Below are 43,667 nucleotides of genomic sequence, written 5' to 3' on the forward strand. Positions count from 1 at the left end.
GGCCCGGCTCGAAAGAGCCGGGCCCGCCTGCTTCTTTGGGAGGGAAGGAAGTCCGCCACCGCACCGGCGGCCCGGTCAGTCGCCCAGGACCGGTTCCAGATCGGCGTCGTACGTCGGCGCGGGCAGCTGCGCGACGATGCCGGCCAGGTCCTCGGCCGACAGCTCGAAGTCCTCGTTCCCGAACTGCGTCCAGATCGTCACCGCCCACCCGTCGGGGTCGACGACGGTGATCTCGTACTCGCCCTCGAACCAGTCCTCGGTGGCGCCCGACTCCTCATCCGCCTCGTGCGTGAGGCGCTTCTCGGCGATGTACGCCGTCCGGCCGTTCACTTCGAGCGTGGAGCACCCGAAGTCCTCGCGGCAGTCCGACAGGTACGGGCCCCGCTGGCCGGCCTCGTTGAACCCCGGCAGCCAGCCGCCCGGCAGCGTGTACGTCAGGTCGAACGACGCGTCGTCGGTGGTGGAGTCGATGACCGTGCTGAACGGGAGCGTCCCGTTCATCCGGTACCGGTGCAGCGTCACCGCGTCGGGGTCGACGTAGTCCCACACCTCCGCGGACGGCAGGATGCTCGGCTCGCCGACCACGGCGCCCGGAGTGTTCTCGGCGAGGGACGCCGCCACCTGCTCGCGGGTGCTCAGCGCGCCGTCCGCGGCCCACTCCTCCCAGGCGCGGTCGCTCTCGAGCCAGCCGGTCGGGACGTCGAGGACGTCGTCGACCTCGACGAGCGCGTCGGTGTCGTAGTCGATCTGGGGCATCGCCACGACCGCGTCCTTGAACGCCTCGGCGTCGACGGCGATCGGGTCGCCGTCACCGGTGGCGCAGCCGCCGTCCCAGGTCGCGCGCAGCGCCGCGTGGTTCTGGTAGGTCACGGCGTAGGTCAGGCGGCACCCGTCCTGCACGGTGTAGAGGGTCCGGCCGTCGCCGAGGTCGGTGGACTCGAAGGAGTCCGCGTCGTCGTCGACGAGGTGCTGCGGGAAGTACTGCTGCGAGGTCGGCCCGGGCTCGGCGGTCCAGCCGCCGGGGAGCAGCACCTCCACGTCGAGCAGGTGGTGGCTGAACCCCTCGGCGTTCTCGTCCTGCGCCGCGAGCGCCCAGGCCCGGTAGCCGTAGAGCTGCACCTGGCCGTAGTTCCCGGGCGTGGTGTGGCCGCTGAAGACGAACAGGCCGTCGTCCTCGACGTAGCTCAGCTCGGCCTCGGCCTGCTCGACGCTGACCTGCATTTCGGCGGCGTACTGGGCGATCTCCTCCTCGGTCGGCTCGTTCATGACCGACCTGAAGTCGGACTCCTGGAACCGCCCGGTCGAGATGAGCAGGTCGCTGAACGCCTCCCGGCCCGCCTCGGTCAGCTGCGCGGCCACCGCTTCGTCGCCGAAGCCGTCGTCCCCGGGCCACGGGTAGCCGGCGTTGGCGTAGTCGAAGTCGGCCGAGGCCGTCGGGATGTTCGAGTCGTCCTCCTCGTCGGCCGCGCCGTTCGGGAGGACCCCGACCGACAGGGCGAGGACGGACGCGATGGCGGCGACGCTCGTCGCAGAGGCGCCGCCGAGGACGGCGCGGTGGCGGCGGCGGGCCTTGTAGCCGTCGCGCACGATCTTGTCGAGGTCGAACGCCGCGGGCGGCGGCGTGATGTCGGGCATGTGGTCCCGGAACAGGGTCCCGGGATCGTCGTGCAGGTTCATGGTGACTTCGCTTCCTTCCGCTACGCCCGGGCCGGGACGACGGGATCGGTGAGGAGTTCGCGCATCTTGGCGATTCCCTTGGCGCTCTGGCTCTTCACGGTTCCCGTCGAACAGCCCATGGCCGCGGCGGTCTCGTCAACGGACAGTTGCTCCCAGAACCGGAGAACGAGCGTCGCCCGCTGTCTCGGCGGCAGCCGGTCCAGCGCGGCGATGAGTTCGAGCCGCGTGTCGACCGCCTCCTGGGGGCGGTCGAGCCGGCGCACCGGCAGCTCGTCGCTGGCGCGCTCGCGGCGCACCCACGACAGCCGCCGGTGCGAGAAGTACACGTTGGTGACGATGCGGCGCACGTACGCCGGCGCACCGCCCGGTTCGACGCGCTTCCACGCGGCGAACATCTTCGTCAACGCCTTCTGCACGATGTCGTCGGCCTCGAACCAGTCCCCGCACAGCAGAAACGCGTACCGCCTCAGGCTGTCGCGCTGGGCTGTCGCGAAGGAACGGAACTCGGCCTCTCGATGCTGCTCCTCGGTCTTCACTGGGCCTCTTTCAGATGACGGGTAGGGGGCCCGGCCTCGCCCTGGTGGCAGTGGATGGGAGCTCGGCCCGGCACGCTCAATACGCCGCCCGGCCCCGCGGGGTTGTCCGGTGCGGCACGGTTTCTACCGGGCGGTGGCGCGGGCGACGGCAAGCGCCTTCGCGGAGGCGGTGCAGACGAGGACGGACCCGGCCGCCGACGCAATGGTCAGGGCGGCCCAGGCCCCGGTGGGGCCTTCGCTTTCGGCTATAAGGGCGATGAGCGTCGAGCACCCGACGGCGACGGCGATCTGCACGAGGCCGAGGACGCCGCAGAGGTGGGCGGCCCGGCGCTCCAGATGACCGGTGAGCACGAGCGCGGCGGCCCCGAACGCGACAGCGGTGGCGGCGTCGACGACCCTCGCCAGGAGGATCGCGGCGATCCCGGGGTCGCCGTCGCCGCCGAACAGGTCCCACATGATCGTCATGGCGGGCAAGGCGATCAGCAGCGTCCACGCGGTCCGCCTGGCCTGCGCGGCCTCCAGCTCGCGCTGGACCTCGGCGGCGACGAGCCCCGGCTCCCCGAACTCCGCGGCCGCCGCCCCGACCGCCCGGTCGCGGCTCAGCCCGGCCGCGACGTGCTCGGCGACGGCCTCCTCGAAGCCGTCCTCGATCTCGGCGAGCATGTCCTCGCGCACCCGCCTGGGCCCGCGCAGCGGCGCGGCCACGGCCGCGATGTAGTCGTTCACTGCCCGAGGACCGCCGACATGACCTCGCGGAGCGACCTCCAGTCCTGCACGCCCTTGTCGAGCGCCTTGAGGCCGTCCTCGGTGAGGGCGTAGACGCGCCGGCGCCGCCCCGACGACTGCGACCAGGTGCCGTCGATGCTCCCGGCCCGCTCCAGCCGGCGCAGGGCCGGGTAGACCGTGCCGCTGGGCAGGTCGAGGCGCTCGCCGCTGTGCTCGCGCAGCGCCGCGATGATCGCGTAGCCATGGGCCTCACCGCGTTTGAGCGTGGCGAGGATGAGGGTGTCGAGCTGTCCGTGAATGCCGTCCGCGTCCATGGCCCAAGGCTACGCCGCGATACGTAGACGGTCTTGTTATATAGAAGGACTACATGTAGTCTCTCTACATGAACAGAACCCTCACCGCCGCATCCCTCATCGCCGGCCCCGTCCTCGGCGCCCTGGCGACGTTCTTCTGGGAGGGCGACCGCTACGGCGTCACCGCCAGCGTCCTCCTCATGTGCTCCACCGTCGCCTGGATCTACGGCCTCCTCGCCGTCTGGACCCGCATCGGCGAACGCCGCCCCCGGCTCGGCGCCCTCGGCTCACTCCTCGCCCTCGCCGGCTTCGCCGGCGGCATGGCCTTCAGCCTCCAGGGCTTCTTCGAGGCGATCTTCGGCGTCTCCGGCGACGACTCCCTCGCGGCCGCCGCCGAGCACCCCGTCGCCGCCGCCGTCGTCCTCTGGATCCCCGGCCCCGCGTTCCCCCTCGCCCTCTGCGCCCTCGGCGCCGCCCTCGCCTGGACCCGCCTCGCGCCCCGCTGGCTCGGCGCCCTCCTCATCGCCTCCGGCGCCCTCTTCCCCCTCAGCCGCATCACCCGCACCGAATGGACCGCCCACACCGCCGACCTCCTCATCCTCGCCGCCTTCACCGCCCTCACCCTCACCTACCTGCGCCTCGACCACCCCCACCCCACCCCCGAACCCGCCTGACCCGCACGCACGAGCGCCCTTTCAACCGAGTCGTCCCGATCACAGGAACCCGTTTGAAGGGGCGCACGCGCATCCGGTACAGTTACTCCTCGTCGGCGCAACGAGCTTCGAGGCGCTGCGACACCATTGGGGTATGGTGTAATTGGCAACACGGCTGATTCTGGTTCAGTTGTTCTTGGTTCGAGTCCAGGTACCCCAGCCACATTTGCATTATCAGAACAAACAGGCCCGCTTCGCGGGCCTTTTGTTTTGCCCCTGGAAAGGTCGTGCTCGTGCGGACTCTGTATGTCGTCACTCATCCGGAGGCGGCCCATCATGTCGAGGGCGTGGTCGGCGGGTGGCATGATTCGCGGCTCACTGGTGCCGGGGTGAAGGCGGCGGGGGAGATCGCGGGGGCGTTGCGGGACGTGGTGCCTGCGGGGGCCGGGGTCGAGTTGTACTCGTCGGATCTGCGGCGGACTGCGGAGACTGCTGAGGTTGTCGGGGTGCGGTTCGGGGTGAGGCCGGTGTTCGATGGGAGGCTGCGGGAGCGGTCGTTCGGCGAGGTCGAGGGGAAGCCGAAGTCAGAGTGGGACCGGGTGTTCGTGCCGCCGCCGGTGGTTGGGGACCGGATGGGGCATGTCGATGTGCCCGGGGCCGAGACGAGGGCCGCGGTGGCGCGGAGGGTCTATGCGGCCGTTGACGAGATCCTGGAGAGCGGTGCGGAGCACCAGATCCTGGTGACGCACGGGTTCGCGATGACGTACGTGGTGGCCGCCTGGATCGGGATGCCACCGGAGTCTTTGGGGCATGTCGTCTTCAAGGTTCGTTCGGGCAGTATCACCACCTTGCATGAGGACGACGTCTACGGCGGGCGGCTTGTTATGCGGTTGGGCGCCGTCCCCTAGGTCTCGTCTCCTACGGTGATGAGCTCGGCTTCGGCCTCTGCGGTGTTGTGGGGGCGGGTGAGGTGGGACAGGGTTTGCCTTCCGAAGGCGAGCACGGTGATCGAGATTGCGAGGGCGGCGACGCCGAACCAGTACGGGGCGCCGTCGCCCCAGGTTTCGGCGATCGCGCCGGAGACGGCCGGGGCGATCGCGCCTCCAAGGAAGCGGACGCCGGAGTAGGTGGAGGAGGCGACGCCGCGCGGGAGGTCGGTCGCCTCCATCACCGTTTCTGTCAGCGCGGTGTTGAGGACGCCTAGGAACAGGCCCGCGATGATTACCACCGTGATCAGGATGGGGACGGATTCGACGCCGATTGCCATGACCGCCAGGCCGACTGCGAGCAGGCCGAACATCGAGTACAGGACCGGGAGCAGGCCGAGCCGACGGGTCAGGATCGGGGCGACGAAGACCGAGGTCACCGCCAGGGCCGCGCCCCAGCCGAAGAAGACCAGGCCGAGTTCGTGGGCGCCGAAGTCCATGCCCGCCTTCGCAGCGGCGGCTTCGAGCGGGTACGGGGTGTACGCGAGCAGCGTGAAGAACGCGTAGTTGTAGAAGAGCGCGGTCGCGGCGAGGGTCCGCAGGGCTGGATTGCGGAGGGCTGACAGGCCTGCCGTGAACGGCACCGGTTCGGGTTTCGCGCTGGGGGCCTTCAGGAGCACCAGGATCGCGGCCAGTGCGATCGCCATCAGTGCGGCCGTGCCGAAGAACGGGCCGCGCCATGACGCCTCGCCGAGTGCGCCGCCGAGGAGGGGGCCGACGGCCATGCCGATGCCGAGGGCGGCCTCGTACAGGATCACCGCTTGGCGGCTGCCGCCGCTGGCGGCGCCGACGATCGCGGCGAGGGCGGTCGAGATGAACAGAGCGTTCCCGAGGCCCCAGCCGGCGCGGAAGCCGATGATCTGGCCGACCGTGTCAGAAGCGCCCGCGAGGCCCGCGAAAATGACGATGAGCGCGAGACCGGCGATGAGGGTGCGCTTGACGCCGACGCGGCTGGAGATGAAGCCGCTGAAGAACATCGCGACCGCCGTGATGAGCAGGTAGCTCGTGAACAGCAGCATCGTCTGCGACGGGGAGGCGTTGAGCCCCTCGCTGATCGCGGGGAGGATCGGGTCGACGAGGCCGATCCCCATGAACGACACCGCGCAGGCGAACGCGATCGCCCACACCGCCGTCGGCTGGCGCAGGATCGACGGCTTCTTCGGTTCCGGCATTCGGGCACTTCTTCCTATGCACGGGGCACAGCCCCGGGGTTACTCCTGGTTGAGCCGGTCGGCCAGCTCCTGGAGCAGGTCGGCCGCCCTGGCGAGCACGGCCAGGTCGTCTTCGGGGAGGGATTCGAGCACGGGACGCACCTTCGCGGCGGCGCGCATCCGGAAGTCGTGGAGCTCGGCGGCTCCGGCTTCGGTGAGGCTCACGACGGACGCGCGGGCGTCGGCCGGGTCGGCGCTGCGGGCGACGAGGCCGTCCGCTTCGAGGCGGTTCACGGCCGAGGTCATCGCGGGCTGGGTGATGGCCTCCCGCAAGGCGAGTTCGCCGACGCGCAGGTCGCCCTCCTGCTGGAGATTGGCGAGCGCGCGGAGGGCGATGAGGGACCGCTTCGTCCCGGCCTTCCGCGACGCGGTCCGCGCGAAACGGCTGCCCTGGGAGGTCAGGCGCGCGGCGAGCTGGTCGATGTCCTCGGGGTCCCTGGAAATCATACAACGAGTATATACACAGTCTATGTAAATTGGCGAAGACGACGCCCGGCGGAGAGCCGCCGGGCGTCATCCTCGGTTGTTAGAGCACCAGGCCCCAGTACGCGCCCCACGGGATCAGCAGTGCCACACCGGTCAGCAGCGCCGTGAACCGCAGCCTTGAGCCCCCGCTCAGCCGGGCCCGGCGCCGCCACCACTGCACGCCGAGTGTGACCGCCGCCAGCACCATGACGATCGCGGCCGTTTCGAGGACCAGCCACGGCAGCGGACGGCCCAGGACCACCGGCCCGAGCAGCATCTGCGCGCCGGACATGAGCGTCCAGCCGACGTACCCGGCCGTCAGGAGCGGCAGCAGCAGGCCGATCACGGCCACCGTGCGCGACGCCCAAGTCGCCTCCAGCGGACCGCGGCGCGCGATCCGCCGCACCAGGGCCGTCACCGGGTACGCGAGGAACAGCACCGCGAACAGCCCCAACGCGATGAACAGCGCGTTCGCCGTCCCGAACCACGACGGCGCCGCCACCGGCCCCGGTTCGATCGCCGCCTCCGGGATCGGGTCGACCACGACACTGGACTCGCCCGCGGCCAGGCCGTGGATCCACCCGGTCACGGTCTCGACGTACGCCGGAGCGAGATTGTCCCGGTCGTAGTCCTCGCCCTTCGTGCCGTCGACCGTCGGCACCATCCGGTGGTCCACGCCCGGGATCACCCGCAGCGCGTAGTTCGCGTTCCCGCCCGCGTCGAGCGCGTCCCGGTACCGCTCCATCGTCGGTCCCGACGGCGTGTTCAGGTCGAACTCCGCGAACACCCCGAGGAACGGCCGATCGAGCTCGGTCAGCGGCGGGACCGGGTCGTACCCGGCGAGGCGGAACAGATCGTCCGCGACCAGCGCCGCGATGAACCGCTCGCCCAACGGCGCGCCGAGCCGGTCGTCCACGCCCTGCCGCGCCAGTTCGCTGCGGTTCATCCACGCCTGCGTCGCCTCGGGCGTGAGCCCGCTGCCGCCCGAGGTGATCACGAACGCCGCCGCATCGGAACGCGCCGCCGCCTCGATCACCGTCCACGCGCCCTCGCTGTGCCCGTGCAGGCCCACGAGTTCCGGATTCGCTTCGGGCCGTTCGCGAAGCGCCTCCACGGCCGCGTTCGCGTCGTCGGCGAGGTCCGCGATCGACCCGTCGATCTGCGAGTACCCGTCCTCGGCCCCGCGCTTGTCGTAGACCATCGCGACGATCCCGGCCTCGGCGAACGCCTCCGCGTTCGCCCGGTACTTGTCCCGCGCCGGGCCTGGACCGGCGCCGTGCACGAACACGACGCCGGGAAGTCCTTGCGCGCCTTCGGGGGCGATGATCGTCGCGCCGATCTCGCGGTCACCGGAACGGAATGTCACCTCCGTCTCGACCAGTCCGGACTCCTGCGCCGCGGCCGGCGCGGGCGGCGCCAGCGCGAGCGCGGCGACGGCCAAGAGCGCGGCCGCGGTCGCCCTGAAGGTGCTGCTGAGGGATGCCATCTCACTTGCCTTCCGCTGAGGGGGTTTTCCTGCACCCCCAACGTTTCCAGTGCACGGACCCGGGCGGAATCATGCTGACTTGCCTCCCGGACCGGGGGTCCGCCCTACCCCGAGGCCGCGCTGGCAGAATGGCCCGGTGCCCATCACCATCGCCCACCTGCGCGATCAGCTCACCGCCTACCTCGACCGGTGGCCCGAATCGGCCGCCGAGATCGGGCCGGTCCTGGCCCTCGACTCCGACGCCGGCTTCGACCGCTCGACGATGCCCGGTCACGTGACGGCCTCGGCGATCGTCCTCGACGAGTCCGGCGCGGTCCTCCTCATCCACCACCGGGCCCTCGACCGCTGGTTCCAGCCCGGCGGGCACCTCGAACCCTGCGACGACTCGCTGCCCGCGGCCGCGCTGCGCGAAGCGGTCGAGGAGACGGGCCTCGACCCGATCGGCCTGGAGCTCATCGAGCGGGCGCCGATCCACGTCGACGTCCACCCGATCCCGGCGAATCCGCGCAGAGGCGAAGGCGCGCACGACCACTACGACGTCAGGTACCTGTTCCGGTGCGTCCGCGGGGAACTGCGGCCGCGGCCCGAGGAGGTCCACGCCGCCGAGTGGCGGCCCGTGGGGGAACTCGACAGCGGCGTCCTCATCGGACGCCTGAAGTCCTACTGACCGCGGCGGCGCAGGGCCAGGTCGTGGTCCACGACGTCGCGGCGGAGCATCCAGTCCAGGTCGGAGTTGCGCAGCAGCGCGACGAGGGCGGGCCTGGTGAGCGCGAGGGCGCCGGCGGTCCGTTCGAGGTGCCATTCGTTCGCGGCGAGCGCTTCGAGGAGGCGGCCGCGGCGGACCTGGGTCTCGGAGAGGCGGAACGACTGGAGGAACGCCGGTCGGCCCTTCTTGTCGAGGATCGCTTCGCCCACATGGGTTTCGCGGCCGGCCTCGAACTTCGGGCGGTACCTGACGAGGCTGAGGTCGGCCATCTCGTAGGTCTCGGTGAACGTGTAGTCGGGGTCGAGGAGGCCCGCGGCCAGGGTGCCGTCGTGGAACTCGGCCCAGTCGCGCCGGGCCTCGTCGACCTGGACGCGTAGGTCCGCGAGCGAGTCCACCTTGGACGCGTCGAGGCGGGTCGCGAACTCGGGCACCGAGTCGTACAGCGTCGAGTACCGCCAGATCAGCTCCCCGTAGGAGTCCTCGATGAGCGTCGGGTGCAGCGCCCGGTAGTCGTCGGGGTGCGGCGTGACGAGCACCCCGGAGAGCGCGTCGGCGACGTACACGAGGACGCCGCACTGGCCGGGGTGGATCTCGAAGACCCGCAGCGCATCGGCGAGCCCGTCGACGAGGAACCCGTGATAGGTCCGGTCGGGCTGCGGCAGCAGGCTCTGGCGGAACGCGCGGCTCGACCACTCCTCCCACGCGATGACCGGGGCCTTGAAGGCGAGCGGCAGGTACGTCTCCAGGGCACCGCGGCGCGGGACGAAGCGGATGCGGGTGCGCTGCTCGTGCTTCGAGTCCGGCCGCCGCGAGCGCTTCACTGTGGACGTCGGCATGCGCAGGGCGGTCCCGAACGCGGGCACGGCCGTGCCGTCGCCGGTCCACTCGGCGGTGAGTCCGTGCGGGACGTACCAGCAGCCGTCGCGAGGATGGTCGGTCTCGGGCAGCGCGCCGGGGTGCATGCGCAGGCCCGCGACGGGCTCGTCGCGCACCAGCGGGACCAGGCGCACGGCGCCCCAGACCTGGCCGGGGCGGGTCTCCAGACCCGCGAACGTCAAGCGGCCCATGATTCCTCCTCGGCGAGCCAGCGCTCGACACGCGCGTCGACGGCGGCCCGCAGCTCGTCGAGCCCGACGCGGCCGTCGTCGAAGCGCGCGAACGCCACGAGTTCGGGCAGGTCCTCGGCGTCGCGGATGCCCGCGGTCGGGACGGACGGGGCGAGGCGGCGCACGCCGATCCCGTCGGCGTCGAACACCGGGTTCAAGTGCACGATCGTGGTGCGCCGCTCGGGGTCGAGGCGCGTGGTCCAGATCCGCAGGACCTCGGCGGCGAGGCCGACCGGCGCGTTGTCCCAGCCGTCGGAGACGACGACGAGCGTCTCCGGGGTCGCCTCCAGCGCGTCGAGGATCCGTTCTCCGAGCGCGGTGACGCCGCGCGGCTTGGCGAGCAGCGCGTCCTCGTTGCCCGACAGCCACAGCGGCCGGTAGTCGGCGGCGAGGGCTTCGAGCAGGTGGTGCGCGGCGAGGGCGACGACGAGCGGGCGGCGGCGCTTCTCGCTTGAGCCGCTTGCGGAGTACGAGTCGTCGAGGACGGCGGCGACGCGGCCCCAGGTCCCGGCCCGGTCCCCGGCGGCCTTGCGGGCGGAGGCGCGGAGGCGCGGAGGGCGCCGGTCAGGTCGTCGCGCCGCTCGATGCGCTCCTTCTCGGGGATCGCGAGGACGTACGCGGCGAGCCTGGTCAGCGGCATGCGGCCGAGCGCGGCCGCGTCGAGTTCGACGGCGTCGCCGCCGCTGCGCTGGAGCCGCAGCCGTTCGTTCCGGGTGAGGTTCGGGGCGATCTGCTCCAGGAACACCGCGCGGGGGATGCGGTGCTCGACCGCGAACCCCTCGGCGACCGTGTACGGCAGCTCGAACACCGCGGCCCGCTCGTAGTGGGCGCGGCGCCAGGTCTCGAACAGCGGCGTCCGGAAACGGCCGGACTTCATGGGCGCGAACAGGAACGCGGCCAGTTCGTCATCGGCGACGCCCGCGAGGTCGAGGTGCGCGTGGAGGGCCGCGCGCTTGAACGCGCCGCGGTACTTGACGGCCTCGAAGGCGGGATCGGGCCGGGCCGACAGCCACTCGCGCATGACCGCGCGGGTGCGCCGGTTGTTGACCTTCGCCCGCTGCAAGACCGTGAACAGGCGGTACACGCGGTTCGTCGGCAGGTCGCGGAGCGCCCGCCGGATGAGGCGGCCCTCGACCGCCCGCTGCGCGGGGGTCGTGTCAGCCCCGGACTTCAGCAGCCGCAGCACGATCTGGGCCTTGTTGCGGTCGTTGATCCCGAGCACGAGCGCCGCCGCGTACAGGTCCCGGTAGTTCACGAGCATGTACTCGTGGAGGAAGTCCACCGACCACTCCTGGCGCTCGCGGCCGGTGTGGAACTCGTCCTGCCCGGTGGCGGCGACGGCGGCGTTGACGAACAGCAGCACGTCCTCGGCGGCGACGAGATCGGCGACGGACTTCATGGGGGCCTTCACGGTTCAGGGGAACAGGGGTGCCGACCGGGGAGTAATGGGCGCGAGTGCGAAAGATCGACTTCAAACGGTTCCGGTAATCGCACCCGAGTCCCGCGGTCGGCCCGTCCAATGTAGCGGCCCTTCGCACATGCGCGCGAACGAAAAACGGGGCCGCCCTCGCGGGCGGCCCCGTCACCGGGAGCTAGAGACCTGGATCGCGGTTCCACGTCCAGGCGTAGTTCGTGTCCTCGACGTCGAGGGCCGGCTCGCACAGCTCCAGGGGCCGGAACGTGTCGACCATGACGGCGAGCTCGTCGAAGTAGTCCGCGCCGATCGAGCGCTCGGGCGCGCCGGGCTGGGGCCCGTGCGTGAACCCGGAGGGGTGCAAGGAGATCGAGCCCTGCTCGATGCCGGAGCCGCGGCGGGCCTCGTAGTTGCCGCCGCAGTAGAACATCACCTCGTCGGAGTCGACGTTGTGGTGGTTGTACGGCACCGGGATCGCGTCCGGGTGGTAGTCGACCTTGCGCGGCACGAAGTTGCAGATCACGAAGTTCGGGCCCTGGAACACCTGGTGCGCGGGCGGCGGCTGGTGGATGCGGCCGGTGATCGGCTCGAAGTCGTGGATCGAGAAGACCCACGGGTACAGGCACCCGTCCCAGCCGGCCACGTCGAACGGGTGGTGCGCGTACGTGAACTTCGTCCACAGCGTCGCCGACCCGCGGCCGCGGTGCTGCACGTACACGTCGACGTCCTCGCCCTCGACGAGCAGCGGCTCCTCGGGGCCGCGCAGGTCGCGCTCGCAGTACGGGGAGTGCTCCAGGAACTGGCCGCGCACCGACAGGTAGCGCTTCGGCGGGGTGATGTGGCCGGTGGACTCCACGACGAGCGTGCGCAGCGGCTCCTCGCCCTGCGGGATCACGCGGTAGATCGTGGACATCGGCATGATCAGGTAGTCGCCCTGCGCGATGTCGATCGCGCCGAACGAGGTCTCCACATGGGCCGCACCGGACTCGACGTAGATGCACTCGTCGCCGATGGCGTTGCGGTACAGCGGCGAGGGGCGGTCGGCGACCGCGTACGAGATCCTGACGTCCGCATTGGACAGCAGGTGGTTGCGGCCGAAGATCGCGTCGCCGGCGGCGTCGAGCTTGTGGGTGCGGAAGTGGCGGGGCTTGAGCGGGTGGTTCGGGGCCGGCTCGGCGCGCTCGGGGCGGTGCTCGGTGCTGGCGCTGATCGCGGTGGGCCGGAAGCGGTGGTACAGGAGCGAGGAGTCCGAGGAGAAGCCCTCCTGGCCCATGAGCTCCTCGGAGTACAGGCTCCCGTCGGACTGGCGGAACTGCGTGTGTCGCTTGTCGGGGATCTGCCCGACCGAACGGTAGAACGGCACGACGACTCCTTTGTCGGTTCCCGTGGAGGCCGTGGGTGGCGCCTCCATCACGGATATGCCCCGAGGATAGCCCTCCGGCCGTTCGATTTCGACCGCTCCGCGCACGCCCGGGCGCGCACCGGGCGGCTTCGCGCACGACGTGCGCGGACCACTGGACCCGCGTGCACGAAGCGCTCTAGGCTCTGGGCATGACTGGAGCGATCCCCGCGATGCTGCGGGGCCTGATCGACGACGCGGCGCTCTTCCCACCAGGAAACGCGCCGCTCGAAGCCGCAGTCCCCGCCCACCGCGGGTACCGGCAGTCCTGGTTCGAGCCCCTGGTGGGCCCGCTCCTCGTCCCGCAGACCCGCCTCGGCGACCTCGAACCCGGGCGCGGCGAGCTGCGGATCGGCGTGATCGCCGACGGCGACCTCGAAACACTCGCGGAGACCGTCGCCGTCCTCGGGCCGCAGGTCACCGTCACGCACTACGAGTCGCGGCAGCCCCTCGACGACCTCGCCAAGCACCTCGCCGGGAAACCCGTGTTCGCGGAGATCCCCTTCGGCGACGACGCGCTCGACGCCCTCCGGCCCACCGGGTTCACCCCGAAGTTCCGCACCGGCGGCCTCACCGCCGACCTGTTCCCGGCCCCGGCGGTGCTCGCCGCCGCGATCCACGGCAGCCGCCGCCGCGGCATGCAGTTCAAGCTCACTGCGGGCCTGCACCACGCGCTCCGCCACACCGACCCCGCGACCGGCTTCGTCCACCACGGCTTCCTGAACGTCCTGGTCGCCGCCGACGCCGCCGCGAACAACGCTTCGGTTGAGGACATCGCCGAGGTCCTCGCCTCCGAGGACGCCGACGCACTCGCCGCCCGCGCCAAGCGGTTCCTGGGGCGCCCGCGCGCCCTGTGGACCGGCTTCGGCTCGTGCAGCATCGACGAACCGCTCCAGGACCTCCTGGACCTGGGACTCCTGACCCGAGGGGACGCGAAATGACCGCCACCAGCTGGGTCGAAGGCGCCGACCCGGGCCCGTACGGCCTCGCGCACCTGCCCTACGGCGTCTTCTCGACCCGCAAGGACCCGGGCCCGCGCATCGGCGTCCGCATCGGCGACCAGGTCCTGGACCTGCGCGCCCTCGCGACGGGGACTTTCTTCCTGCCGTGGATCAGGCCCGCGTTCCACGAAGGGGCCCTGAACGCGTTCCTCGCGATGGGCCCGCCCGCGTGGCGCCTCGTCCGCCACCAGCTCACCGAGCTGCTCGCCGACCGGCGCCACCAGGACCAGTCCGCGACCCTGCTGACCCCGGTCCACAAGGCGCGCATGCACCTGCCGTTCACCGTCGCCGACTACGTGGACTTCTACGCCTCCGAGCACCACGCCACGAACCTCGGCCGGCTCTTCAGGCCCGACTCGGCGCCGCTGCTGCCGAACTGGAAGCACCTCCCGGTCGGCTACCACGGGCGAGCCGGGACGGTCGTGCCTTCGGGGACGCCGGTGGTGCGGCCGCGCGGGCAGCGCAAGACCCCCGACGGGCCCATCGAGTTCGGGCCCACCGCGCGGCTCGACATCGAGGCCGAGGTGGGGTTCGTCGTCGGCGTCGGTACCGACCTGGGGACGCCGGTGAACCCGGACGACTTCGCCGAGCACGTCTTCGGCGCGGTCCTGGTCAACGACTGGTCCGCGCGGGACATCCAGGCGTGGGAGTACGTGCCGCTCGGGCCGTTCCTCGGGAAGTCGTTCGCGACCTCCATCGGGCACTGGGTGACGCCCCTCGACGCGCTCTCCGCGGCGAAAGCGCCCGCGCCGGAGCAGGACCCGGCGCCGCTCGGGTACTTGACCGAGTCGGAGCGGTTCGGGTACGACCTGTCGATGTCGGTGCGCTGGAACGGCACTGAGGTGTCGCGGCCGCCGTTCGCGGGGATGTACTGGACGCCGGCGCAGATGCTCGCGCACATGACCGTCAACGGGGCGTCGCTGCGGACGGGGGACCTGTTCGCCTCGGGGACCGTCTCGGGCGAGGCGGCCGACCAGCGCGGGTCGTTCCTGGAACTGACCTGGGGCGGCAAGGAGCCGGTCACCGTCGGGGACGGCGAGTCGCGGACGTTCCTGGAGGACGGCGACACGGTCACCATCGAGGCGACCGCCCCGGGGGCCGACGGATCGGTCATCGGCCTCGGCGAGGTGACCGGCACGATCCTGCCCGCGGTCAGCTAGCGGCCTCCTTCACCAGGGGGAGCGTCCGGTGGGGGATCTGCTCGGCGAGGGCGATCACCGTGGTGGCGCGCAGGACGCCCTCGCTGGCGAGGACGCGGTCGATGACGTCCTGGAGCTCGGCGTTGGTGCGGGCGACGATGCGGCACAGCATGTCGCCCGCGCCGGTCACGGTGTGCGCCTCCAGGACCTCGGGGATCTTCGCGAGCCGCTGCGCCATCGGCTGGTGGCCCACGGCCTGCCGCAGCTCCAGGGTCACGAACGCCGTCACGGGGTAGCCGAGGGCCGCCGGGTCGACCCGCGGGCCGAAGTCGCGCACGACCCCGCGCGAGACGAGCTTGTCGAGGCGCGCCTGCACGGTCCCGCGCGCGACGCCGAGGCGCCGGGCGCATTCGAGGACTCCGATCCGGGGCTCGGCTTCGAGGAGTTCGATGAGCTTGGCGTCGAGGGCGTCGATGCCGGTTCCACTGGTCATGATGACCAGTGTATGCGCCTTCCGACTGGCACATCTGCGCAAGTTGACCAGCATTTTCGGAACTGCTTGCCCACTCCCGCGATGTGAACAATGATCAAGGCCACAGCCCGGCACGGCGAGCTCGCGAGCCGGAAATTGGCACTGAGGACTAGTAGGAGGCCGCCATGGTCGACACCGCCAGCCGCTCCGCAGACGCCGCCCTGGTCGGCGCCGTCGAGCACGACATCCGCGAGGACGCCTTCCCGATCAAGGGCTGGGACCACGTCCGCTACTACGTCGGCAACGCCCGCCAGGCCGCCCACTACTACTCGACTGCGTTCGGCATGACGCTCTTCGCGTACCGCGGTCCCGAGCAGGGCCACCGCGAGCACGCCGAGTACGCGCTGAAGTCCGGCGGCGTCGTGTTCGTCCTCGCCGGCGGCGTCGACGCGAACTCCGAGGCGTCAAAGCACTACGCCCGCCACGGCGACGGCGTCATCGAGGTCGCCCTCGAAGTGCCCGATGTGGACAAGAACTACGCGCACGCGGTCAAGCAGGGCGCCATCGCGATCGAGGAGCCGCACGACCTGACCGACGAGCACGGCACCGTCCGCCGCGCCGTCATCGGCACCTACGGCGAGACCCGGAACGTCCTCATCGACCGCTCGAACTACTCCGGCCCGTTCCTGCCCGGGTTCGTCGACGCCTCCCCGATGGTGACCCCGCCGCAGAAGCGGTACTTCCAGGCGATCGACCACGTCGTCGGCAACGTCGAGCTCGGCAAGATGCGCGAATGGGTCGCCTACTACGAGCGGGTCATGGGCTTCACGAACATCGTCGAGTTCGTCGAGGACGCCATCGCCACCGAGTACTCCGCGCTCATGAGCAAGGTCGTCGCCAACGGCAACCGCAAGATCAAGTTCCCGATCAACGAGCCCGCCGAAGGCAAGAAGAAGTCCCAGATCGACGAGTACCTGGAGTTCTACGGCGGCCCCGGCGTCCAGCACATCGCGCTCGCGACCAGCGACATCCTCGCCGCGGTCGACGCGATGCGCGAGCGCGGCGTCGAGTTCCTGGAGGCCCCGGACGCCTACTACGAGGACCCGGAGATGCGCGAGCGCATCGGCACCGTGCGCGTCCCGATCGAGGAGCTCCAGAAGCGGCGAGTGCTGGTCGACCGCGACGAGGACGGCTATATGCTCCAGATCTTCACCAAGCCGCAGCAGGACCGGCCCACGATGTTCTACGAGATCATCGAGCGGCACGGATCGCTCAGCTTCGGCAAGGGCAACTTCAAGGCGCTCTTCGAGGCCCTTGAGAAGGAGCAGGCCAAGCGCGGCAACCTCTGATCGAGGCGCCTCAGCGGTACAGACGGGGAGCGACATGCACGCACCACACGGGACCGGTCTGCACTGCCGCACCCGGCAGGCCGAGGCCGCTTGCCTCATCCCCGTCCGGGAGTCCTGAATGGATGCCACGGGGTTCCGGCGGCTCTGGGACCGGATCGCCGGGATCGGCAGAGCCGACTCCGGCGGGTACCTCCGGTTCTCCTGGAGCGCGGCCGACCTCGCGCTCCGCGAATGGTTCGACGCGCAGGCCGCCGAGCGCGGGCTGCGCGTCGAATCCGACCGGAACGGGAACCGGTACGCGACCTGGGACGCCGGGACCGGCCCGGCCGTCCTCACCGGCAGCCACTTCGACTCGGTCCCGCACGGCGGCGCCTACGACGGCCCGCTCGGGATCGTCTCGGCGTTCCTCGCCGTCGACGAACTGAAGGCCGCGGGGTTCGAACCGAAGCGGCCCATCGTCATCGGCGCGTTCACCGAAGAGGAGGGCGGCCGCTTCGGCGTCCCCTGCCTCGGGACGCGCCTCATGACCGGGGCCGTCGACCCCGACCGGGCCCGCGGCCTGACCGACCCGGACGGGACCACGCTCGCCGACGCCATGCGCGCGGCCGGGGCCGACCCGGACGCGCTCGGCCCCGACCCCGACCGGCTCGCCTCGATCGCCGCGTTCGTCGAACTCCACATCGAGCAGGGCCGCGCCCTCGACGCCCCGGTCGGCGTCGCCGGCGCGATCTGGCCGCACGGGCGCTGGCGCATGACGTTCACCGGCGCCGGCGACCACGCCGGGACCACGCGCCTGCCCGACCGGCGCGACCCGATGCTCACCTTCGCGTTCGCCGTCCTGGCCGCCCGCAAGGAGGCCCGCCTCGCCGGTGGCCTGGCGACCGTGGGGCGCGTCGAGGCGGTCCCGAACGCCACCAACGCGATCGCCTCCGAGGTCACCGCCTGGCTCGACGCCCGCGCACCAGACGAGGCCGTGCTCGCCGAGATCCTCGCCGGGTTCGAATCGAAAGTGAAGGACCGGGCCGCCCGTGACGGCACCGGCTTCCAGATCGCGCCCGAATCGGAGACGCCGATCGTCGAGTTCGACGCCTCACTGCGCGACCGGATCGCCGCCGTCCTCGGCGGCGCGCCGATCCTCCCCACGGGCGCGGGCCACGACGCGGGCGTCCTCGCCGTGCACGTCCCGACCGCGATGCTGTTCGTGCGCAACCCCACCGGGGTCTCCCACGCCCCCGGCGAAGCCGCGAGCGACGAGGACTGCGCGGCGGGCGTCGACGCCCTCGCAGCCGTGCTGCAGGACCTCGCGTGCTGACCTACTGGGCCCGGCACGCCCGACTCCCAGGCGGCATCGCCGACGCGGTCGCGATCGACGTCGCCGACGGCCGCATCGCCGCCGTCACCCCCGGGGCCGCCCCGCGCGGCGAGATCCTCGGCGGGCTCGTCCTCCCCGGCTTCGCGAACACGCACTCGCACGCGTTCCACCGGGCCCTGCGCGGGCGCACCCACGACGGCAAGGGCACCTTTTGGACTTGGCGCCAAGGCATGTACGCGCTAGCCGGGCGCCTCGACCCCGAGTCCTACCACCGGCTCGCGCGCGCCGTGTACGCCGAGATGGCCCTCGCGGGGATCACCTGCGTCGGCGAGTTCCACTACCTCCACCACCAGGCCGGCGGGCGCCCGTACGCGGACCCGAACGCCATGGGGGAGGCCCTGATCCAGGCCGCCGCCGACGCCGGGATCCGCATTACGCTCCTCGACACGCTCTACCTCTCCGGCGGCTTCGGCGCACCCCTCTCGGCCGCGCAGGAGCGCTTCGGCGACACCGGACTCGAAGGCTGGCTCGACCGCGTCGAGCGCCTCCGGCCCCCGGCGCACGCGCGCATCGGCGGCGCCGTCCACTCCGTGCGCGCCGTCCCCGACGAGGCCATCGCCGCTTTCGCGTGCTCCACCGAAGGCCGCCCCGTCCACGTGCACCTCTCCGAGCAGCGCGCCGAGAACGACGCCTGCCGCGCCGAACACGGCTGCACGCCCACCGAACTCCTCGAACGCTGCGGGCTCCTCGGCCCCGACCTCACCGCCGTCCACGCCACGCACCTCGCCGCGCACGACGTCGAGCTCCTCGCCCGCTCCGGCACCACGGTGTCCTTCTGCCCCACCACGGAACGCGACCTCGCCGACGGCATCGGCCCCGCCCGCGCCCTCGCCGACGCCGGGGTCCGGCTCACCCTCGGCACCGACTCGAACGCCGTCATCGACATGTTCGAAGAGGCCCGCGCCCTCGAAATGCACGAGCGCCTGCTGAGCGAGGAACGCGGCCGGTTCACGCCCGACTTCCTCCACGGGGCGGCCACCGCGCACGAGACCCTCGGCTTCCCGGACGCGGGCCGCATCGAGCCCGGCGCCCGCGCCGACCTCGTCACCATCGCGCTCGACACCCCGCGCACCGCCGGGGCCCGCCTCGACGGGATCGTCTACGCCGCCACCGGTGCCGACGTCACCGACGTCGTCGCCGACGGCCGCCACATCGTCCACGAGGGACGCCACCGGTACATCGACGCCGGGGCCGAACTCCGCGAAGCGATCGGGGAACTCTGGCAATGAACCCGCCCAAGAGCCCACTCAAGAGCCTGTTGATCGACGGCATCGGCGAACTCTTCTGCGCCGACGGCGACGGCACCGTCTACTACGACGCCGCGGTGGTCATCGAGGACGGCCGCATCGCATGGGTCGGCCACCGGCTCGAACGGCCCGCCGCCGACGAGTACCTGGACGTCGACAACCGGGCCGTGATCCCCGGGTTCGTCGACAGCCACGCGCACCTCGTCTTCGCGGGCGACCGGAGCCCGGAGTTCAACGCGCGCATGAGCGGCGAACCCTACGACGGCGGCGGCATCCGCACCACCGTCACCGCCACGCGCCTCGCGAGCGACGAGCGCCTGGCCGAGAACTGCGCCCGCCTCACCGCCGAGATGCTCCGCCAGGGGACCACCACTGTGGAGATCAAGTCCGGGTACGGGCTCACCGTCGACGACGAGGCCCGGTCCCTGCGCATCGCCCGCGATTTCACCGACGAGACCACGTACCTCGGCGCGCACACCGTCCCCACGGGCGCAGACCCCGACGAGTACACCGCGCTCGCGGCCGGGCCCATGCTCGACGCCTGCGCGCGCCACGCTAAATGGGCCGACGTGTTCTGCGAACGCGGCGCCTTCGACGGCGACCAGGCCCGCGCGGTCCTCACCGCGAGCGCGAAGGCCGGTCTGGGGCTGCGGGTCCACGCGAACCAGCTCACCGAAGGCCCCGGCGTCCGGCTCGCCGTCGAGCTCGACGCGGCCTCGGCCGACCACTGCACCCACCTGAGCGGCGCCGACGTCGACGCCCTCGCGAACTCCACCACCGTCGCGACCCTGCTGCCGGGCGCGGAGTTCTCGACCCGCTCGCCGTACCCGGACGCGCGGCGGCTGCTCGACGCCGGTGCTCGCGTGGCGCTCGCGACCGACTGCAACCCCGGCTCGTCCTTCACCAGCAGCATGGCGTTCTGCATCGCGCTCGCGGTCCGCGAGATGCGCATGACCCCGGCCGAAGCGGTCGAGGCCGCCACCGCGGGCGGCGCCGACGCGCTGCGGCGCAGCGACATCGGGCGCATCGCGGTCGGGGCCCGCGCCGACCTGGTCGTGCTCGACGCCCCCTCATACGTCCACCTGGCCTACCGGCCGGGGACGCCGTTGATCGAGACCGTCGTCCGCGGCGGCAGCATCATGTAATAGAGGAGAGCGATGTCCACCGTCCACATCAAGCCGGTCCCCGTCTCGCCGGAGGAGGTCGTCGCGGTCGCGCGCGACCGGGCCCGCGTCGTCATCGACGCCGAGGCCCGCGAGGCCATGGCCGCGAGCCGCGCGATCGTCGACGCGATCGAACGCGACGGCCGCCCCGTCTACGGCGTCTCGACCGGGTTCGGGGCGCTCGCCAACACGTTCGTCGCCCCCGAGCGCCGCGCCGAACTCCAGCACGCGCTCATCCGCTCGCACGCCGCCGGCGTCGGCGAACCGATGCCCGTCGAAGTGGTGCGCGCGATGATGCTGCTGCGCCTGCGCTCGCTCGCCATGGGGCGCTCGGGGGTCCGGCCCGAGGTCGCCGACGCGCTCGCCGCGGTCCTCAACGCCGGGATCACGCCGTGGGTCCCGCAGCACGGGTCCCTCGGCGCTTCGGGCGACCTCGCCCCGCTGGCGCACTGCGCGATGGTGCTCCTCGGCGAAGGCTGGGTCCGGCTCCAGGACGGGACCCGTGCGGAGGCGGGCCCGGTCCTCGAAGCGGCGGGCCTGACGCCGATCACGCTGTCGTCCAAGGAGGGCCTGGCGCTCATCAACGGCACCGACGGCATGCTCGGCATGCTGCTGCTCGCCGTCGCGGACCTGCGGCACCTGCTGACGATGGCCGACGTGTGCGCCGCCCTGTCGAACGAGGCGATGCTCGGCTCGGACCGGCCGTTCCAGCCCGAACTCCACGAGATCCGCCCGCAGCCGGGCCAGGCGCTGAGCGCCGCGAACATCCACCTGCTGCTCCAGGACTCCGAGGTCATGGACTCCCACCGCAACGACCTCGCGCACGCCGTCCAGGACGCCTACTCGATGCGCTGCGCCCCGCAGGTCGCCGGCGCCGCGCGCGACGTCCTCGATTACGCGGAGACGGTGGCGGCCAGGGAACTCCAGTCGGTCGTCGACAACCCGGTGGTGCTCCCGGACGGGCGCGTCGAATCCACCGGGAACTTCCACGGCGCCCCGCTCGGGTACGCCGCGGACTTCCTCGGCATCGCCGCCGCCGACGTCGGCTCGATCTCGGAGCGCCGCGTCGACCGGCTCCTGGACGTCACCCGCTCGCGCGGCCTCCCGGCGTTCCTCAGCCCCGACCCCGGCGTCAACTCCGGCCTCATGATCGCCCAGTACACGGCCGCGGGCATCGTCGCCGAGAACCGCCGCCTCGCGTCCCCGGCGTCCGTGGACTCGGTCCCGACCTCCGGCATGCAGGAGGACCACGTGTCGATGGGCTGGGCCGCGGGCTGCAAGCTCCGCACCATCATCGACAACCTCGGCACGCTCCTCGCCGTCGAACTCCTCGCCGGCGTCCAAGGGCTCCAACTCCGCCAACCCCTCATCCCGAGCCCGGCCGCCCGCGCCGCCATCGCCGCAGTCGCCCCGATCGCCGGCAAGCCCGGCCCCGACCAGTTCCTCGCCCCCGTCATCGAACAGGTCAAGCACCAGCTTGAAGGCCCCGCCCTCCGAACCGAGATCGAAACCGCGGTCGGCCCCCTCCGCTGACGCACGAAGCGGCCCGGCGGAGTCCCGCCGGGCCGCTTCTGCAAGACGCGATATAGCGCATTCGCTATACTCGACCTATGGAACGAGCACTGCCGACCGCGGTCGAGCGCCTGCGGACCGAACGCCTGAGCCGCCGGCTCTCCCAGGCTGACCTCGCCGCGCGCATCGGCACCACCCAGTCCGCCGTCGCCCGGCTCGAATCCGGCGACGCCGACCCGCGCCTCAGCACGCTCGAACGCTACGCGAACGCAGTCGGCGCCGCCATGGTCGTCGAGTCCGCCCACGGTCCTTCCCTCGACGCGACCGCCACCGCCGTGCGCCTGGCGCTCTCCGGCGGCGACCCGAACGACGCGCTGCGGCACGTGATCCAATTTCTCGACGACGTCCGCGGCGCCGACGCCGCAGCGGTCCGCCGGTCGATGCGGGTCGAACCCGACACCACCGGCGACCGTCGCTGGGACGCACTGCTCGCGGGCGTCGCCGAATACGCGAGCCGCCGTGCTCGGACCCCGGTCCCGGGATGGGCGACCGCGCCCGGACGGTTCCTCAAGCGGTTCTGGTTCGTCATCGAGGACCTCCTGGGGCGGCCCGCCCCCGGACTCGCCGCCCTGGCCTTCGCGGACGCGCCGCCCGAGCTGGCGAACCGCGGTGTGTTCCTCGACCGGTCCTCATTGGAGAGCGTGTGAGCCTGCTCAGCCGCGACGAGATCATCGAACTGCTCACTGAACTCGGCGCCGAACTCGAAGCCGCGGGCGAACGCGCCGACCTCTTCCTGGTCGGCGGCGCTGCGATGGCGCTGGCGTACAACACCAGGCGGGCGACCCGCGACCTCGACGCGGTCTTCGAACCGAAGCAGGTCGTCTACGCGGCCGCTCGCAAGGTGGCCGAGCGCAACGGGATCGCCGAGGACTGGCTCAACGACGCGGTGAAGGGCTTCCTCCCTGGCGAGGACCCGAACGCGACACTGCTGTTCGAGAGCCCGGGCATCACGGTCCGGGTGGCCTCGCCGCGCTACCTGTTCGCGATGAAGGCCGCGGCGGCCAGGATCGGCCGCGACTCCGACGACCTCCAGCAGCTCTACCGACTCGCGGGATTCGGCACGGTCGAGGAGGCGCTCGACAGCGTGGCGGAGTTCTACCCGCCGCACCTGCTGAGTCCCAAGACCGAATTCATTGTGCGGGAACTGCTTTCGTAGCTCGCGTTGGCGAGGCTCTGGTTGCGGTGCTTCAATTGGGGCCGTGCGAGCGGGAGAGGGCCTATGACTGAGATGTCGACTGCTGGAGACGGGGTGCACGCGTACCTCGCCGTTCAGGTCGAGGCGCTGCGGGCGTTTCGGGAGCCGGTGATGCGGGCCGAAGAGGACGCAGTGCACCGCATGCGGGTCGCGACGCGGCGGCTGCGGTCGCTGTTGTCGACGTACGGGAGCCTGTACGCGGAGCTGCCGCTCAAGCGGCGGCGGTTGCGGTGGCTGGCCGACGAGCTGGGGAGCGTCCGGGACCTCGAAGTGCTGCGGATGCGGTTCGCCAAGCGGCTCGGGGACGAGCGGCCGGAGTGGTTCGCGGAGCTTGAGGAGAAGGAGCGGCTCGCCTACGGGCCGTTGATCGAGGCGTGCGGGCGCGAGCGGACCGGCAAGCTGCTCGACGCGGCCGGGTCGCTAGCTGCCGCGCCGGTGTTCACTCCCGCTGCGGCGCAGCCCGCGGACGAGGTGCTCGGGCCGATCGTGGAGGCGTCGCGACTGGAGATGGCAAGGGCGATCGAGGCGGTCGCGGGGGCGGCCGATCCGGACGAGGCGCGGCATCAGGCGCGCAACGCCGCCAAGCGGGCCCGGTACACCGCCGAGGCCGCGACCGCGCTCGGGGAAAGTGCGGCAGTGGTCGCCGCCGACGCCAAGCGGATCCAGAACCGGTACGGGCGCTGCCAGGACGACGCGGTCGCGATCGCGTACCTCGAAGCGCACGCGCCCGATTCGCCGCTGCTGGACGACGAACGCCGCCGCCACGCGAAGCACATCGCACGCGCGGCAGCGGCGCTCGAAACGGTCGAGGCGGCCTAGAGACCCGAGAGCTTCTGGCCGGCGCGGATGACGGCCATGCCGAGGCGGTCGCCGGGGCGGCGTCCCAGGCGCTCTATGGGTCCGGACACCGAGATGGCGGCGACGACGCGGCCGGTCTTGTCGCGGACGGGGGCGGAGACGCTGACGACGCCGGGTTCGCGCTCGGCGACCGACTGCGCGAAGCCGCGGCGGCGGACCTCGGCGAGGGTCTTGGAGGAGAAGCGGCACTTCGGCAGCAGGGGCAGGATCCCTTCGGGCGGTTCCCAGGCGAGGAGCACCTGGGCGCCGGAGCCGGCGGTCATCGGCAGGGCCGCGCCGACGGGGACGGTGTCGCGCAGCCCGGAGGCGCGCTCGGCCGCGGCGACGCACACGCGCTCGTCGGCCCTCCTGCGGTAGAGCTGCGTCGATTCGCCGGTCTGGTCCCGCAGCAGGTTGAGGACCGGTTCGGCCGCGCTGAGCAGGACGTCGGCCGTGGACCCGGCGAGCTCGCCGAGCTTCGGGCCGGGACGCCAGCGCCCCTCGTGGTCGCGTTGCAGCATCTCGTGGGCCTCCAGGGCCTGCGCGAGCCGGTGGGCCGTGGCCCTGGGCAGACCGGTCTCGTGCACGAGCTCAGCCAGGCTGGCGCCGTTGGTGCATGCCGTGAGGATGAGCACCGCCTTGTCGAGGACGCCCACTCCGCTGATAGTATTCGTTCTCACGAGCTGAACATTACCTCCCATATTTCGAGAAGTCCAACGACTGGGAACAGAGATGTCACGTACACCACAAGAAGCTGAGGGCGCACGACCGCAGACCCTCGCGGAGAAGGTCTGGAACGCCCACGTGGTCCGCACCGGCGGCCAGCAGCCGGACCTGCTCTACATCGACCTGCACCTCCTCCACGAGGTGACCAGCCCCCAGGCCTTCGACGGCCTGCGGCAGGCCGGGCGCAAGGTCCGCCGGACCGATCTCACGATCGCGACCGAGGACCACAACACGCCCACCGACAACCTCTTCACCATCGCGGACCCCACGAGCCGCAAGCAGATCGAGACGCTGCGCACCAACTGTGAGGAGTTCGGCGTCCGCATCCACTCCCTGGGAGACGCGAACCAAGGCGTGGTCCACGTCGTGGGACCCCAGCTGGGACTGACGCAGCCGGGCATGACCGTGGTCTGCGGCGACTCCCACACCTCCACTCACGGCGCGTTCGGCTCGATCGCGTTCGGCATCGGCACCAGCGAGGTCGAGCACGTCCTCGCCACGCAGACGCTGCCGCAGGCGAAGCCGAAGTACATGGCCGTCACCGTGAACGGCTCCCTGCCCGAGGGCGTGTCCGCCAAGGACCTCATCCTCAAGATCATCTCGATCACCGGCACCGGCGGCGGCAAGGGCCACATCGTCGAGTACCGCGGGCAGGCCATCGAAGAGCTCTCCATGGAGGGCCGCATGACGATCTGCAACATGTCGATCGAGTGGGGCGCCAAGGCCGGCCTGATCGCCGCCGACCAGAAGACCTTCGACTACGTGCAGGGCCGCCCGCACGCCCCGCAGGGCGAGGACTGGGACGCGGCCGTCGAGTACTGGCAGACCCTCACCACCGACGAGGGCGCCGTGTTCGACAAGGAGATCGTCATCGACGCGGCCTCCCTGAGCCCGTTCGTCACCTGGGGCACCAACCCCGGCCAGGGCGTCGAGCTCTCCGGGAACGTGCCCGACCCGGCCGCGTTCGAGGACGCGATCGAGCGCACCACCGCCGCGAGCGCCCTGGAGTACATGGGCCTCGAAGCGGGCACGCCGATGCGCGAGATCGACGTGGACGTCGTCTTCCTCGGGTCGTGCACCAACGGCCGCATCGAGGACCTGCGCACGGCCGCCGAGGTCATCAAGGGCCGCAAGGTCGCCGACGGCGTCAACATGATGGTCGTCCCCGGCTCCGCGAAGGTCCGCGAGCAGGCGATCGAAGAGGGCCTGGACCAGGTCTTCATCGACGCCGGCGCCGACTGGCGCTTCGCGGGCTGCTCGATGTGCCTGGGCATGAACCCGGACCAGCTGACGCCGGGCCAGCGGGCCGCCTCCACCTCGAACCGCAACTTCGAGGGCCGCCAAGGCAAGGGCGGGCGCACCCACCTGGTGTCCCCGGCCGTCGCCGCCGCCACCGCCGTCTCCGGGCACCTCGCCAGCCCGGCGGACCTGTAAGGAAGGGCAAGGGACATGGACAAGTTCACGACCCACACCGGGCGCGTGGCCCCGCTGCGCCGCTCGAACGTCGACACCGACCAGATCATCCCGGCCGTCTACCTCAAGCGGGTCACCAAGACCGGCTTCGAGGACGGCCTGTTCGCCGAGTGGCGCGAGGACGAGAAGTTCCTGCTGAACCAGGACGAGTACAAGGACGCCACGATCCTCGTCACCGGCACCGAGTTCGGCACCGGCTCCTCGCGCGAGCACGCCGTCTGGGCCCTGAAGGACTACGGGTTCAAGGCGGTCGTCGCCCCGCGCTTCGGCGACATCTTCCGCGGCAACTCGCTCAAGAACGGTCTGTTGACTGTGGAGCTGCCCGAGGCCGCCGTGGAGGAGCTGTGGCTGCGCGCTGAGCTCCACCCGGACTCGGAGATCACCGTGGACCTGGCGGAGCGCGAAGTCCGTGCAGGGGACCGGACCTGGTCCTTCGAGTTCGACGAGTTCCTGCGCTGGCGCATGATGGAGGGCCTCGACGACGTGGCGCTGACGCTCCGGGACGAGGACAAGATCGCCGCGTTCGAATCGAACCGGGATGCTTGGCGGCCTAGGACTCTCCCCGCGGCCGTCTAGACCGCACAACTCGATCTTCTTAGCCTTCACGTACGGAGCCGGTGGCGCTGCCACCGGCTCCAGGCGTGTTCCGGGCCCTCCCAACGGGGTTGCGAGCGTCGATTTCGGGCACCCGAATAAAAATTCCTTGCGACACAACGGGTCGATTTTCGCGGAAACAGTTGCGTTCGCTTTCGAAACGTCATAACGTGCGCTTAACAAGCTGGTATGGCTCCAGAACCTTATCGGGAGGGTAGGACTCGTGAACAAGGCAGAGTTCGTCGATCGGATCGCCGCTCGCACTGGCGACCGGGCCGCCGCGAAAGAAGTCGTGGATGTGGCGATCGACGAGATACAGCGCGCGGTGGTGAAAGGGGAGAAAGTCTCCTTCGCCGGTTTCGGCGTCTTCGAGAAGCGCCAACGCGCCGCTCGCATGGCGCGCAACCCGCGCACGGGCGAGGCGGTCAAGGTCAAGAAGACCGTCGTGCCGGCCTTCCGGCCGGGTACCGGGTTCAAGGAACTCGTGACCGGCAAGCGCAAGGCGGCCAAGTCCGCTCCTGCCGCGAAGAAGGCCGCGCCGGCGAAGAAGGCCGCGACCAAGAAGGCGACGACGGCGAAGAAGGCCGTCAAGAAGACCACGCGCGCAGCGTCCACCGCCGCGCGCTCGACGACCACGAGCCGCGTGGCCGCCAAGAAGACCACCACGAAGAAGGCGACGCCGGCGAAGAAGGCCAGCACCGCCAAGAAGGCCGTGCGCAAGACCGCGGCGAAGCCCGCGGCCAAGAAGACCGCGGCGAAGAAGACCACGAAGCGCGGGCGAAGCTTATGCCGTGCCCCGAACCGGTTCGGGGCACGGTGGGGCACCCGTCCGACTCGCACGGGGAAGAGGGCATTCAGGAGCCGCCTGAATGCCCTCGCCGCTTACCCGGGGAAGTCAGGCGAAGAGCGCCGCGGAGAAGTCATTCGCGAACTTCCCCTCTGGATCGACGCGCTCGCGGAGTTTCGCGAAGTCGCCCATTCGCGGATAACGCGAGCGGACCTCATTCATTGGTATCGAAAACAATTTGCCCCAATGCGGCCGCGCAGAAAACGGTTCCAATGCCGCTTCGAGTGCCGCCATCACCGGCGCCACCACTGCATGGTCGCTGATCCACGTGAAGTGAAGCCCCACCGTGTCGCGCCCGAACGCGGGCGACAGCCACAGGTCGTCGGCGGCCATCGTCCGCACCTCGCAGATCTGGACGACGCGCGCCAGGTCCACCCCGATGCCCGCCAGGGCCTCCAGCGCCGCCGTCGCGTCGGCGCGGTCGATCAGGTACTCCGACTGGAGTTCATCGCCCGAACTCGGCGTGAACTCGGGCCTGAAGTGCGGCAGGCGCTCGTGCCAGGGGCCCGTCTGGCCCTGCTGGACCGTGCACGCGGCCGGGTCCACACCGGGGACCGGGTGCCGCGGGCCGTCCGCGAGCGGGGCGCCGAAGCGGTTCGAGGGCGGGAACGGGTGCGTCTGGTCCGCGGTGCGCTGCTTGACCCAGAACTGGAACTCCGGTTCCGCGCCCCAGGGCGTGAACAGGCTCGTGGAGTACGCGGCACTCGTGAGTTCGCCGAAGTGCGCGAGGACCGCGTCCAGGCCCAGCCCGTCGTACACGTACTGGCGCATCTCGAAGGCCGGCAGGAGGTCCAGGGTCACCGAGTGGACGACCCCCAAGGCCCCCAGGTGGACCACCGAGCCCGCGAAGTCCTCGTCGCCGCGCCTGACGGTGCGCAGCTCCCCGTCGGGGCCGATGAACTCGACGGCGGCCACCGCGGTCGCGAGGTTCCCGTTGCGGTCACCCGAGCCGTGCGTGCCCGTCGCGATCGAACCGGCGACCGAGATGTGCGGCAGGGACGCCATGTTGTGGAGCGCGAACCCGGCCCGGTGCACCGCCGCGCTCAGTTCGGCGTACGTGAGCCAGCCCGCGGCCCGCACGACGCCCTTGAGGATGTCGAGCTCCGCGAACGGCTCCATGCCCGCCAGCGACAGCATCACGTCGTCCGAGGCCGCGATCGCGTTGAACGAGTGGCCCGAGCCGAGCACGCGGAGCCTGGACGCGCCGGCGACGGCCGCGCGCGCCTCGTCGAGGGTCGCGGGCGCTTCGAAGCGGGCGGGGGAGAAGCCGATGTTCCCGGCCCAGTTGTGCAGTGGGGCGCGCTCAGGCACGGGCCTACCTCCTGTGAAGGCGCACTCCGGCGCCGGAATCCGATGGCGGAGGCAACCCTAGCGCGCCACTACAGGCGCTCGATCCCCACGAGCTTCTGGCCCGACAGCGACAGCACCCACGCCTCGCCCGGCCGCGTCGACACGTCCGGCGCCTCGACGCCGTCCTCGTCGGCGAGGATCGCGACGGTGTCGCACACGACCTCCGGCTCGGCGCAGACGATCACGGCGCCCCCGCCGCCCGCGAGCTCGCGGATGCGGGCGCTGGAGCGCTCGGGGTTGCGTTCGTGCGCTTCGGTGTCGAACACCGAGTCGCCGGACAGCGTGCAGCGCACGGCCTGCGCGATCGGCTCCACGGTCTGGACGCTCGCGCGCCCGGTCGCGGTGAACGCCCGGTCCGGCTGGTACAGCGATGCGAGCGCGGCCAGGCGCACGGCCTGGTCCTGCCCGCGCAGGCTCAGAGGCCGCGTCACCACGGGTCCGTCCCAGTCCTGCTCGACCTCCGCGGGGGCCACCAGGAGGACCGTGGAGGTCACGGCCGGGAGCGACGCGAAGGCCTTGAGCACCTCCTGGTCCCGCGGCCGCGTCAGGGCCTCGCGGGCCTCGGCGAGGGTCAGCCAGCGGCGCTCGCCGATCTCGTCGTCGGCGGTGAACACCGCGTCGGGCTTCTCAGTGCGCATGGACCAGTAGTCGACCCACTTGAGCACGTCCCCTTCGGGGTTGGGGAGCACGTACGAGGCGCGGCACAGCCACAGCTGCGGGATGACCGGGATCCCGGTCTCCTCTTCGACTTCGCGGCACGCGGCCGCCAGAGGGTGCTCGCCCGGGTCCAGCTTGCCCTTCGGCAGCGACCAGTTGCCCACCCTCGGCCGCCACACCGCGACCACCTCGACCAGGCCGCGCTCGCCGTTGCGCCACAACAGGCCGCCGGCGGCGGCCACCCGCCTCTGCGTACCGCTCACGCCTCTTACGGTACTGGGGCGCACCCACATGCGGGTAGGTCGCCACACGCGCGGAGGACCCTACGGGTGCATGGTCGGGATGCGAACCGCGACCACTGTCCCCTCCTGGTCGCTTTCGAGCGATACGCGCTGCCCCGGGCGCAGGAAGCGCAGCCCGGATACGGCGAAGGCCGCCGCGTCGAAACCGACGCGGCGGCCGCTGTCGAGGACGACCTCGCCTGAGGTGTCCTCGTTGAAGATCGAGACGGTGCCCTGCATGGCTTCAGCATGGACCAAGGGGAACGCCGAAAGCCAGAGGCAGAGCCTCCTACGTGCTTGCTACTTCCGGCTGTGCTTTCTTGTCCGGAACTACTTCCGGATCTGGCGGCGGTCGGAGCCGCCGATCGCCTTGTAGCCCTTGTACCCGAACCAGCCGATGACGCCGATGATGCCGACGACGAGGGCGAACTTGATGAGGCCGCCGAGGAACGCGAAGGCCGCACCGATGACGGTCGCCACGAGCCAGATCGCGATGATGGCACCGCCGAACAGGGCCGCGAGCCAGCCGAAGAGACGCCAGTTCATGTCACTCACTCCGAGTCGAGTCGTATTCCGAGCCGACTGGGTTCGGTCGGCTATCTAGATGTCACTTTGACTCTATGATGACATCATAACTGATCCGGCGCAAGCCCGCGGTCCCCGCCGCGCCCGCGTCCACCGCGCCCTGTACCTGCGGGTTCACGCCGCGTGAGCCGTACCCCTCGCGCAACGAGTCAAACCCCACGCTCCGCTTCCCGTCGCCCGAGCGCGCCGGTGCGGGCGTTAGAGTGCAATGCACTGACGATCCCGTACACAACGGCACAGGCCGAGCCCATGCGGCCGAGCCCCCCGAGAAAGCGAGCCAGCAGGTGACCGAGCCTAAGCCCGAGGCGCAGTACACCTTCCGCCGCCGCGGCGGCGACCGCATCCCCTTCGACGTCCAGGTCTACGCCAACATCGTCAAGGGCGCGATCCTGGGTCTCAGCCGCCGCAACTGGTCCGGCATGGAGCACGTGCCCCTCGACGGCCCCGCGATCCTGGTGTGGAACCACTACTCGGACATCGACCCGATCCTCGTCGTCCACTACGTGTACAACGCCGGCCGCCACCCGCGGTTCCTCCTCAAGGAGTCGATCGTGCGCGTGCCCGTCGTCGGCGCGATCCTCAAGCGCTCCGGGCAGATCCCCGTCAAGCGCGGCAGCGCCGAGGCCGCCGACTCCCTGCGGATCCTCCGCGAGCAGCTCGCCGCGGGCCACGTCGTGATCATGGCCCCCGAAGGCACGGTCACCAAGGAGCCCGACCGCTGGCCGATGCGCGGCAAGACCGGCGTCGCCCGCCTCGCCCTCGAATCCGGCGCGCCCGTCGTCCCGATCGTCCAGTGGGGCGCCCTCGGCATCCACGACCGCAACCGCGACCCCAAGTTCAAACTCGGGCGCAAGCCCGTCACGGTCCGGGCGTTCCCGCCCGTCGACCTCTCCCCTTGGCTCGGAAAAGAACCGAGCCGCGAAGACCTCGTCGAGGTCTCCGACGCCATCATGGAAGCCCTCCGCGCCGGCCTCGCCGAGGTCCGCGGCCAGGAGGCGCCCCCCTTGTACGACCCCCGGCAGCAGCGACCCGAGGAAAGCGAGTCTTCTGAGTGAAAGCAGCCGTCATGGGAGCCGGTTCGTGGGGGACCGTCTTCGCCAAGATCCTCGCCGACGCCGGCACCCCGGTCACCATCTGGGCCCGCCGCGAATCGGTGGCCGCGGCGGTCAACGCCGAGCACCGCAACCCGGACTACTTCCCGGACATTGAACTGCCGCACCTCGTCTCGGCGACCAGCGACCCGGCCGAGGCCCTCGCGGGCGCCGACCTCGTCGTCCTGTCCGTCCCGAGTCAGACCCTCCGCGGCAACCTCGCCGCCTGGTCCGAGCACCTGGAGCCGCACTCGACGCTCCTGAGCCTCATGAAGGGCATCGAACTCGGCTCCACCGAGCGCATGACCGAGGTCATCGCCGAGGTCACCGGTGCCGCCGAATCGCGCATCGCGGTCCTGTCGGGCCCGAACCTCGCGCGCGAGATCGCCGAGCAGCAGCCCACGGCCTCCGTCGTCGCCTGCATCGACCACGGCCGCGCCGTCGACATCCAGAAGGCCGTCACCACCGCCTACTTCCGGCCGTACACGAACACCGACGTCGTCGGCTGCGAACTCGGCGGCGCCGTCAAGAACGTCATCGCCCTCGCCTACGGCATGGCCGCCGGCATGGGCATGGGGGACAACACGAAGGCCACGATCATCACCCGCGGCCTCACCGAGACCACCCGCCTCGGCGTGCGCCTCGGTGCCGACCCGGCCACCTTCGCGGGCCTCGCCGGCCTCGGCGACCTCGTCGCCACCTGCTCCTCCCCGCTGTCGCGCAACCACACCTTCGGCGAACAGCTCGGGCTCGGGGCAACCCTGGAGGAGGCCGCGCGCGTCACCAAGCAGACAGCCGAGGGCGTGAAGAGCTGCCGCTCGATCACCGACCTCGCCCGCAAGGTCGGCGTCGAGATGCCGATCTGCGACGCCGTCGAGCGCGTCTGCCACGAGGGACTCGACCCCAGGGCCGCGGTCGCCGAACTCATGGGGCGCGAGACGAAACCAGAAATCGACAGTTTGAGGTCTGACAATGACTAAACCGACCGTCGCCGTCTTCTTCGGCGGGCGCAGCGTGGAGCAACCCGTGTCCTGCGCCTCCGGCTCCGGCGTCGCCAAGGCGCTGCGCGAGCGCGGCTTCGACGTGACCGCCATCGGCATCACGCGCTCCGGCGAATGGGTCGAACTGCCCTCGGACGCCGCCTTCGCGATCGACGCCGCCGACGCCCTCCCCGAGGTCACCGCCGAAGCCGGCAAGTCCGTCGCCGTCGACCTCGGCCCCGGCTCGCAGCCCATCGCCGACATCGCCTTCCCCGTCCTCCACGGCCCCTACGGCGAGGACGGCACCATCCAGGGCCTGTTCGAGATGGCCGACCTGCCGTACGTCGGCTCGGGCGTCCTCTCCAGCTCCCTGTCGATGGACAAGGAGTTCAGCAAGCGCCTCCTCGCCGCCGAAGGCGTCCCGCAGGGCGACTTCGCGGTCCTCAAGCCCGGCGAGCAGCTCGATGCGCACGCCGTCATCGACAAGCTCGGCCTCCCGATCTTCGTCAAGCCCGCCCGCGCCGGATCGAGCCTCGGCATCAGCAAGGTCAAGTCCGCCGCAGAACTCGCCGAAGCGGTCGAGAAGGCCCGCGAGGTCGACGACAAGGTCGTCTTCGAGGCGTCCTTCGAAGACGTCCGCGAGATTGAGATGGGCGTCCTGGAGACCCTCGACGGGGACCTGGAGATCACCTTCCCCCTCGAAGTCCTCGCCATGGGCGAGGAGGGCTGGTTCGACTTCGACGCCAAGTACCTCGACAACCCCGAGCCGTTCAACCTGCACCCGGACTACCCCGAGGGCGTCGCCGAGCGCGCGCAGGCGCTGGCCCGGAAGGTCTTCCGGCTCCTCGACTGCCGCGACCTCGCCCGCGTGGACTGCTTCCTCGCCCCCGATGGCACCGTGTACCTCAACGAGGTCAACACCATGCCGGGGCTCACGCCGATGAGCGGCGTCCCGCAGGCGTTCGCCGCCGCCGGGGTCTCCTACGGCGACCTCGTGGAGCGCCTGGTCACTCTCGCCGCCTCCCGGGTGGGCGGCAAGTTGGACGACGCGTAACCTGGTTCTGCGATCTATACCCTTGGGTGTGGATCCACCGCATCACCCGTGTGCGCGCCAGGCCCTGAGAACCCTCAGGTGTACTCCTGAGCGCGCTACACTCACGCGTTTCTGCACTTCAGGAACGTATTCAGCCCCGCAGTACCAGCGGGGCAACGCATGAATTACTGGAGAGATCATTGCAAGCTAAGGCGAAAGTCAAGCTTTCCCGATCCCTCGGCATCGCTCTGACGCCGAAGGCCGCCAAGTACATGGAGCGCCGTCCCTACCCTCCGGGGCAGCACGGCCGCGGCCGCAAGAAGGAATCGGACTACAAGAACCAGCTCGTGGAGAAGCAGCGTCTCCGCGCTCAGTACAACATCTCTGAGCGCCAGCTGCGGAACGCCTACGCCGAGGCCGTGCGCCGCAGCGGCAAGACCGGTGAGAACCTGGTCTCGCTGCTGGAATCCCGCCTGGACGCCTTCGTGCTCCGCGCCGGCTTCGCACGGACCATCTACCAGGCCCGGCAGTTCGTCAACCACGGCCACTTCACGGTGAACGGCCGCAAGGTCGACATCGCCTCCTACCGCCTGAAGTCCGGCGACTTCGTCCAGGTCCGCAAGAAGTCCCGCGAGACCACCCCGTTCCAGCTGGCCGCGGCCGGCGCCTGGGCGGGCGAAGTGACTCCGGCCTACATCGAGGCCCACCTCGAAGGCCTGATCGCCCGCTTCCTGTCGGTGCCCGAGCGCAAGCAGATCCCCGTGATCTGCGACGAGCAGCTCGTCGTCGAGTACTACTCGAAGTAAGCCTGAGCGTGCACTGAACGCCGCCGCGGTCGGCATCGCGTCGACCCGGCGGTGTTCAGGCGCCTCCCGAGTGCCCTCTGTCACGGTCAACCCCCTGGTAGGCGGTCTCGGGACGCGAGTAGACTCGCTCAGTGGTGCAGTGCGTCCCTTATCAGGGCGTCACGTGCTCCGGGTACTGATCCGGACACCTCTGGCGATGCGCGGCATCATTCTCACGCCCGCCCGAAGCATCTGCGTCGGATCGGCGTGCCAGTAGCTCCGCACACGAGGAACACGTGCGGAGTTTTCAGACCGAGTTGTCACGGTAGCGGAGGACATGCCGAAAAAAGACGGTGCCATCGAGATTGAAGGCAAGGTCGTCGAGTCCCTCCCGAACGCCATGTTCCGGGTGGAACTCACCAACGGCCACAAAGTACTCGCTCACATCAGCGGCAAGATGCGCCAGAACTACATCCGAATCCTCCCTGAGGACCGGGTCGTGGTGGAGCTCTCGCCGTACGACCTGTCGCGCGGGCGGATTGTCTACCGTTACCGCTGACCTGACGACTACATGAAGTAGGACTCGTGAAAGTCAAGCCGAGCGTCAAAGTGATCTGCAAGAACTGCCGCGTGATCCGCAGGCACGGACGAGTGATGATTATCTGCTCGTCCGACCCGCGTCACAAGCAGCGTCAGGGCTAAGCAGCACATACGCCAGCAGAAAGGCCCCAGAAGGGGAAACCGCCGTCAGTGCGCAAGCACAACCCCCGGCTCGGAGGCCGGGGCTCGCATCGCCCGTCAGGGCAGGGGAAGTTGAGAACCCCAGCGGGAAGGCAGTGGTCAGACCTCCGACGACACTAGGAGTACGCCTCTATGGCACGCCTGGTTGGAGTGGACCTCCCGCGCGACAAGCGCCTGGAGATCGCACTCACCTACATTTACGGCATCGGCCGCACGCGCTCGCTCGAGACGATCGCCGCGACCGAACTCGACCGCGACAAGCGCGTCAAGGACCTCACCGACGAAGAGCTCGTGTTGCTCCGCAACTACATCGAAGAGAACTTCCAGGTCGAGGGCGACCTGCGCCGCGAGGTGCAGGCCGACATCCGCCGCAAGATCGAGATCAACTGCTACCAGGGTCTCCGTCACCGCTACGGCCTTCCGGTCCACGGTCAGCGGACCAAGACCAACGCCCGTACTCGCAAGGGTCCGAAGAAGACCGTCGCGGGCAAGAAGAAGGCACGTTAGGAGACCATCTGATGCCACCGAAGACTCGCGGCGGTTCCAAGAACCCGCGCGCCAAGAAGAAGAACGTGCCCCACGGGCACGCTCACATCAAGAGCACCTTCAACAACACCATCGTGTCGATCACCGACCCGACCGGTGCCGTGATCTCCTGGGCCTCCTCCGGCCAGGTCGGTTTCAAGGGCTCGCGCAAGTCGACCCCGTACGCCGCGCAGATGGCCGCCGAGGCCGCCGCCCGCCGTGCGATGGACAACGGCATGCGCAAGGTCGACGTCTACGTCAAGGGCCCGGGCTCGGGCCGCGAGACCGCGATCCGCTCCCTCCAGGCCGTCGGCCTCGAGGTCGGCTCGATCAACGACGTCACCCCCCAGCCGCACAACGGCTGCCGGCCCCCGAAGCGCCGCCGCGTCTAGCACGCGACCCGCTTCACGGAGTTCTTCACCGATCCAAGTGTCTAGGCGTCAAATAGCGGGCGCCCCGAACAAAGGAAACATCGCACAGTGCTTATCACTCAGCGGCCCACGCTCACCGAGCAGCAGATCAGCCCGACCCGCTCCAAGTTCACGATCGAACCCCTGGAGCCCGGCTTCGGCTACACGCTCGGCAACTCGCTGCGGCGCACGCTGCTGTCGTCCATCCCGGGCGCGGCGGTCACGTCGATCAAGATCGACGGCGTCCTGCACGAGTTCTCCACCATCCCCGGCGTGAAGGAAGACGTCGTGGAACTGGTGCTGAACGTCAAGCAGATCTGCGTCTCCTCGGAGAGCGACGAGCCGGCCACCATGTACCTGCGCAAGGAAGGCCCCGGCGACGTCCTCGCCGGCGACATCCAGCCCCCCGCGGGCGTGCAGGTCCACAACCCCGAGCTCAAGCTGGCGACCCTGAACTCGAAGGGCCGCCTCGACATGGAGTTCGTGGTGGAGCGCGGCCGCGGCTACGTCTCGGCCCCGGCGAACAAGGCCGACACGAACGAGATCGGCCGCATCCCGGTCGACTCGATCTACTCGCCCGTGCTGAAGGTCGCCTACTCGGTCGACGCCACGCGCGTCGAGCAGCGCACCGACTTCGACAAGCTCACCGTCGACGTCGAGACCAAGCCGTCCACCACGCCGCGCACCGCGCTGGCGTCGGCGGGCTCCACCCTGGTGGAGCTGTTCGGCCTGTACCGCGAGCTCGACACCGAGGCCGAGGGCATCGACGTCGGGCCCAGCCCGGCCGACCAGCAGCTGGCCGCCGATCTGGCCCTGCCGATCGAGGACCTGGACATGACCGTCCGGTCCTACAACTGCCTCAAGCGCGAGGGCGTCAACACCGTTGGCGAACTCATCAACCGCACCGAGGCGGACCTGCTCGACATCCGCAACTTCGGGCAGAAGTCGATCGACGAGGTCAAGATGAAGCTCGCCGGCATGGGCCTGAGCCTCAAGGACTCCCCCGGCACCTTCGACCCGAGCGAGGCCGCTGTGGCCTACGGCGGGTCGCCGGTCGCCGCGGACGACGAGTACGAAGACGACGGCGAAGACCTCCGCGAGACCGAGCAGCTCTAACCGCTGCGTGAATACGGCGGTCGGTTCCGTAAGACGGCCGGCCGCGTCAAACCAAGAGGAGTAAGAAATGCCTAAGCCCACCAAGGGCCCGCGCCTGGGCGGTTCCCCGGCGCACGAGAAGCTCATGCTCTCGGGCCTCGCGGCCTCCCTGTTCGAGCACGGCAGCATCACCACGACGCTGACCAAGGCCCGCCGCCTCCGCCCCTACGCCGAGCGTCTCATCACGTACGGCAAGAAGGGCACGCTGCACCACCGCCGCCTGGCGCTGGCCAAGCTCCGCAACAAGGACGCCACCCACGACCTGTTCGAGCAGGTCGCCCCCCGCTTCGCGACCCGCGAGGGCGGTTACACCCGGATCATCAAGGCCGGGAACCGCAAGGGCGACAACGCGCCGATGGCGATCATCGAACTCGTCGACTAAGACGGCAGGCGAACCGCGCGCAGGGCTTATGCTCTGCGCGCGGTTTCTTTTACCCCAGGAGGTCTTCACGTGGAGGACACGACGCGCCTGCGCCTCGGCGTCGCGTACGACGGCGCCGAGTTCTCGGGCTGGGCCCTGCAACCGGGCCTGCGCACGGTGGCCGCCGAGGTCATCCGGGCCCTGGAGCTCCTCTTCCGCGACATCAGGGATTTCACGGTCGCGGGCCGCACCGACGCGGGCGTGCACGCGACCGGGCAGGTCGTGCACGTCGACGTGCCGACCGCGAAGTGGGAGGAGCTGCGCGAGCGGCTGCTGTGGCGCCTGCGCGGCATCCTGCCGCCCGACGTGCGGGTCGTGTCCGCCGAGGCCGTGGACCGGTCCTTCAACGCGCGCTTCGCGGCCCAGTGGCGCCGCTACCGGTACCGGGTCGCCGACGCCGTGTTCGGCGTGACCCCGCTGCGGCGCCTCGACACCCTCGCCTGGCCGCGGCCGCTGGACGTGGAGCGGATGCACGCGGCGAGCCAGCGCCTCATCGGCGAGCACGACTTCGTCGGCTTCTGCAAGCAGCGCGAGGGCGCGACGACCATTCGCGAACTGCTGCAATACGACTGGGCCCGCGACGAGGACGGGACCGCGGTGGCGACGGTCCGCGCGGACGCGTTCTGCCACTCGATGGTCCGCAGCCTCGTCGGGGCCGCGCTCGCGGTCGGCGACGGCCGCCGCGACGAGGAGTGGCTCGCGTCGATCTTGTCGATCGGCGAGCGGGCCAACGACGTCCACGTCGTCGGCCCGCACGGCCTCACCCTCGTCGAAGTGTCCTATTCGGACGACCCGGGCGACTGGCAGTCCCGCGTCGACCTGACGCGCCGGGTCCGCACGCTCTAACCTTCGATGACCTCCTGGGCGCGCACGAGGGCGTCGTTCATCTCGGTCTGCCAGGCGTACAGGTCGTCCTCGATCTCGGTGTAGGCGTCGATGTGCGCCTGGTCGTAGGCGGCGACGGAGGCCGCGGTGTAGCCGGTCTCGGCGTCGCATTCGGTGAAGTCGACGGCGACGGTGATCTCGTAGGCCTTGCGGCCCTCGTAGTCGTCGGGGAGGCCGCCGGGCAGGGGCGGGGCCTCGACACCGGTGTCGGAGCCTTCGAGGAGGTCCTCGTCGAGGTAGAGGGGCGCGAAGTACTCCCAGACGGGGAGGCCGCCGGATTCGGTGAACTCCCAGCCGGGGTGGCCGCGCTCGGCGAGGCAGTCGGTGAACGCGGTCTGTTCCTCTGTCATGGCTTCGGCGTAGGCGGTCTCGATGCCGGTCCAGGCGCCGCTGTCGTGGACGGGGTTGGCGGGCCGGTAGACCCACTGGTCGAAGCCCTCCTCGTCGCGTTCGGACTCGACGAGCACCGGTTCGCCGTAGAGGGATTCGATCATCTCCAGTTCGCAGCCGCCGGGCTTGGCGAACTGCGCGTCCATGGCCTCGTCGTCGACGGTGACGGGCCCGGGGTCCTCCATCATCTCGCCGTCGGAGGTGAACTTCCATTCGTAGCCGGGGGCCTTCTCCTCGCCGACGTAGGCGACGTACCAGGCGCGGCGCTCGTCCTCGGGGAGGGCGGTGAACGCGGTGTTGTCGACCGGGGCGGGGTCCTCGACCCATTCGCCGTGGTCCTCTTCGTATGCGGCGGCCTCGCCGGACTCCAGGGCCTCCTCGCTCTGGGCCCACTGGCCGAAGCCGACCTCGGCGGCCGCGTCGGGGTCGGGGAAGGACGCCTCGTGCGGGTAGTGGTCGCCGGAGATGCTTTCGAGCTCAAGGGGTTCGGGGGTGTGCAGCTCCTCTTCGTCGTGGGCGGTGAAGCCCTGGGCTTCGAGGCAGGCGCGGATGATGCGGTTCTCGGCGGCGTCGAGTTCGGACTCGATGCGGGCGCTCTCGTTGACGAGCTCGGCGAGGGAGACGTCGAGGGTCTCCTCCTGGGCCGCGGTCCCGTCGCCGGTGGCGGCGGTGCAGCCGGTGGCGGCGAGGAGGACGGCGCCGCCGAGCACGGCCGTGCGGATGGGGTGTCGCACTTCGGGTCTCCGTTCGGGAGGTCGATTGGTCCCTCCATGGCGCAGCCGGACCGCCGGAGGGTTGCCGCGGTCGGGCCGGAAATGTCACCAGTCCTTGGAGCGGCGTTCATCGCCAAGTCAGGCCCGGCCCCGAAGCTGAGGTCATGAGACGCTTCCTCACCGCCGGCGCGGTGGCGGCCATCGCCGCTTCCGCGCTGTTCATCGCCCTCCCTTCGCCCGCCGAAGCGCACCCCGAGCGCGACTTCGACCTCCAGGCCCACCGCGGCGGCCTGGGCCTGGTGGTCGAGAACACGCTGCCCGCGTTCGCGAACGCCCTCGAACTCGGCGTGACCACCCTCGAACTCGACGTCCAGATCACCGAGGACGGGCACGCGGTCGTCACCCACGACCGGCGCGTCACCGGGGCCAAGTGCCTCGACACGGCCCCCGCGTTCGCGGGCGACCCCGAGTACCCGTACGTCGGCAAGTACATCGTCAACCTGACCCTCGACCAAGTCCGCACCCTCGACTGCGGGACGCTCACGCAGGCGGCGTTCCCCGGCCAGGAGGCCCACCCCGGCGAGCGGATGCCGCTGCTGTCGGAGGTCTTCGGCCTGGTGCGCGAGTACCGCGCGAACGGCGTGAAGCTCAACATCGAGACGAAGGTCGAAGCCGGTGCGCCGCAGGAGACCGCGCCGCGCGAGGCGTTCGTGGAGGCCGTCGTCGCCGACGTCCGCGAGGCGCGCATCGGCCGCCAGGTCACGATCCAGAGCTTCGACTGGGGCGCGCTCATGCTCATGGGCGAGACCGCGCCCGACCTGCCGCTGGTGGCGCTGACGAACATCTCGTTCCTCCAGACCGGGCAGGCCGGGGCCTCGCCCTGGCTGGGCGGCATCGACATCGACGACTTCGGCGGCGACCCGATCGCCGCGGTCGACTCGTTCGGCGCCGACGCGTTCTCGCCCGTGCACGGCTCCCCGCAGAACGGGAAGGTCGGCGACGCGAACTACGTCCCGTACGTCACCGAGGCGAAGGTCGACCACGCCCACGACTACGGGATCGAAGTGGTCCCGTGGACCGTCGACGACGAGGCGACCATGCGCAAGCTCATCGACGACGGCGTCGACGGCATCATCACCGACTACCCGGACGTGCTCCGCGACGTCATGAAGGACTACGGCTTCAAACTCCCCAAGAAGTACCGCTCCTGCTGAGCGGGCCGGGCCGGGCGGCGCCCTTTTCTCGAATTGAGCGCCGCCGCACTCGCGGCCTAGCCGCGCGGCTGGAACCGCAGCGTCCGGTGCGTTCCCGCAGGCCCCAGCGTTTTTGAACACGTTCGGAACACGCCGACCACGCCTTGTGAAAGCTTTCACAAGAACGTGGATCCGGACGTTCGGGCACCTATCTTCAAGACATGGACGCAACCCAGCTCCTCGCCCAAGCCACCGACGCGGTCGCCGCAGCCGACCCCGCGGGGCTCCTCCCGGCCCGCCAGCAGATGGCGCTCTCGCTCGGGTGGCACATCATCCTCGCCTGCTTCGGCGTCGCCTTCCCGGCGATCATCTTCGTGATGCACCTGCGCGGCATCCGAAAGAACGACCCCGTCGCGCTCGGACTCGCCAAACGCTGGGGCAAGGTCTCCGCCGTGCTCTTCGCCATCGGCGCCGTCTCGGGCACCGTCCTCAGCTTCGAGATGGGGCTCCTGTGGCCCGGCCTCATGGGCACCTACGGCGACGTCCTCGGACTGCCGTTCGCGTTCGAAGGGCTCGCGTTCTTCCTCGAAGCGATCTTCCTCGGCATCTACCTGTACGGGTGGGGCCGCATGCCGCAGAGGCTCCACCTGCTCATGGTGCTGCCGATGGCCGTCACCGGCGTCGTCGGCACCTACTGCGTGCTCGCCGTCAACGCCTGGATGAACTACCCCGTCGGCTTCGACGTCATCGACGGCGAGATCACCAACATCGAGCCGTGGGCCGTCCTGTTCAACAGCCACGTCTTCATGCAGTTCGCGCACATGTGGGTCGCCGCCTACATGGTCGCCGGGTTCTCCATCGCCGCCGTCTACGCCGCCGGCATGCTCAAGGGCCGCCGCGACCGGCACCACCGGCTCGGATTCATGGTGCCCTTCGCGTTCGCCACCATCGCGGCCCTCGCCCAGCCTTTCGTCGGGCACCTCCTCGGCGACGGCCTCGACGAACGCCAGCCCGCGAAACTGGCCGCGTTCGAACTCGCCGAGACCACCGACGACGGCCCCTCGCCGCTGCGCATCGGCGGCGTCCTCATCGACGGGGAGGTCAAGGGCGCCATCGAGATCCCCTACCTCGGGTCGCTCATCTCGATGGGCTCGCTCGAACCCGTCCCCGGCTTCGACCAGATCCCCGACGAGGACGAGCCGCCCGCCAACCTCACCCACTGGGCGTTCCAGTCGATGATCGGCATCGGGCTCCTGCTCATGGCCGCGGTCGCGCTGTACTGGTTCCTGCGCTGGCGAAAACGCGAACTCCTCGACAACAAGTGGTTCCTCCGGTTCATGGCGGTCACCGGTATCCTCGCGGTCACCGCGATGGAGGCCGGATGGATCGCCACCGAAGTGGGCCGCCAGCCGTGGATCGTCTACGGCGTCATGCGGACCACCGAGGCCGCCGGCGACCACTCGGGTGCGCTGTGGCTCGTCTACGGCGGATCGGTGATCCTCTACGGCGGCATGTCGCTCGGCGCGGTCGTCGTGCTCCGCTCGATGGCCCGGCGCTGGCGCAAGGGCGCCGGAGACCTGCCGAGCCCCTACGGACCGCAGATCCTCGCGGCCGACGGCCCGGCGGAAGTGCGGGACTGCGCCGACGAGAAGAGCGCAGTCGCCAACGGCCCCATCGAGAAGACCGCCGCCGGCGAGGAGGCGACCCGATGATGACGATCGAGTTCGCCGTCGCCGCGGCGCTGTTCGCCGGGGTCCTCTGCTACGCCGTGCTCGGCGGGGCCGACTTCGGCTCGGGCTTCCACGACCTGACGGCGGGCGGCAGCCGCCGCGGCGCCGAGGTGCGGACCCTCATCGACCACAGCATCGGCCCGGTGTGGGAGGCCAACCACGTGTGGCTCATCTACGTGATGGTGATGTGGTGGACCGGGTTCCCCGAGTCGTTCGCCGCCGCGATGACCACGCTGTACGTGCCGTTCGTGCTCGCCCTGGTCGGGATCGTGCTGCGGGGCGCGAGCTTCGCGTTCCGCAAGTACAGCGAGACCCTGTGGCAGGCAAGGCTGTTCGGGGTCGTGTTCGCGACCTCCTCGGTGCTCGCGCCGTTCTTCCTCGGCACGATCGCCGGGGCGCTGGCCTCGGGGCGCGTCCCCGCGGGCGGGAACGGCGACCCGTGGACGTCGTGGATCGCGCCGACGCCGCTGTTCACCGGCGCGATCTCGGTGGGCACGTGCGCGTTCCTGGCCGGGACGTTCCTGACCGCCGACGCGGCCCGGCGCGGGCAGCGGGCCCTCGCCGAGCGGATGCGGCTGCGCTCGCTCGTGGTCGGCGCGGCCACCGGCGTCGTCGTCTTCGCGGCGCTTATCCCGATCGAGCACGACGCCCCGACCCTGTGGGAGGGCCTGGTCGGCCGGGCGGCCCCGGTCGTGGCGCTGTCGGCGCTCGGCGGGATCGCGACGCTGGTGCTGCTGTGGCGCAGGCGGTTCGGCCCGGCCCGCGGGACCGCGGTGGTCGCGGTCGCGGCCGTGATGGCGGGTTGGGGGATCGGCCAGTACCCGTGGGTCCTGGTCGACCAGGTGAGCATCGGCGAGGCCGCGGGCGCGCCGGCGACCATGCAGGGCCTGCTCGTGGCCGTGGGGATCGCGGCGGTCGTGGTCGGTCCGGCTCTGGCGTACCTGTTCTACCTGACGCAGACCCCGCAGTGGAGCGGGCAGGAGTCGGAGGGGCCGGCGCGCGTCCACTGGAGCGCCCGCCTCAGGGGTTGACCACAGAGGACATACTTGGTTCCGCGGTGGATACAGTGGAGGGCCGGGCGCGAATGCGCCCGGCCC

46 protein-coding genes, 1 tRNA gene and 2 pseudogenes are annotated in these 43,667 nt (G+C 70.6%); 31 read left to right on the forward strand and 18 right to left on the reverse strand.

What is annotated here, in order from left to right:
- Positions 1-75: 75 nt before the first annotated feature.
- The 4 genes from DI269_RS23505 to DI269_RS23525 form a co-directional block, all read right to left on the reverse strand.
- Positions 76-1,677, reverse strand: coding sequence for a hypothetical protein (locus DI269_RS23505; protein ID WP_112140503.1), 1,602 nt, complete (start codon positions 1,675-1,677; stop codon positions 76-78).
- 20 nt (positions 1,678-1,697) lie between these two features.
- Positions 1,698-2,213: a SigE family RNA polymerase sigma factor gene (locus tag DI269_RS23510; RefSeq protein WP_112140505.1), complete on the reverse strand. Its 516-nt coding sequence runs from the start codon at positions 2,211-2,213 to the stop codon at positions 1,698-1,700.
- Between the two features lie 123 nt (positions 2,214-2,336).
- Positions 2,337-2,939, reverse strand: coding sequence for a permease prefix domain 1-containing protein (locus DI269_RS23520; protein WP_112140509.1), 603 nt, complete (start codon positions 2,937-2,939; stop codon positions 2,337-2,339).
- The gene (locus tag DI269_RS23525) at positions 2,936-3,253 is read right to left on the reverse strand and encodes a PadR family transcriptional regulator (protein WP_112140511.1); all 318 of its coding nucleotides are present in this window, start codon (positions 3,251-3,253) and stop codon (positions 2,936-2,938) included. The genes DI269_RS23520 and DI269_RS23525 overlap by 4 nt, the downstream gene beginning before the upstream one ends.
- Before the next feature lie 68 nt (positions 3,254-3,321).
- Between DI269_RS23525 and DI269_RS23530 the strand changes: the two genes are divergently transcribed.
- The 3 genes from DI269_RS23530 (at position 3,322) to DI269_RS23540 (ending at position 4,793) form a co-directional block, all read left to right on the forward strand.
- The gene (locus DI269_RS23530; RefSeq protein WP_112140513.1) at positions 3,322-3,906 is read left to right on the forward strand and encodes a hypothetical protein; all 585 of its coding nucleotides are present in this window, start codon (positions 3,322-3,324) and stop codon (positions 3,904-3,906) included.
- Positions 3,907-4,033: 127 nt separating this feature from the next.
- A tRNA-Gln gene (locus tag DI269_RS23535) sits at positions 4,034-4,108 on the forward strand.
- Positions 4,109-4,178: 70 nt separating this feature from the next.
- Complete coding sequence (locus DI269_RS23540; protein WP_112140578.1) at positions 4,179-4,793, forward strand: histidine phosphatase family protein; 615 nt, start codon at positions 4,179-4,181, stop codon at positions 4,791-4,793.
- Here the strand turns inward: DI269_RS23540 and DI269_RS23545 are convergent.
- From DI269_RS23545 to DI269_RS23555, 3 genes are all read right to left on the reverse strand, one after another.
- Positions 4,790-6,043, reverse strand: a complete 1,254-nt coding sequence (locus DI269_RS23545) for an MFS transporter (protein WP_112140516.1) — start codon at positions 6,041-6,043, stop codon at positions 4,790-4,792. The genes DI269_RS23540 and DI269_RS23545 overlap by 4 nt on opposite strands.
- Before the next feature lie 39 nt (positions 6,044-6,082).
- A complete protein-coding gene (locus DI269_RS23550) occupies positions 6,083-6,529 on the reverse strand; it encodes a MarR family winged helix-turn-helix transcriptional regulator (protein ID WP_112140518.1) in 447 nt (148 codons plus the stop codon).
- Between the two features lie 79 nt (positions 6,530-6,608).
- Complete coding sequence (locus DI269_RS23555; protein WP_112140520.1) at positions 6,609-8,033, reverse strand: alpha/beta hydrolase family protein; 1,425 nt, start codon at positions 8,031-8,033, stop codon at positions 6,609-6,611.
- A gap of 136 nt (positions 8,034-8,169) precedes the next feature.
- On the opposite strand from DI269_RS23555, the gene DI269_RS23560 reads away from it, so the two are divergent.
- The gene (locus tag DI269_RS23560; RefSeq protein ID WP_112140522.1) at positions 8,170-8,700 is read left to right on the forward strand and encodes an NUDIX hydrolase; all 531 of its coding nucleotides are present in this window, start codon (positions 8,170-8,172) and stop codon (positions 8,698-8,700) included.
- Here DI269_RS23560 and DI269_RS23565 read toward each other — a convergent pair.
- The 4 genes from DI269_RS23565 to DI269_RS23575 form a co-directional block, all read right to left on the reverse strand.
- On the reverse strand, positions 8,694-9,806 hold the full coding sequence (locus tag DI269_RS23565) for an ARPP-2 domain-containing protein (protein ID WP_112140524.1): 1,113 nt from the start codon (positions 9,804-9,806) through the stop codon (positions 8,694-8,696). The genes DI269_RS23560 and DI269_RS23565 overlap by 7 nt on opposite strands.
- Positions 9,794-10,003: a hypothetical protein gene (locus tag DI269_RS27885; RefSeq protein ID WP_198667687.1), complete on the reverse strand. Its 210-nt coding sequence runs from the start codon at positions 10,001-10,003 to the stop codon at positions 9,794-9,796. Before DI269_RS27885 ends, DI269_RS23565 begins: the two co-directional genes overlap by 13 nt.
- On the reverse strand, positions 10,000-11,244 hold the full coding sequence (locus tag DI269_RS23570; RefSeq protein ID WP_232822881.1) for a hypothetical protein: 1,245 nt from the start codon (positions 11,242-11,244) through the stop codon (positions 10,000-10,002). Before DI269_RS23570 ends, DI269_RS27885 begins: the two co-directional genes overlap by 4 nt.
- 193 nt (positions 11,245-11,437) lie before the next feature.
- Positions 11,438-12,622 (reverse strand): homogentisate 1,2-dioxygenase, encoded by a 1,185-nt coding sequence (locus DI269_RS23575; RefSeq protein ID WP_112140526.1) that lies wholly within the window; start codon positions 12,620-12,622, stop codon positions 11,438-11,440.
- A gap of 188 nt (positions 12,623-12,810) precedes the next feature.
- Between DI269_RS23575 and DI269_RS23580 the strand changes: the two genes are divergently transcribed.
- Both DI269_RS23580 and fahA read left to right on the forward strand, forming a co-directional pair.
- Positions 12,811-13,599, forward strand: coding sequence for a hypothetical protein (locus tag DI269_RS23580; protein ID WP_112140528.1), 789 nt, complete (start codon positions 12,811-12,813; stop codon positions 13,597-13,599).
- Positions 13,596-14,819, forward strand: a complete 1,224-nt coding sequence (gene fahA / locus DI269_RS23585) for a fumarylacetoacetase (RefSeq protein WP_112140530.1) — start codon at positions 13,596-13,598, stop codon at positions 14,817-14,819. Before DI269_RS23580 ends, fahA begins: the two co-directional genes overlap by 4 nt.
- On the opposite strand, the gene DI269_RS23590 is transcribed toward fahA, so the two are convergent.
- Positions 14,812-15,291, reverse strand: coding sequence for an Lrp/AsnC family transcriptional regulator (locus DI269_RS23590; RefSeq protein ID WP_112140531.1), 480 nt, complete (start codon positions 15,289-15,291; stop codon positions 14,812-14,814). The two genes, fahA and DI269_RS23590, sit on opposite strands and share 8 nt — an antisense overlap.
- A gap of 164 nt (positions 15,292-15,455) precedes the next feature.
- On the opposite strand from DI269_RS23590, the gene hppD reads away from it, so the two are divergent.
- From hppD to DI269_RS23630, 8 genes are all read left to right on the forward strand, one after another.
- The gene (hppD, locus tag DI269_RS23595; RefSeq protein WP_112140533.1) at positions 15,456-16,619 is read left to right on the forward strand and encodes a 4-hydroxyphenylpyruvate dioxygenase; all 1,164 of its coding nucleotides are present in this window, start codon (positions 15,456-15,458) and stop codon (positions 16,617-16,619) included.
- 118 nt (positions 16,620-16,737) lie between these two features.
- Positions 16,738-17,931, forward strand: a complete 1,194-nt coding sequence (locus tag DI269_RS23600) for an allantoate amidohydrolase (RefSeq protein ID WP_112140535.1) — start codon at positions 16,738-16,740, stop codon at positions 17,929-17,931.
- On the forward strand, positions 17,925-19,220 hold the full coding sequence (locus DI269_RS23605; protein ID WP_112140537.1) for a formimidoylglutamate deiminase: 1,296 nt from the start codon (positions 17,925-17,927) through the stop codon (positions 19,218-19,220). Before DI269_RS23600 ends, DI269_RS23605 begins: the two co-directional genes overlap by 7 nt.
- Positions 19,217-20,383, forward strand: coding sequence for an imidazolonepropionase (gene hutI, locus DI269_RS23610; RefSeq protein ID WP_112140539.1), 1,167 nt, complete (start codon positions 19,217-19,219; stop codon positions 20,381-20,383). The genes DI269_RS23605 and hutI overlap by 4 nt, the downstream gene beginning before the upstream one ends.
- Before the next feature lie 12 nt (positions 20,384-20,395).
- Entirely contained in the window at positions 20,396-21,934 is a 1,539-nt protein-coding gene (gene hutH / locus DI269_RS23615; RefSeq protein WP_112140541.1) for a histidine ammonia-lyase, read from the forward strand.
- Positions 21,935-22,011: 77 nt separating this feature from the next.
- Positions 22,012-22,620, forward strand: a complete 609-nt coding sequence (locus DI269_RS23620; protein ID WP_112140543.1) for a helix-turn-helix domain-containing protein — start codon at positions 22,012-22,014, stop codon at positions 22,618-22,620.
- Positions 22,617-23,129, forward strand: a complete 513-nt coding sequence (locus tag DI269_RS23625) for a DUF6036 family nucleotidyltransferase (RefSeq protein ID WP_112140545.1) — start codon at positions 22,617-22,619, stop codon at positions 23,127-23,129. The genes DI269_RS23620 and DI269_RS23625 overlap by 4 nt, the downstream gene beginning before the upstream one ends.
- A gap of 63 nt (positions 23,130-23,192) precedes the next feature.
- A complete protein-coding gene (locus DI269_RS23630) occupies positions 23,193-23,987 on the forward strand; it encodes a CHAD domain-containing protein (RefSeq protein ID WP_112140547.1) in 795 nt (264 codons plus the stop codon).
- Here DI269_RS23630 and DI269_RS23635 read toward each other — a convergent pair.
- A complete protein-coding gene (locus DI269_RS23635) occupies positions 23,984-24,670 on the reverse strand; it encodes an IclR family transcriptional regulator (RefSeq protein ID WP_030157516.1) in 687 nt (228 codons plus the stop codon). The two genes, DI269_RS23630 and DI269_RS23635, sit on opposite strands and share 4 nt — an antisense overlap.
- Before the next feature lie 67 nt (positions 24,671-24,737).
- On the opposite strand from DI269_RS23635, the gene leuC reads away from it, so the two are divergent.
- From leuC to DI269_RS28460, 3 genes and pseudogenes are all read left to right on the forward strand, one after another.
- Entirely contained in the window at positions 24,738-26,165 is a 1,428-nt protein-coding gene (leuC, locus tag DI269_RS23640; RefSeq protein ID WP_112140549.1) for a 3-isopropylmalate dehydratase large subunit, read from the forward strand.
- Positions 26,166-26,180: 15 nt separating this feature from the next.
- Positions 26,181-26,780 (forward strand): 3-isopropylmalate dehydratase small subunit, encoded by a 600-nt coding sequence (gene leuD / locus DI269_RS23645; protein ID WP_112140551.1) that lies wholly within the window; start codon positions 26,181-26,183, stop codon positions 26,778-26,780.
- A gap of 241 nt (positions 26,781-27,021) precedes the next feature.
- Positions 27,022-27,225, forward strand: a pseudogene (locus DI269_RS28460) (HU family DNA-binding protein); the annotation flags it as partial.
- A 468-nt stretch (positions 27,226-27,693) separates the two neighbouring features.
- On the opposite strand, the gene DI269_RS23655 reads toward DI269_RS28460, so the two are convergent.
- The 4 genes from DI269_RS23655 to DI269_RS23670 form a co-directional block, all read right to left on the reverse strand.
- Complete coding sequence (locus DI269_RS23655; protein ID WP_112140553.1) at positions 27,694-28,956, reverse strand: D-arabinono-1,4-lactone oxidase; 1,263 nt, start codon at positions 28,954-28,956, stop codon at positions 27,694-27,696.
- Positions 28,957-29,024: 68 nt separating this feature from the next.
- Positions 29,025-29,915, reverse strand: a complete 891-nt coding sequence (locus DI269_RS23660; protein ID WP_198667689.1) for an NUDIX hydrolase — start codon at positions 29,913-29,915, stop codon at positions 29,025-29,027.
- A 60-nt stretch (positions 29,916-29,975) separates the two neighbouring features.
- Entirely contained in the window at positions 29,976-30,173 is a 198-nt protein-coding gene (locus DI269_RS23665; protein ID WP_112140556.1) for a cold-shock protein, read from the reverse strand.
- A gap of 90 nt (positions 30,174-30,263) precedes the next feature.
- Positions 30,264-30,479 carry a hypothetical protein gene (locus tag DI269_RS23670; RefSeq protein WP_112140558.1) on the reverse strand — a complete coding sequence of 72 codons (216 nt, stop codon included), beginning with the start codon at positions 30,477-30,479 and terminating at the stop codon, positions 30,264-30,266.
- A 323-nt stretch (positions 30,480-30,802) separates the two neighbouring features.
- Here DI269_RS23670 and DI269_RS23675 point away from each other — a divergent pair, with 323 nt between their 5' ends.
- From DI269_RS23675 to truA, 11 genes and pseudogenes are all read left to right on the forward strand, one after another.
- A complete protein-coding gene (locus DI269_RS23675) occupies positions 30,803-31,573 on the forward strand; it encodes a lysophospholipid acyltransferase family protein (RefSeq protein WP_198667690.1) in 771 nt (256 codons plus the stop codon).
- Between the two features lie 11 nt (positions 31,574-31,584).
- Positions 31,585-32,589 (forward strand): NAD(P)H-dependent glycerol-3-phosphate dehydrogenase, encoded by a 1,005-nt coding sequence (locus tag DI269_RS23680; protein ID WP_112140560.1) that lies wholly within the window; start codon positions 31,585-31,587, stop codon positions 32,587-32,589.
- On the forward strand, positions 32,582-33,643 hold the full coding sequence (locus tag DI269_RS23685) for a D-alanine--D-alanine ligase family protein (RefSeq protein WP_112140562.1): 1,062 nt from the start codon (positions 32,582-32,584) through the stop codon (positions 33,641-33,643). The genes DI269_RS23680 and DI269_RS23685 overlap by 8 nt, the downstream gene beginning before the upstream one ends.
- Positions 33,644-33,822: 179 nt before the next feature.
- Entirely contained in the window at positions 33,823-34,428 is a 606-nt protein-coding gene (gene rpsD, locus DI269_RS23690; RefSeq protein ID WP_112140564.1) for a 30S ribosomal protein S4, read from the forward strand.
- A 316-nt stretch (positions 34,429-34,744) separates the two neighbouring features.
- Positions 34,745-34,966 carry a translation initiation factor IF-1 gene (infA, locus tag DI269_RS23695; protein WP_026929479.1) on the forward strand — a complete coding sequence of 74 codons (222 nt, stop codon included), beginning with the start codon at positions 34,745-34,747 and terminating at the stop codon, positions 34,964-34,966.
- Positions 34,967-34,992: 26 nt separating this feature from the next.
- Entirely contained in the window at positions 34,993-35,109 is a 117-nt protein-coding gene (rpmJ, locus tag DI269_RS23700; RefSeq protein WP_091053360.1) for a 50S ribosomal protein L36, read from the forward strand.
- Positions 35,110-35,280: 171 nt separating this feature from the next.
- Positions 35,281-35,655, forward strand: a complete 375-nt coding sequence (gene rpsM / locus DI269_RS23705; protein ID WP_112140566.1) for a 30S ribosomal protein S13 — start codon at positions 35,281-35,283, stop codon at positions 35,653-35,655.
- An 11-nt stretch (positions 35,656-35,666) separates the two neighbouring features.
- The gene (gene rpsK / locus DI269_RS23710) at positions 35,667-36,065 is read left to right on the forward strand and encodes a 30S ribosomal protein S11 (RefSeq protein WP_091053358.1); all 399 of its coding nucleotides are present in this window, start codon (positions 35,667-35,669) and stop codon (positions 36,063-36,065) included.
- Positions 36,066-36,152: 87 nt separating this feature from the next.
- Complete coding sequence (locus DI269_RS23715; protein WP_112140568.1) at positions 36,153-37,199, forward strand: DNA-directed RNA polymerase subunit alpha; 1,047 nt, start codon at positions 36,153-36,155, stop codon at positions 37,197-37,199.
- 67 nt (positions 37,200-37,266) lie between these two features.
- Positions 37,267-37,614 (forward strand): annotated as a pseudogene (gene rplQ / locus DI269_RS23720) (50S ribosomal protein L17); the annotation flags it as partial.
- 75 nt (positions 37,615-37,689) lie between these two features.
- A complete protein-coding gene (truA, locus tag DI269_RS23725; RefSeq protein ID WP_112140572.1) occupies positions 37,690-38,505 on the forward strand; it encodes a tRNA pseudouridine(38-40) synthase TruA in 816 nt (271 codons plus the stop codon).
- Here truA and DI269_RS23730 read toward each other — a convergent pair.
- Positions 38,502-39,668: a hypothetical protein gene (locus tag DI269_RS23730; RefSeq protein WP_112140574.1), complete on the reverse strand. Its 1,167-nt coding sequence runs from the start codon at positions 39,666-39,668 to the stop codon at positions 38,502-38,504. The genes truA and DI269_RS23730 overlap by 4 nt on opposite strands.
- A gap of 143 nt (positions 39,669-39,811) precedes the next feature.
- Between DI269_RS23730 and DI269_RS23735 the strand changes: the two genes are divergently transcribed.
- The 3 genes from DI269_RS23735 (at position 39,812) to DI269_RS23745 (ending at position 43,601) form a co-directional block, all read left to right on the forward strand.
- A complete protein-coding gene (locus DI269_RS23735) occupies positions 39,812-40,861 on the forward strand; it encodes a glycerophosphodiester phosphodiesterase family protein (protein ID WP_112140576.1) in 1,050 nt (349 codons plus the stop codon).
- Positions 40,862-41,061: 200 nt separating this feature from the next.
- The gene (locus DI269_RS23740; RefSeq protein ID WP_198667691.1) at positions 41,062-42,552 is read left to right on the forward strand and encodes a cytochrome ubiquinol oxidase subunit I; all 1,491 of its coding nucleotides are present in this window, start codon (positions 41,062-41,064) and stop codon (positions 42,550-42,552) included.
- Positions 42,552-43,601, forward strand: a complete 1,050-nt coding sequence (locus DI269_RS23745; RefSeq protein ID WP_112140584.1) for a cytochrome d ubiquinol oxidase subunit II — start codon at positions 42,552-42,554, stop codon at positions 43,599-43,601. The genes DI269_RS23740 and DI269_RS23745 overlap by 1 nt, the downstream gene beginning before the upstream one ends.
- Positions 43,602-43,667: the final 66 nt, after the last annotated feature.

The sequence above is a fragment of the Glycomyces dulcitolivorans genome, from assembly GCF_003265355.1.
Lineage (GTDB): Bacteria > Actinomycetota > Actinomycetes > Mycobacteriales > Micromonosporaceae > Glycomyces > Glycomyces dulcitolivorans.

What these genes read in the sequence shown, in the direction of transcription:
- DI269_RS23505 (WP_112140503.1), bottom strand. Translation starts at nt 1,677, where the DNA reads ATGAACCTGCACGACGATCCCGGGACCCTGTTCCGGGACCACATGCCC.
- DI269_RS23525 (WP_112140511.1), bottom strand. Translation starts at nt 3,253, where the DNA reads ATGGACGCGGACGGCATTCACGGACAGCTCGACACCCTCATCCTCGCC.
- DI269_RS23530 (WP_112140513.1), top strand. Translation starts at nt 3,322, where the DNA reads ATGAACAGAACCCTCACCGCCGCATCCCTCATCGCCGGCCCCGTCCTC.
- DI269_RS23545 (WP_112140516.1), bottom strand. Translation starts at nt 6,043, where the DNA reads ATGCCGGAACCGAAGAAGCCGTCGATCCTGCGCCAGCCGACGGCGGTG.
- DI269_RS23550 (WP_112140518.1), bottom strand. Translation starts at nt 6,529, where the DNA reads ATGATTTCCAGGGACCCCGAGGACATCGACCAGCTCGCCGCGCGCCTG.
- DI269_RS23555 (WP_112140520.1), bottom strand. Translation starts at nt 8,033, where the DNA reads ATGGCATCCCTCAGCAGCACCTTCAGGGCGACCGCGGCCGCGCTCTTG.
- DI269_RS23565 (WP_112140524.1), bottom strand. Translation starts at nt 9,806, where the DNA reads ATGGGCCGCTTGACGTTCGCGGGTCTGGAGACCCGCCCCGGCCAGGTC.
- DI269_RS23570 (WP_232822881.1), bottom strand. Translation starts at nt 11,244, where the DNA reads ATGAAGTCCGTCGCCGATCTCGTCGCCGCCGAGGACGTGCTGCTGTTC.
- DI269_RS23580 (WP_112140528.1), top strand. Translation starts at nt 12,811, where the DNA reads ATGACTGGAGCGATCCCCGCGATGCTGCGGGGCCTGATCGACGACGCG.
- fahA (WP_112140530.1), top strand. Translation starts at nt 13,596, where the DNA reads ATGACCGCCACCAGCTGGGTCGAAGGCGCCGACCCGGGCCCGTACGGC.
- DI269_RS23590 (WP_112140531.1), bottom strand. Translation starts at nt 15,291, where the DNA reads ATGACCAGTGGAACCGGCATCGACGCCCTCGACGCCAAGCTCATCGAA.
- hppD (WP_112140533.1), top strand. Translation starts at nt 15,456, where the DNA reads ATGGTCGACACCGCCAGCCGCTCCGCAGACGCCGCCCTGGTCGGCGCC.
- DI269_RS23600 (WP_112140535.1), top strand. Translation starts at nt 16,738, where the DNA reads ATGGATGCCACGGGGTTCCGGCGGCTCTGGGACCGGATCGCCGGGATC.
- hutI (WP_112140539.1), top strand. Translation starts at nt 19,217, where the DNA reads ATGAACCCGCCCAAGAGCCCACTCAAGAGCCTGTTGATCGACGGCATC.
- hutH (WP_112140541.1), top strand. Translation starts at nt 20,396, where the DNA reads ATGTCCACCGTCCACATCAAGCCGGTCCCCGTCTCGCCGGAGGAGGTC.
- DI269_RS23620 (WP_112140543.1), top strand. Translation starts at nt 22,012, where the DNA reads ATGGAACGAGCACTGCCGACCGCGGTCGAGCGCCTGCGGACCGAACGC.
- DI269_RS23630 (WP_112140547.1), top strand. Translation starts at nt 23,193, where the DNA reads ATGACTGAGATGTCGACTGCTGGAGACGGGGTGCACGCGTACCTCGCC.
- leuC (WP_112140549.1), top strand. Translation starts at nt 24,738, where the DNA reads ATGTCACGTACACCACAAGAAGCTGAGGGCGCACGACCGCAGACCCTC.
- leuD (WP_112140551.1), top strand. Translation starts at nt 26,181, where the DNA reads ATGGACAAGTTCACGACCCACACCGGGCGCGTGGCCCCGCTGCGCCGC.
- DI269_RS23665 (WP_112140556.1), bottom strand. Translation starts at nt 30,173, where the DNA reads ATGCAGGGCACCGTCTCGATCTTCAACGAGGACACCTCAGGCGAGGTC.
- DI269_RS23670 (WP_112140558.1), bottom strand. Translation starts at nt 30,479, where the DNA reads ATGAACTGGCGTCTCTTCGGCTGGCTCGCGGCCCTGTTCGGCGGTGCC.
- DI269_RS23680 (WP_112140560.1), top strand. Translation starts at nt 31,585, where the DNA reads ATGGGAGCCGGTTCGTGGGGGACCGTCTTCGCCAAGATCCTCGCCGAC.
- DI269_RS23685 (WP_112140562.1), top strand. Translation starts at nt 32,582, where the DNA reads ATGACTAAACCGACCGTCGCCGTCTTCTTCGGCGGGCGCAGCGTGGAG.
- infA (WP_026929479.1), top strand. Translation starts at nt 34,745, where the DNA reads ATGCCGAAAAAAGACGGTGCCATCGAGATTGAAGGCAAGGTCGTCGAG.
- rpsM (WP_112140566.1), top strand. Translation starts at nt 35,281, where the DNA reads ATGGCACGCCTGGTTGGAGTGGACCTCCCGCGCGACAAGCGCCTGGAG.
- rpsK (WP_091053358.1), top strand. Translation starts at nt 35,667, where the DNA reads ATGCCACCGAAGACTCGCGGCGGTTCCAAGAACCCGCGCGCCAAGAAG.
- DI269_RS23735 (WP_112140576.1), top strand. Translation starts at nt 39,812, where the DNA reads ATGAGACGCTTCCTCACCGCCGGCGCGGTGGCGGCCATCGCCGCTTCC.
- DI269_RS23740 (WP_198667691.1), top strand. Translation starts at nt 41,062, where the DNA reads ATGGACGCAACCCAGCTCCTCGCCCAAGCCACCGACGCGGTCGCCGCA.
- DI269_RS23745 (WP_112140584.1), top strand. Translation starts at nt 42,552, where the DNA reads ATGACGATCGAGTTCGCCGTCGCCGCGGCGCTGTTCGCCGGGGTCCTC.